Raw genomic sequence first — 55,701 nt, forward strand, 5'->3', positions numbered from 1 at the left:
CCCCCCCTCCTCCGACTCCCCTCCTCCCAGCACCCCGGCATAGGCTGTACGGCGTCTGGATGTCAGGGAACCGCTTCCTGAGCGCCGAGAAGGAGGACCAGTGGGGTCGAGAGAGGCCGTCGCCGCCTGGGAGTCGCTGTTCCGCGCCCAGGTCCAGGTGATGCGCACCCTGAGCACCGAGTTCCCCTCGCGGGAGATCTCGATGAACGAGTACGACGTGCTCTTCAACCTCACCCGGCAGCCCGGTCGGCGCGCACGGCTGCGCGACCTGAACCGGCACGTCCTCCTGACGCAGCCCAGCGTCAGCAGGCTGATCGACCGGCTCGCCGCCCGCGGCTGCGTCGAGAAGAGCGAGGATCCGGCGGACGCCCGCGGCACGATCATCGCGATCACCGACGAGGGCTACGCGCTCTTCCGCCGCGTCGCGCTCACCCACATGAGGACCATCTCGGAGCAGGTCGGCGGCGTCCTCGACGAAAACGAGCTGAAGCAGCTGACCGCGCTCTGCGACAAGCTCCGCGACGGCATCGCCTCCTCCTGATCCGTCCCCGCTAGCACGGGCCGCAGCGACCGGCCAGGTCTTCGCCGCGGCGCGGGACTCGCGGATCATGGGGGTCACCATGAGTGACACCTCCCCCACCCTCGTCTGGCTCCGCGACGACCTGCGCCTGGCCGACAACCCCGCTCTGCGCGCCGCGATCGGCCGTGGCGGCCCCGTCGCGGTCTGCTACGTGCTCGACGAGGAGTCGGCGGGCATCCGTCCGCTCGGGGGCGCCTCCCGCTGGTGGCTGCACGGCAGCCTCGCAGCCCTCGCCGCCGACCTGCGCGAGCACGGCGCCCCGCTGATCCTGCGCCGCGGGCCGGCCGAGGCCGTCGTCCTCCAGCTCGCCGAGGAGATCGGCGCCGGAGCCGTGCACTGGAACCGCCGCTACGGGAGGGCCGAGCGCACCGTCGACGCGGCGGTGAAGGAATCGCTCCGCAACGGCGGCCTCGAGGCCGAGAGCCACCAGGGCTCGCTGATGTTCGAGCCGTGGACCGTGCAGACCGGCGCCGGCGGCCCCTACTCCGTCTACACGCCCTTCGCCCGCGCCTGCCGCGCCAAGCCGACGCCGCGCGCGCCGCTCCCCCGCCCCCGCTCGCTCGACGGCGTCACGGGAGAGATCGCCTCCGACTCCCTCGACGACTGGGAGCTGCTGCCCACGCGTCCCGACTGGGCGGGAGGGCTGCGCGAGCGCTGGGTCCCCGGCGAGAAGGCGGCGGCCGACCGGCTGCGCGCGTTCCTCGCGGAGCAGCTCGACGACTACGCCGACGGTCGCGACCGGCCGGCGGACGACGCCACCTCGAACCTCTCCCCGCACCTGAGGTGGGGCGAGATCAGCCCCTTCCAGGTGTGGCACGCCCTGGAGGAGGCGCACGCGAAGGGCCTGCACCGCGGCGACGGCAGCGACCGGTTCCTCTCCGAGGTGCTCTGGCGCGAGTTCTGCTACCACCTGCTGTTCCACTGGCCGGATCTGGCGACCGCGAACTTCGACACCCGGTTCGACTCCTTCCCGTGGGGACGCCCCGGCCAGGAGGCGATCGACGCCTGGCACCAAGGGCGCACCGGCTACCCCCTTGTGGACGCCGGCATGCGCGAGCTCTGGAGCACCGGCTACATGCACAACCGGGTCCGGATGGTGACCGCGTCGTTCCTGATCAAGAACCTGCTGGTCGACTGGCGGGTGGGCGAGGAGTGGTTCTGGGACACCCTGGTCGACGCGGACCCGGCGAGCAACGCCGCGAACTGGCAGTGGGTCGCGGGCTCGGGAGCCGATGCGTCGCCGTTCTTCCGGGTCTTCAACCCGGTCACGCAGTCGAGGAAGTTCGACCCGGCCGGCGAGTACATCCGCCACAACGTGCCGGAGCTCGGCGGAGTCGAGGGCGCCGCCGTGCACGAGCCGTGGACGCTCGGGGACACGCTGACCGGAGGCGCGGACGGCTACCCGGCGCCCCTCGTCGACCTCAAGGAGACGCGGGCGCACGCACTGGACGCCTTCGCGCAGATCAAGAGCGCCCCGCGCGACATCTCGCCGAGGGGCGACGACTGAGCGTCGCCGGCTAGACGCGTCCCGCCGGGCCGGTGGAGCGGCCGGACTCGGCGAGCGGGTCCTCCTCCCCGCCCTGATCGCGCAGATCGCGGGCCGGGATGCCGACGAGCACCGCCCCGTCGGGCGCGTCCTTCACCACGACGGCGTTCGCGCCCACGCTGACGTCGGATCCGAGCACGAGCGGGCCCAGGACGACCGCGCCGGCGCCGACGACCACCCGGTCGCCGAGCGTGGGGTGCCGACGCTCGCGCCGGGCCGACCTCCCGCCCAGCGTGACGGAGTGGTAGAGCATGCAGTCGTCGCCGATCCGCGCGGTCTCGCCGATGACGACGCCCATGCCGTGGTCGATGAACAGACGCCGGCCGATGGTCGCACCGGGGTGGATCTCCACTCCGGTCGCCGCGCGCGCCGCCTGGCTGAGCAGCCGGGCGGGCAGGCGGAGGCCCCGCCGCCACCAGGCGTGCGCGACGCGGTGCACCCAGACCGCGTGCACTCCCGGGTAGGAGAGGACGACCTCCACCGCGCTCCGGGCGGCGGGGTCGCGCTCCCGGGCGGTGCGGACGTCCTCGCGGAGCAGGGCGAGGAGCCCGGGACGCTCCGGTCCGGACGGGACGCGGCGCTCCGGCCGACCGTCGCGTCCGGAGCGGGGCGTCCCGCCTCGTCTCGAGGGGCTCAGCTGCGGAGGTCCTCGTACAGGACGGTCGAGATGTACCGCTCGCCGAAGTCGCAGACGATGGCGACGATGGTCTTCCCCGCGTTCTCGGGGCGCTTCGCGACCTCGAGCGCGGCCCACATGATCGAGCCGGAGGAGATGCCGCCGAGGATCCCCTCCTGCGCGGCCATCTCGCGGGCCACCCGCACGGAGTCGTCGAGCGTCACGTCGATGATCTCGTCGTAGACCTCGCGGTCGAGGATCGCGGGGACGAAGTTGGCGCCGATGCCCTGGATCTTGTGCGGACCGGCGGTGCCCTGGGTGAGGAGCGGGGAGTCGATCGGCTCCACTCCGATGATCTGCACACCGGGCTTGCGCTCCTTGAGCACCTGGCCGACTCCGGTGATGGTGCCGCCGGTGCCGATGCCGGCCACGAAGACGTCGACCTCGCCGTCGGTGTCCTCCCAGACCTCCTCCGCGGTGGTGCGGCGGTGCACCTCGGGGTTGGCGGCGTTCTCGAACTGGCGGGCGAGGATCGCGCCGGGGGTCTCGTCGACGATCGCGCGGGCGCGCTCGACCGCTCCGCGCATGCCCTCGCTGCCGGGGGTGAGCACGATCTCGGCTCCGTAGGCGCGGAGGAGGACCCGGCGCTCGACGGACATCGTCTCGGGCATCGTGAGGACGACCTTGTAGCCGCGGGCGGCACCCGCCATCGCGAGCGCGATGCCGGTGTTGCCGCTCGTGCCCTCGACGATCGTCCCGCCGGGGTGCAGCTCGCCGGAGGCCTCGGCCGCGTCGATGATGGCGACGCCGATGCGGTCCTTCACGCTGTTCGCAGGGTTGTAGAACTCGAGCTTGGCGAGGACCGTCGCCTGGTCGGCGCCCTCCAGCCGGTTGATGCGGACGAGAGGGGTCCTGCCGACGAGCTGGGTCACGTCGTCGTGGATGCGTGCCATGGTGTGCGCTTTCTGCCGGGGCCGGCCGCCCGGGGCCCCGGAGCGGTGGGTGGAACGGGTGCTGCAGCGCCCCTCGGAGCGGCGCTCCCCCCACGATACGGATGCATCGACCCGAGGTCAGCACCCCGGACGCGCCCGCTCCTGCGCATCACCCGCCAGCTCCTGATCTCCGCCGGGAGGAGGACGCCCCGCGGGCGCACCCGTCACGTACCATGAACCCGGGGGATCGCGCGACTGCTCGCGAGGCTTCTCGCCACCCTCCCTCACATCTCCGCGGCCCGGCGCCGCGTCGAAAGGACGACCGCTCCATGGCACTTCCCACTGCATCCCGCCGCTCCGTCCGGCCGCTCGGGATGTCACTGCGGGCGGTCATGGGGTTCATCGGGATGAGCGCCGTGGCGGGCGTCCTGATCACCGTCGGCGTCACGCCGGCTCTCGCGCTGACGGGCCTGGCGACGAGCAACACGATCGGCATGTTCCAGAACCTGCCGGGCTACCTCGACGTGGGCCAGCTGATGCAGCGCACCAACGTCTACGCGAGCGACGGGACGACCCTCCTCGCCTCCGTCTACGACCAGAACCGCGTGGAGGTCGGCTGGGACGATGTCGCGCAGTCCGCGAAGGACGCCGCCGTCGCCGGCGAGGACCCGCGCTTCTACGAGCACGGCGGCATCGACCTCCAGGGCACGCTCCGGGCCATCGCCGTCACGCTGACGGGCGACGACCTGCAGGGCGGGTCGTCGATCACGCAGCAGTACGTCAAGAACGTCCTGGTGCAGAAGGCGGAGTCGATCACCGACGAGGCCGCGCGCGACAAGGCCTACCAGGAGGCGACGGACCCGACCCCCGAGCGCAAGCTCAAGGAGATGCGCCTCGCGATCGGACTCGAGAAGGAGGCGTCGAAGGACGACATCCTGCTCGGCTACCTCAACATCGCCCTCTTCGGGGGCACCGTCTACGGCATCGAGGCCGCGGCGAACTACTACTACGGCATCCCCGCGAGCCAGCTCTCGACCTCGCAGGCGGCCGCGCTGCTGGCGATCGTGAACAACCCGGCGAAGTTCCGCTTCGACAACCCGGGCGACGAGGCGAACGGCGCCGCCAACGGCTACGCCGCCACCAAGGAGCGCCGCGACTACATCCTGTCGGAGGAGCTCAAGCACGGCCGGATCGACCAGGCCGCGCACGACGCGGCCGTCGCCGAGCCGATCACCCCGAACATCACGGAGCCCTCGACCGGCTGCACCACCGCCGGCAACGCCGCGTACTTCTGCGACTACGTGCTGAACGTCCTCCGCAACGACTCCGTCTTCGGGGCGACCGACGACGAGCGCTACCAGCGCATCCGCCAGGGCGGCTTCGACGTCGTGACGACCCTCGACCTCGACATCCAGCAGGTCTCGCAGGCGGCGCTCAACGCCTACATCCCCTCCGTCGACCCGCGCTTCCAGGTCGGCGCGACGGCCGCCTCCGTCGAGGCGAAGACGGGCCGCGTGCTCTCCATGGTGCAGAACACGCAGTACAGCCAGGACGAGCAGTTCCTCGCCGCGAACCCCGGCTACAGCGCGATCAACCTCAACGTCGACCTCAGCATGGGCGGCGGCTCCGGCGTGCAGACCGGATCGACCTACAAGGTGTTCACGCTGGCGCAGTGGCTGAAGGCGGGGCACACCGTCAACGAGTCGTTCGCCTCCCCCACCTCCGGCTTCAGCTCCTACCCCCAGAAGTGCAACGTCGAGGGCGACGGCGGCTACTACGGCAAGTTCTCGCCTCGCAACGACGACCCGTCGGAGGACGCGAGCTCGATGAGCGCGCTCGGCGCGACCACGAACTCGATCAACACCGGCTTCATGGGAATGGCGCAGCAGCTCGACCTCTGCGACATCCGCACCACCGCCGAGTCGTTCGGGATGCACCGCGCCGACGGCCGCGAGCTCGCCAACGGGCCGGCCTCGGTCCTCGGGACGAACGAGATCGCGCCCCTGACGGTGGCCAACGCCTACGCGGGGATCGCGAACGACGGCACGACCTGCTCGGCGATCGTCATCGACCGGATCACCGACAGCGAGGGCAACGCCGTCGCCGCCCCGGCATCGGCGTGCACGCCCTCCGTGTCGCCCGAGGTCGCCCGAGGGATGCAGTACGCGATGCAGCGGGTGATGACCTCCGGAACGGCCTACGCCTCGAACCCCTTCGACGGGATCGAGCACATCGGCAAGACGGGCACCACCGACGAGGCCGCCGACGTATGGACGGCGGGCGCCAGCAAGGCCGCCTCCCTGGCGGTCTGGGTCGGCAGCATCAACGGCTTCGCCGACAACACCAAGCAGAACCTGCGCTTCATCAGCCTGACGGGCGAGAAGGGCACCATCCGCGCCTCCAACGCCCGGCACGCCATCTGGAAGCCGATCATGACGGCGCTCGACGAGAAGTACGGCGGCGACGACTTCACGGCACCGCCGGCCTCGATGCTCGCGTACTCGCCCCGATCGGCGGCGAACTCCGAGGTCCCCGACGTGACGGGCGAGACGGTCGAGAGCGCCACGGCGATCCTCACCGCCGCCGGTTTCGTCGTCGGGATGCACGAGTCGGTCGACTCCGCGACGATCCCTGAGGGCTCCGTCGTGTCGACGACGCCGAGCGCGGAGGAGACGGCGGTCGCCGGCGGGGTGATCCCCCTCCAGGTGAGCACGGGCAAGGCTCCGGCCAATCCGAACGACATCTCGGACCTGAACGGCGACCTGATCGAGTAGAGACGTCGCCTGTCCCGTGAAGGGGCCGATCCCTCCGGGGTCGGCCCCTTCTGCTGTCGCAGGCGCCGGGCCTGCGCGGGCGCCGTCGCGCCGACTCCGGGCGGACGGGCGTCCGGCGCGGCCGTGGCGCGCCTCGTCGGGGATGTCGCAGGCCTCGCCTAGGGTGCTGGTGCAGCGAGAGGATCCATCCTGAAGCGACCGAACGTCCCCGTCTTCCAGCCCCGTCGGACCGTCCACGGGGCTCTCGGCGCGCTGTTCGGATTCGTGATCGTCAGCGTCCTGGCGGGTCTGCTCGCCTCGCTCGTGGTCGCCCCCGCCGCCGCGCTCACCGGCGCGGCGACCTCCGGCACCATCTCGGCGTTCCAGTCCCTCCCGAGCTACCTCGAGGTCGGGCGCCTGATGCAGAAGAGCGACGTCTACGCGGGCGACCCGGACGATCCGACGCTGCTGGCCTCCTTCTACGACCAGAACCGGATCGAGGTGCCGGCCGACCGGATCGCCGACTCCGTGAAGGACGCCCTCGTCGCGAGCGAGGACCCGCGCTTCTACGACCACGGCGGGATCGACCTGCAGGGCACCCTCCGCGCCATCGCCAGCACCTACCTCCTCGACGGCGACACCCAGGGCGGCTCGTCGATCACGCAGCAGTACGTGAAGAACGTGCTGGTGCAGAAGGCCGAGTCGATCCCGGACGAGGCGGACCGCGACCGCGCGTACGCGGAGGCGACGGCGACCACGGCCGAGCGCAAGCTCAAGGAGATGCGGCTCGCGATCGGGCTCGAGAAGGTGTCCTCGAAGGACGACATCCTCCTCGGCTACCTCAACATCGCGCTGTTCGGAGGCACCGTCTACGGCATCGAGGCCGCGGCGGAGTACTACTACGGCATCCCGGCGGCCGACCTCTCCCTCGCGCAGTCCGCCTCGCTCCTGGCCATCGTGAACAACCCCGAGAAGTTCCGCTTCGACCGTCCGGACGACACGGCCAACGGCGAGGCGAACGGCTACGCGCAGACCCGGGAGCGGCGCGACTACATCCTCGACCGGATGCTCGAGACGGGGAGCATCGACCAGGCCGCGCACGACGCCGCGGCCGCCGAGGCGATCACCCCCGACATCACCCCGCCGTCCACCGGCTGCCAGACGGCCGGCAACGCGGCCTACTTCTGCGACTACGTGACCCACGTCCTCCGAGACGACCCGGCGCTCGGAGCGACCGACGACGAGCGCTACGCGGCGATCAAGCAGGGCGGCATCAAGGTCTACACGACGATCGATCTCGACCTGCAGAGGACCGCGCAGGAGCTGATGGACGAGCAGGTCCCCTCCTCCGATCCGCGCTTCGACGTCGGGGCGACGGCGGTCGCCGTCCAGAACGGCACCGGGCGCATCCTCACGATGGTGCAGAACAAGCGCTACAGCCAGGACCCGGACGTGATCGCGAGCGGGCCGGAGTTCTCGGCGATCAACCTCAACGTCGACGCGTCCGCGGGCGGCGGCAACGGCTTCCAGACCGGCTCCGCCTACAAGGTGTTCACGCTCGCCGAGTGGCTCGACCGCGGGCACACCCTGCTCGAGCAGTTCGACTCGAAGCAGAAGAACTGGACCGGCTTCGCCGACAGCTGCGAGGGCACCTGGGACTACGACTCCTACAACCCCAAGAACGCCGGCGACGGCGGCTACACCGACACCCAGACGGCGCTGTACTCGACGATCTACTCGCTGAACACGGGCTTCACCGGGATGTCGCACCTGCTCGACCAGTGCGAGATCCGCAAGCAGGCCGAGGCCTTCGGAGTGCACCGCGCGGACGGGACCGCGCTCGTGCAGTCGCCGGGAGCGGTCCTCGGCACCAACGAGATCGCACCGCTCACCATGGCGACCGCCTACTCCGGCATCGCCGAGAACGGCACGACCTGCACCCCCGTCGCGATCACGGCGATCGTCGGAGCCGACGGCCGCGAGATCGAGCCGGTGGAGACGACCTGCAGCCGGGCGGTGTCGTCGAGGGTCGCGTCGGCGATGCAGTACACGATGCTCAAGGTGACCGCCGAGGGCACGGGCGTCGAGGACGATCCGAAGAACGGCATCCAGCACATCACCAAGACGGGCACCACCGACAACTCCGCCGACACCTGGGCCATCGGGGCCTCGACCGAGACCTCCCTCGCGGTCTGGGTCGGCAGCATCTCGGCACGCGCGGACGGGTCGAGGGTGAACCTCGACTCGATCGACTTCGACAGCGGCTGGGCGCCCTCGGCACGTCACCGGATCTGGAAGCCGTTGATGACGGCGATCGACTCCCGCTACGGCGGCTCCGACTTCCCGCAGGCCGACCAGTCGCTCGTCGCGGCGCCGCAGGTCACCGTGCCGGACCTGTCGGGCCGGACCAGCGACTCCGCCGCGCAGGCGCTGACCGCCGCAGGGCTCACTCCCGGAGCGACGTCGCAGGTCGACTCGACGCAGCCGATGAACACCGTGGCCGGCACAGGTCCGGCCGCGGGCACCCGCGTGGACAAGGGCTCGGTGGTGGGCGTGCAGCTGAGCACGGGGAAGGCGCCGCCCGCTCCCGCTCCGGGTGGCTGACACCGCAGGTCAGGGACGTCGCCGGTCGGGGAGGATCTGCGACGGGAACGGGTCAGGGGGAACGGGTCAGGGAAGCCGGCTCAGGGCCCGACGGCTCCGGCGGGGAGGAGCCCGAACTCGACGAGCTCGTCGTCGGTGAGCAGCCGGCTGCGGATCATGAAGCGCTTGCCCTCGGGTGCTTCGACGCTGAATCCGCTGCCCCGCCCGTCGACGAGGTCGACGGTGAGGTGGGTGTGCTTCCAGTACTCGAACTGGGAGCGGGACATCCAGAAGTCGATCGGGTCCAGGCCGTCGAGCCGGAGCGACTCGACGAGCACGTCCGAGGCGCCGGTGCGGAACATCCCGGCGGGGAAGCACATCGGGGAGCTGCCGTCGCAGCATCCGCCCGACTGGTGGAACATGAGCGGCCCGTGCAGCGCCGTCATCCGGCGGAGCATGCTTGCCGCCTCCGCAGTGACGTCGACCCTCGTGGAGGTCATGGGTGGTGCTCCTTCGCTCGTGGTGCGGAATGTCTGTGTGCGCCCGACCGCTGACGCCGGACACTCCTCCGGGCGGCATCTCGATACACCGCTGCGCGGACTACTCGATCAAGATGAGGGGGCGCCCCCTCGTCCGATGCCTCGCCCGAAGGGCCGAGCACCGTCCTCCCACGCGCCGCCAGGTGCCTCGCCCGAAGGGCCGAGCACCGTCCTTCCGCGCGTCGTCAGGTGCCTCGCCCGCAGGGCCGAGCACCGTTCTCCGGCGCGCCGCCAGGTGCCTCGCCCGAAAGGGCCGAGCACCGTTCTCCCGCGCGTCGTCAGGTGCCTCGCCCGCAGGGCCGAGCACCGTCCTTCCGCGCGCCGTCAGGTTCCTCGCCCGTAGGGCCGAGCACCGAACGGCGGATCCGCGTGCCAGCGGATCCGTCTCGGTGCGGACGCTCCCCGCTCCTCCCCACCCGGCCACATCGGCGAGCCGACCGCGGCACGGGCGACGAGGAACGAGGAGCCCGTGCCAACCAGCACCGAACGGCGGATCCGCGTGCCAGCGGATCCGTCTCGGTGCGAACGCTCCCCGCTCCTCCCCACCCGGCCACGTCGGCGAGCCGACCGCGGCACGGGCGACGAGGAACGAGGAGCCCGTGCGAACCAGCTCAGAAGAAGCCCATCGGTCCTTCCGCGTAGGAGACGAGGAGGTTCTTCGTCTGCTGGTAGTGGTCGAGCATCACCTTGTGGTTCTCGCGTCCGATGCCCGACTGCTTGTAGCCGCCGAACGCCGCGTGCGCGGGGTACTGGTGGTAGGTGTTCGACCAGACGCGGCCGGCTTCGATGGCCCGGCCGGCGCGGTAGAGCTGGGCGCCGTTGCGGCTCCACACTCCGGCGCCGAGGCCGTAGAGGGTGTCGTTGGCGATGCCGATCGCGTCGTCGAAGTCGTCGAAGGAGGTGAGGGCGAGGACGGGTCCGAAGATCTCCTCCTGGAAGATGCGCATCGAGTTGCGGCCCTCGAACACCGTCGGGTTGACGTAGTAGCCGCCGCTGAGCTCGCCGCCGAGGTCGGCGCGGTCGCCGCCGATGAGCAGCTTCGCTCCCTCCTGCTTGCCGATGTCCATGTAGGAGAGGATCTTCTCGAGCTGGTCGTTCGAGGCCTGGGCGCCGATCATCGTCGCGGTGTCGAGCGGGTTGCCCTGCTTGATCCGCTTGACCCGCTCGAGGCCGTCTCCGACGAAGTCGTCGTAGATCGAGCGCTGCACGAGCGCCCGGGACGGGCAGGTGCAGACCTCGCCCTGGTTGAGGGCGAAGAACGAGAAGCCCTCGAGCGCCTTGTCGTAGAAGGAGTCGCGTTCCGCGGCGACGTCGGCGAAGAACACGTTGGGGCTCTTGCCGCCCAGCTCCAGCGTCACCGGGATGAGGTTCTCGCTGGCGTACTGCATGATCAGGCGGCCGGTGGTCGTCTCGCCGGTGAAGGCGATCTTGCGGATGCGCGGGTGGGAGGCGAGCGGTGCGCCCGCTTCGAACCCGAATCCGTTGACGACGTTGAGCACGCCGGCGGGGATGAGGTCGCCGATCAGGTCGAGCAGCACGTGGATGGACGCCGGCGTCTGCTCGGCCGGCTTCAGCACCACGCAGTTGCCCGCGGCGAGCGCCGGCGCGAGCTTCCACACGGCCATCAGGATCGGGAAGTTCCAGGGGATGATCTGCCCGACCACGCCCAGCGGCTCGTGGAAGTGGTATGCGATCGTGTCGTGGTCGATCTCGGAGACGCCTCCCTCCTGCGCGCGGATCGCTCCGGCGAAGTAGCGGAAGTGGTCGATGGCGAGGGGGATGTCGGCGGCGAGGGTCTCGCGCACGGGCTTGCCGTTCTCCCACGTCTCGGCGACGGCGAGCAGCTCGAGGTTCGTCTCCATGCGGTCTGCGATCTTCAAGAGCATGTTCGAGCGCTCGGCGGGGCTGGTCTTCCCCCAGCTCGCGAACGCCTTCCAGCCCGCCTCGACGGCGCGGTCGACGTCGGCGGCGGTGCCGCGGGCGATCTCGCAGAAGGGCTTCCCGGTGATCGGGGTGATGTTCTCGAAGTACTGGCCGCTCGCGGGGGCGACGTGCTCGCCTCCGATGTAGTGGTCGTAGCGCGAGCGGAAGGAGGCGACGGATCCCTCCGTGCCTGGATTCGCGTAGACCGTGGAACCGGGCTCCTGCGGTGCCTGCTCGGCGACCTGGTCGGCGTACAGCGTCATGTGGACCTCCATCGACGTCGTTGTCGTGGGCGCGGGGTGGGCGCCCGGTCCTGACGCTACGTCGCGGGGGGTTGCACGACGTTGCACGGGTCGACGCACCGGCGGGAGCGGCGAGGACGGAGACCGGACCGGCCGGGCGGAGACGCGGCCGCCCGAGGAGGAGGGCCCCGCGGCCCGGACCTCAGACGCTCGCGAGCAGGCGCTGGGCGATCCGGCTCATGTAGACGCCGTAGGTCACCGTTGCCGCTGCGGCCCCCGCGCCGACCCAGGACCACACCTGCGGCCAGGCGGAGCCGTCGACGAGGACCACGACGACTCCGATCGCTCCGACCAGCGTCGTCCAGGTGGCGAGCCAGAGGTCGAGGGTCCGGCCGAAGATCCTCGCCATCGGGTAGAAGTGCAGGCCCACGATCACGGCGATGGCCGGCACGAGGAACCGGTCGAGCCCGGTGCCGGTGAGGACTCCCACCGCGACACCGATCAGCACGCCCTCCGCGGCGAAGACCGCCCCGAAGAGCACGCCGTTCGGCTTCGCCGCGCGGTCGGCGTCGGTGAGCTCCACCGCCATCCTCCGCCGGGCGACGAGGAGGCGGACGGCCTGCACGGCGAAGACCACGGCCGCGAGCGCGCAGACGGTCACGGCGGTCGTCGCCGCCGGAGCCGGCCAGCCGACCGTGGTGTCGCTCGCCCACCACATCGTGAAGACCGCCATCAGGAGCAGGCCCCCCGCGACTCCGCTCGCGAGGGCCCGGGGAGGTGGTGCGAGGGTGCTCATGCGTCGAGGCTAGCGAGACGGCTCCGCGGCTGGACGCTCCGGCGGGAGTCCCGGGAGCGACCGGGACGGCTCAGCGCTGCTCCGCCTCGATCGTCTCGAGGTGCGCGGCGACACCGGCACGCCGCGGCGAGCGGGGCGGGAGGACGCGCAGGAGCTCCCGCCACACCTCCGCGTCGTCGCGGCCGTCGGGGCCCTCCGCCCAGGCGAGGAGGGTCGCGGGCGCCGCATCGGCGAGGACGCTCGCCCGCACCCGCAGGCGCAGCTCGCCGGCGATCGCCCGGATCCCCGGCGCCTCGGACGAGGGCAGCGGCGCGCCCCGGTACGCGTCCAGGGCGAGGCGGTGGGAGCCGCGGTCGAGCAGGCCGAGCACCTGGCGGGCGTCGAGGTCGACCGGGCTCGCCAGGCGGTAGGGGCGCGAGAGGGGCACCAGGCGCGGGAGGGTCGGCTCGAGCGCGCGGCGCAGCCGCACCATCTCGGCGCGGACGGTGACCACCGCGTCGTCCCGGCCGTGGAGCAGGAGGGCGAGCTGCTCGGCCGAGAGCCCGGCCCGGTGCCAGGCGAGCAGGGTCAGGATCTCGGCGTGCCGGGTGCTCAGCTCGAGCGTCGCTCCGGCGGCCGTCACCAGGCCCGTCTCGCGCCCGAGGACCCGCAGGCTCGGCGCCCGGGCCGCCGCCGTGCTCCGTGCAGCGGGCCGCCGCGGGCGGAGGAGCCGCTGCACCATCAGCTCGCTCTCGACGGCGGCGGCGGTCGCCTCCATCAGCGGGAGGGTCTGCGGGGCGACGACGTCGGCGCCGCCGGTGATGTCGATCACGCCGAGGATCTCGTGCGTCTCGGGGTCGTGCACGGGGACGGCGGTGCAGCTCCACGGGTGCACGAGCGAGGCGAAGTGCTCGGCGCCGTGGATCTGCACGCCGTGGTCGAGCACGAGGGCCGTCCCCGGCGCGGACGTCCCGACGTCGGGCTCGGCCCACGCGGCACCCTCGACGAACGACATCCCCTCGGCGAGGCTCTTGAGGTGCTGGTCCCCGTCGATCCAGAGCAGCCGCCCGAGCGCGTCGCCCACCGCGACGAGCACGCCGCTGTCCTCGTCGGCGTCGCGCACCAGCAGGCGGCGGATGACAGGGAGGACCGAGGCGAGCGGATGCCCGGTGCGGTACTCGCGGAGGTCGTCTCCCGAGAACGAGAGCGGTGCCGTCAGCCGGTCCGGATCGAGGCGCCGCCGCCGTGCGCGCTCCCACGACTCCTCGACCAGCGCGCGCCGCCGACCGCTGCCAGGGCGGGCCAGCCACGGGTTGGTCATGCGCTCCGCCTCGTCGTCGGTTCGGTGGGAGTCGACGCTACTCCGCGGAGCGCGGCGGCGCCTCTGTCCGCGCACCGGAACGGCGGCGCCCCCGCACCGCCAGCAGCAGCACCGCCGCCACCAGCACCGCGACGCCCAGAACGGCTCCCGCGGTCAGCCGCTCCCCCAGCACCGCCACGCCGAGGAGGGTCGCGGTCGCCGGCTCGAGGAGGGTGAGCGTCGAGACGGTCGCCGCGGGAAGCACTCGCAGGCCGCGCGCGAAGAAGGTGTAGGCCACGGCGACCGTCACCACTCCGAGCCAGAGCACGGCCGGGATCGAGCCGGAGAGCCGCGACGGATCGCCCAGCAGCAGGAACGGGAGCGCCAGCAGCGCCGCGGCTCCGAACTGGGCTCCCATGGCGGCGACGGGGCTGAGTCCGCGCTCGAGCAGCAGCTTGCCGCAGACGGCGTAGAGCGCGTAGGAGGCGCCGGCGCCGGCCGACGCGGCGAGGCCGGGGAGCGTCACGCCGCCGGATCCGCCTCCGCTGAGGAGCACCACGCCGACCGCGGCGAGCGCGGTCGAGGCGAACCAGCGCGGGCTCGGCGTCGTCCGCAGGACGAGCCACTCCAGCAGGCCGGTGAAGGCGGGAGCGGAGCCGAGGGCGACGATCGTTCCGACCGCGACGCCGTTCTGCGCGGTGCCGGTGAAGAAGGCGGGCTGGTACGCGGTGACGCCGACCGCTCCGAGCACGACGAGCAGCACGACGGCGCGGGTCGGGCGGGAGCGGCTCCGCCGGCGCAGAGCCTCCACGCCGAGGAGAGCGGCCAGCAGGGCGCCGCCGAGGACGATGCGCGCCGCCCCGAGGAGGAGCGGATCCACGCCCGCCGCTCCGAGGGCCTGGGCGGTCCCCGTCGTGCCGAAGCAGACGGCGGCGAGGAGGACGGCGCCGATCGCCGAGGTCCGGGCCCCGCTCATCCCGCCCCGCTCCCCCGGCCGCCTGACGACCGGCTCCCAGTGTCCCAGGGATGGGCGCGTGCTCTTCCGCCTCTCGCACCGGGGGCCCAGGATGGAGGGACCGGACTAGCGGAGGAGCACGACGTGGGCATCGCGGAACCGTTCGACCTCGAGGACCACCACCGCAGCGCGCACGGCGCCCTGCGCGAGCACTTCTCGGTGCGCGAGTTCGAGGAGGTGCCGCTGGACCGCGAGGCCATCGTCGCCACCGCGTACCTGCGGGCGATCGAGCACGCCACCGTGGCCCGGGTGCTCCCCCTCGCGCGCGCCCACCCCGACGAGCAGGTCCGCGCGTTCGCGTCCGTCTGGGCCGCCGAGCGGCACCGGATCGCCGACGCCCTGGGCGAGGTGCTCGCGGCCTCGCCGCAGATCCGCGGCATCGACGTCCGCCCGCCGGAGCCGACGGTGAGGTCGCGCCCGCTCCTCGACCGCGCCGCGGCCTCCCTCGCCGGCCCCGTCGCGCTGGCCCTCGCGGTGGACGCCCGGGTCGCGGTGCACGGCTACCGCCGGCTCGCCCGGCTCTCGCTGCACCCCGAGATGGAGCGCCTCGCCGAGACGGTCACGGGCATCCTGGAGCGGCAGGCCGACTTCTTCACGGTGCACGCGGCGGGACGCCTCGGACGCCCGCTGCCGCGCCGGGTGCAGGCGGCCGGCCTGCTCGCCGTGCTGCGCCTCCCGATCGGCGAGGCCGACCTGCCGGAGGCTCTCGCGCGCGAGGGCCGGGAGCTCGTCTTCGGCCGGGACGACGGCGGACTCGACGGGATCGACGCGGGCGTCGTCGCGGCGTTCGCGCTGCCCTGCACGGCGGCCCGGCGGCTCGTGCACCCGTACCGGCCGGTGTCGATCCGTGCCGCGCACCGCCTCGGACGACTCGCGGCCGACACCCGCGCCGCCGTCACGACCCTGCTGGAGCAGGTGCGCGAGTAGCGGCGGCGCTCAGCCCAGCAGCTCGCGCACGTCCTCGGCGGTGATCCCGCCGGTGGCCGCCGCGCCGTCGTCCGACATGACCGCGGCGAAGAGCGCGGCCTTCGCCTCCTTGAGGGCCATCACCTTCTCCTCGATCGTGTCCTTCGCGACCAGGCGGTAGACCATGACCGAGCGGGTCTGGCCGATGCGGTGCGCGCGGTCGACCGCCTGCGACTCGGTGGCGGGGTTCCACCACGGGTCGAGCAGGATGCAGTAGTCGGCCTCGGTGAGGTTGAGCCCGAAGCCGCCGGCCTTGAGCGAGATCAGGAACACGCCCGCCGCGCCCGAGCGGAACCGCTCGATGACCTCGTCGCGCTTCTTCGTCGCTCCGTCGAGGTAGGCGTACTCGATGCCCGCCGCGTCCAGCCGGCCGCGGACCCGGCCGAGGAACCGCGTGAACTGGCTGAACACCAGTACGCGGTGCCCCTCGCCGAGGGCGTCGCCCAGCAGCTCGTCGAGCAGGTCGAGCTTGGTCGAGGGCACGCTCTCGTGCGCCTCGTCGACCAGTGCCGCGTCGAGCGCGACCTGGCGCAGCACGGTCAGCGCGCGGAAGATCGCGAAGCGGTTCTTCTCGAAGTCGCCGATCAGGCCCAGCACGCGCTGCCGCTCCCGCGCCAGGTACGTGTCGTAGACCTTCCGCTGCTTCGGGCCGAGCTCGACCTCGAGGGTCTGCTCCTGCTTGGGCGGCAGCTCCTTGGCGACGAGCTCCTTGGTGCGCCGCAGCATCAGCGGGCGGATGCGCCGCCGCAGCTGCGAGAGCTTCTCGCTGTCGGCCTCGCGCTCGATCGGCTTCTGGTAGAACTCGACGAACCCGGCGGGCGAGGGGAACAGGCCCGGAGCGACGATCGACAGCAGCGACCAGAGCTCCATCACGTTGTTCTCCATCGGCGTTCCCGTGATGGCGAGCTTGAAGGGCACGTCGAGCCGGCGCGCGAGCTGGTGCGTCGCCGACTGGCGGTTCTTGACGAACTGCGCCTCGTCGAGGAGGAGCCCCGACCACTGGATGCCCGAGTACGACTCGTAGTCGAGCCGGAACAGGGCGTAGGAGGTGACGACCAGCTCGGCCTCGCCGATGACGCTGGAGAGCGCCTTCCGCTTCTTCTTCGACGTCTCGTCGATCCCGACGACGCGGAGGTCCGGGGCGAAGCGCTTGGCCTCGCCGACCCAGTTGGGCACCACGCTGGTGGGCGCGACGACGAGGAACGGGCGCGGCGAGGTCCCCGCCTCCGCGGCCGCGGCGCGCTGCTCCTGCATCACCCGGGTGACCAGGGCGAGGGACTGCACGGTCTTGCCCAGGCCCATGTCGTCGGCGAGCACGCCGCCGAGCTGGTTGTCGTAGAGGAACGAGAGCCAGTCGTAGCCGAGCTGCTGGTAGGGCCGCAGCGCCACGGCGAAGCCCTCGGGCAGGACCCGCGACTCCAGCGCACCGGTCGCGGTGAAGCCGGAGAGCCCCTCCACGGAGCGGCGCCACGCGGCGGCCTGGGCCTCCACGACGCCCAGCTCGACCAGCTCGTCCCAGAGGGAGGACTGGAACCGGCTGATCCGCAGGGTCTCGCCGGGGTCGTCCGAGAGCTCGCGGGCCTCGGCGATCAGCTCGCGGAGGCGGCCGAACCGCTCGTCGTCGAGGGCGAAGTAGACGCCGCTGGGCAGCACCATGTACTCGTCGCCGCGGGCGAGCGCGAGGAAGATCTCGGCCAGCGGGACCGCCTCGTCGTTGACGGTGACGGAGATCTCGAGGTTGAACCAGTCGCGGCTGTCGGGCTGGGCGACGGTCTGCACGGCGACCACGGGCGCGGTCTGCGCCTCGCGGTACTCGACGCGCTCGCCGATCTCCTCGATCTCGACATTGCCGAGCTCGCGGAGCCGCTCGACCTCGCCGGTGAGGAAGCCGACGGTCTGCATGCCGCGCAGGTCGAAGGTGGGGCGCAGACGCCTGCTCGACGGGGACACCAGGGCAGGCGTCGACTCCGGGTCGAGACCCGCTCCCACGAGGGAGTCGAGGATCCGCTGCTCGGCCTCGGGGTCGCGGTAGCCCGCGTCCTCGCCGACCCGCAGCGGGAGCCGCTCGGCGTCCACGCCGCCGCGCGCCCCCTCCACTCCGTAGCGCCACCACCACGAGCCGCGCAGGCCCGCGCCGTCGGTGTGCTCGAGGGTGAGGCCGAGGCGCGGCTCGGGCACCGCGGGCGCCTCGAAGGAGCCGTCGCGGGAGACGATGTCGAACAGCCGGTGCAGCCGCTGGTAGTGCTCGGTGAGGAACGCCGACTCCTCGGCCACCGGGATGCGGATGGCCTCGCGGCTCCAGAGGAACGTGCGCGCGGAGGACAGCAGCGGCGCGGCGAACGGGATGAGCGTGACCGGGCGGGCGCGCATCTCGTCGCCGCCCTCCCACGTGTAGAGGCCGACGGCCGGGTCGCCGATGAAGCCGAACTCCTCGGGCGCCGGGTGGTCGCCGATCGCGACGAGCGAGCGCAGCTCGAGGCCGGCAGCGGTGCGCGTGACGTCGATGGAGGCGGTGGCCGTCGTGTCGAGGATCTTCAGCGGCGTCTGGTCGCGGTCGCCCATCACCAGGCCGATGCCCGCGCGGACGGCTCCGTGCAGGGCCGCCCAGATCGCCTCGCTCCGGCACTGGTCGAGGTAGAGCCAGGTGTCGGGCGAGTAGTAGCTGGAGGCGCTGTGCCCGGAGAGCAGGCCCTGCATCTCGCGGATCACGTCGATCTGGCGCTCGTCGTAGTCGTGGCTGTAGTGCAGGTAGCCGAGGTCGCGCCAGCTGGTGCCGGTGCGGACCCAGCGATCGCGGTCACCCATCCGCACCGGGCGCACGCCCAGGCGCGGGCGCGGCTCGGGCGGCGGCCGGTAGGAGTTGTAGCGGCCGGGCGGGCGACGCACGGGCTCGCCGGGCAGCAGCTCGAACTGCAGGCCGAGCGGGATGCCGGTGTGGGAGCGCTCCGCCCCGGCGAGGAGCGGGGCGAGCGCGCTGCGCCACTCCGGGACGGCGTCGACGGCGGCCTCGCCCGGGAAGGGACCGGCCACTCCGCCCTCGCGCTCGCGGCGCAGGGCCTCGATCAGGACGGCGGCGACGTGCTTGCACTCGTGCTTGACCGGGCAGCTGCAGGCGCCGCCGAGGAGGGTCCAGTGCTCGCCCTCGTCGCGGAGCTGCACGCTCACGGCGTACGGCGAGCGCCCGGATCCGCGGACCTGGCCGAAGAGGCGGGTGCGGCCGCCGAACCACTGCAGCTCGCGCACGCGGCCCTCGTCCGCGTACGCGGTGCCCTTCTCGACGGCGGCGGTTCCGACGAGGGCGCGGATGTCCTGCTCGGAGAAGGGCTCGTGGCCGGCGGTCACCGGCCCGGGTGCGGCCGACGGCAGCACCTCACCGGGGGGACTCTGGCGGGCCATGGACCTCACGCTCTCCGCGCTCGAACGAGCGCATCCGTCTATTCAACCCGATTCCGGAGGCGCTGCGAGCCGCGGGCCGGGATCCGTGGAGGACGCACGGCCGTCCCTACGATGGAGGGATGCCCCGTCTGGCCGTCGTCTCGGCGCACACCTCCCCGCTCGAACAGCCGTCGACGGGCGACGCGGGCGGGATGAACGTGTACCTCGCGGCGGTCCTCCCGGAGCTGGCGGCACTCGGCTGGGAGATCGAGGTGCTGACCCGCGGCGAGGGCGTCCGGATGCTCGCGCCGGGTGTGCGGGTGGTCGGCGTGCCGGTGCCTGCGGGCGACAAGTACGCGCTGGCGGCCGCGGCGCCGGAGTTCGCGCGCGCCGCGGAGGGGGCCGACGTCGTGCACTCGCACTACTGGGTGTCGGGCCTCGCGGGGGCGCTCACCGGCAGGCCGCACGTGCACTCGATGCACTCGGGCTCGCTCGCGAAGAACGCCCGGCTCGCCCCGGGCGACGTCGCGGAGCCGCAGCAGCGGATCGACGCGGAGCGCGCCGTGCTCGCCTCCTCCGACGCGATCGTGGTGGCGGGCGCCTCGGAGCGGGAGGACGTCGTCAGCGGGTACGGCGCGGATCCGGACCGGGTCGTCGTGGTGCCCCCCGGAGTCGACGCGCGGTTCCGCCCGGGCGGCGGCGAGCGCTCCGGAGTCGTCCTGGTCGGCCGGGTGCAGCCGCTCAAGGGCCAGCTGCTGGCGGTCGAGGCGCTCGCGAGAATCGCGCCGGCGGAGCGGCCGGTGCTGCGGCTGGTGGGCGGGGCGGCACCGGGCCGGGAGTCGTACCTCGACGCGGTGCGCGCCGCGGCGGCTCCGCTGGGAGACCGCGTGCTGATCGAGGGGGCCGCCGACCGCGACCGGGTGGCGGAGCGGCTCCGGAGCGCGCAGCTGGCGCTCGTGCCCTCGGCGGCCGAGACCTTCGGGCTGATCGCGCTCGAGGCGGCCGGCAGCGGCACTCCCGTGCTCGCGCGCAGGACGACCGGCCTGGTGGACGCGGTGCGCGACGGCGGAAGCGGCGTGCTGCTCGACTCCGACTCCCCTGCGGCGTGGGCCGAGGCGATCCTGACCCTGCTGGGCTCGCCCGGCGAGCTGGCGCGACTCGGCCGCGGCGGCGTCGACTGGGCGGCCGCCCACTCCTGGCCGGCCGCCGCCGCCCGGCTGGACGCCGTCTACCGCGGCCTGTCGGCCCGCTGAGGGAACCCCGGACCGTCGAGGGACCCCGCTCCGCCGGGTCACCTCGACGGGTCGGGGCTCCCTCGATGCAGGGAGGGGGTCAGTCGGCGATGGCGGGCGCCCCGGGGTCGAGGCGGGCGCCGCGAGTGGAGCGGTACCAGGGAGCGAGGCGGTCGGGCGAGACGGCGACCATCGCGGCGCCCGTGAATCCGGCGTCGTTGCCGAAGCGGGCGGGGACGATCTCGGTGCCGATGTCGAGGAAGCGGGCGAACTCGTCGAAGACGTGCGCCGCCGCGCCGCCGATCACGAACAGCTGCGGCGAGAGCAGCATCTCGAGGTGCCGGTAGTAGACGCTGAGGCGACCCGCCCACTCCTCGAGGGTGATGCCCTCGCGGCGGACGGCCGAGAAGCCGACCTGCGGCTCGAAGTCGGGACCGTCGATGTGCAGGTGACCGAGCTCGGAGTTGGGGATCACCACGCCCTCGTGGACGAGCGCCGTCCCGATGCCGGTGCCGAGGGTGGTCAGCAGGAGGAGGCCCTCGCGTCCGCGCATCGCGCCGAACTCGCGCTCGGCGACCCCTGCCGCGTCCGCGTCGTTGACGACGACGACGTCGACCCCGGTCGCCTCCGAGAGGAGGACCTGCGCGTCGAGCCCGACCCAGCGCTGCGAGACGTGGGTGGTCTGGCGGACGACGCCGCCGCGGACGATCCCGGGGAAGCCGACGCCCACGGGCGTGCCCGCGATCGGCGAGACGTCCCGGACGATTCCGGCGATCGCCTCGGCGAAGTCCTCGGGCTCCTTGCCCAGCGGGTTCGCGACCGCGAAGCGCCGAGCCGCCCGCTCGCCGGTGGTGACGTCGACGAGGGACGCCTTGATCGACGTCCCCCCGATGTCGACGCCGACGGCGAAGCGCGGGAGGAGGCCGTCGTGGGGCTGGGTCACGGATGCTCCGTCTGCAGTGGTGGGCGAGTGCGGGGACTCGCGAAAACGGTCGGCCCGTCGGATCCGGGATCGCGACGAGCCGAAGGCGATTCTACGAGCCGTCAGGTGCGCGCGGGCTCCGAGAGGGCGCGGAGGACGAAGTCGATCACCGGCTCGTAGAGGTGGACGGCCAGCCCGTCGTCGATCGGGACGACCACCTCGATCGAGCCCTGCGCCTCGGCGACGAACACCGCCGGGTCGTTGCAGTCGGCGATCGCGATGACCGGCAGCCCCCGCCGGCCGGCCGCGCCCGCGAAGCCGTGGTCGGCGACGACCAGGTCGGGGCGGACGCCGAGCTCGTCGAGGCGGTCGAGCAGCGCGTCCATCGGCTCCGGCGAGTGCGTGTGCTGCAGTCCTCCCCCGCGGTAGACGCAGGTGACCCCGCCGGTGCACCACAGGGCCTGGTGCTCGTCCGCGAGAGGCACGCGGATGCCGTCGGGGGCGGCGAACGGGAGCGCGTTCACGTCGATCACGCGAGCGCCCCGCTCCGTCGCGGCAGCAGCGAAGCGGCGGTAGACGTCCATCAGGGTCGCGGGGTGCGCGGTGGCGAACAGGAGGAGCGCCCCCTCGCGGACAGCGGCGGCGAACCGGTCGCGGTAGCGGGCGAGCCCCGCGACCGTCAGGCGGGCGTCGATCCGGTCCTGCCCGCTCTCGAAGGAGGGGTCGGTGCTGATCCCCACGCGCTCCCCCATCAGGGCGAGCAGGCTCTCGAGCGTCCAGTGCTCGGCCACGTCCACCCCGTAGAGGTGCGCGGGCTCGCGGGCGGCGAGGCCGCGGAGGTTGCCGAGGTTGCTCGCGCGGCCGGTGAGGACGTCCCCGGCGAGGAGGGAGGAGTCGAGGTACGCCTCGAGCTCGGAGTCGGGACGCGGCATGCGGGACCTCTCGATCGACGGGGAGCTCCCAGGCTACGGGCAGTTCAGGTGTTGACATCCGATCCGTCGCCGATATATCGTTGCTGCATCGCCGACAGATCGGAAGCAGCCGCTCCCGACGGGCGACCGGATCCGATCGAAAGGGATCCCCTCACGACAGAGAGCAGCACACCCATGAACTCCAGGACCTTCTTCTCCGACGACCGCCGCGACTCGTGCGACGGCGACCACTCCTCCCGCCACGAGCACCCCGGCCGCGGACAGCGCCGCGGACCCGGCGGTCACGGCCGCGGCTTCGGGCCCGGCTTCGGCTTCGGCCCGGGCTTCGGCCCCGGCTTCGGCGGCCCCTTCGGCCGCGGCGGAGGACGCGCCCGACGCGGTGACGTCCGCGCGGCCCTCCTCTCCCTCCTCTCCGAGAAGTCCTCGAACGGCTACGGCCTGATCAAGGCCATCGCCGAGAAGACGAACGGATCATGGCGTCCCAGCCCCGGCTCCGTCTACCCCACCCTCCAGCAGCTCGTCGACGAGGGCCTCATCACGGCCGTCGGCGAGGGCCGCGGCACCGAGTACCAGCTCACGGACGCGGGCGGCACCTACGTGCGCGAGCACGCCGACGAGCTCGACGCGGCCTGGGAGGCCACTCCCGGCGCGAGCGACGCCGATCGCGCCTTCATGGAGAACGTCGGCAAGCTGATGGGCGTCGTGCAGCAGTTCCGCGGAGCGACCGAGGCGCAGCGCGCCGCCGCCTCCGCCAAGCTCGACGAGACCCGTCGCGCGCTGTACCTCATCCTCGCCGACTGACCTCGGCTCCCCTCCCGCGATCCGTCGCGGGAGCCCCGGACGGACGGGACCCCCTCGCCTCGGCGACAGGGTCCCGTCCGTTCCGTCGTCTCCGGACCCGGCGCCTCAGCGCGCGGCGGACAGACGGGCCAGGCCCTCGTCGAGGGTGACCGACGGGCTCCACTGCAGATCGGCGCGCGTGCGGCGCTGGTCGAACCAGTGCGCGGTCGAGAGCTGCTCGGCGAGGAAGCGGGTCATCGGCGGCTCGTCGGCGCCGGGCCGCACGGCCCACACGCGCTCGACGAGCGAGCCCGCGGCGCGGGCGACGGAGGCGGGGACGGACCAGCGCGGCGGCTCGACGCCCGAGGCGCGGCAGATCCCGGCGAGCAGCTCGGCGACCGGGCGGGGCTCGCCGTTGGTGACGACGTAGGAGCGGCCGTGCACCTCCTCCGCCCGACCGAGAGCGGCGACGATCGCCGAGGCGGCGTTGTCGATGTAAGTGGAGTCGATCAGCGCCTGGCCGTGCCCGAGGAGCGGCAGCCGGCCGGCGCGCGCCCGCTCGACGATGCGGGCGACGAGCTGGGTGTCGCCCGGACCCCAGACCAGGTGCGGGCGCACGGCGACCACCGCGAAGCCCGGGGCGTCGGCCGCCAGCGCCAGCAGCTCGGCGCGGGCCTTGGTGCGCGCGTAGTCGCCGCGGGCGCGGTCCGGATCGGCGGGCTCGGCGTCGTCGCCGGTGATCGAGGAGCCGGAGTGGGCGACGGAGGGCGACGAGATCTGGACGAAGCGGCTCACGCCCGCGCGGGCGGCGGCGGCGAGCAGACGCCGGGTGCCGTCGACGTTCACGCGGTCGAAGTCGCCCGGATCGCCGGCGAGCGAGACCTTCGCGGCGAGGTGCACGACGCCCTCGGCCGCGTCGACGGCCTCCTCGACCGCGCGCGGATCCGTCAGCGAGCCCCGCGCCTCCTCGACGCCCGCGACCCCGGAGGGTCGGCGCTGGAAGGTGCGGACCTCGTGCCCCTGGGCGACGAGGCCCGCGGCCACCGCACCGCCGAGCAGGCCGCTCGCGCCGGTGATCAGGACCCTCACGGCGCCACCATCCGGCCGCCGGCGAGCACGCCCTCAGCCCAGCGCGAGAGCGCGGCCCGGTCGATCTTGGAGTTGTGGCGGATGTCGGTGGGCAGCGCCGGGACGACGAGCACCGCGGCGACGGGCCGGCCGACGGCCGCGCGCACCTCGGCGGCGAGGGCCTCCTCGGCCAGCACCACGCGGCGCGCGCCCGAGCGCAGCTCGACCACGGCGACCAGCTGCGCGACTCCGCGCGGGCCGGCTCCGACGATCGCCGCGCGGGCGACCGGGGCGACGCGCGCCTCGATCCGCTGCTCCGGTCCGACCGGCGTGACGACGCCGTCCGGCGTGACGACGACGTGCGGCATCCTGCCCTCGACCCAGAGGCGGCCGGCGGAGTCGATCCGCCCGACGTCCCCGGTGCGGTGCCAGCGCTCACCCGGGACGGCGCCGATGCGGGCGGCACGGTCGGTGAGCCACAGGCGCTCGTAGTGGTCCTCGACGTGACCGGCAGAGACGACGATCTCGCCGGTCGTGCCGGTGATCTCCTCCGGCTCGTCCGCGGCGCGGCCGTCGGCGTCGAGCGGGGCGATCCGCAGCCGGACGCCCGCGGCGGGCACGCCGACGCAGACGCCTCCGCGCGGATCGTCGTCGGACGCGGCCTCGCGGATGCCCTCCAGCGACGCGTCGGTGAGCAGCAGCCCCTCGGTCATGCCGTAGGGAGTGCGGGCGGAGGCGTTCGGCATGAGCGCCTGCGCCTCGCCGAGCAGTCCCGCCGAGACGGGGGCGCCGGCCGAGAGGAAGGTGCGCACGCCGGCGAGGGCGCGGTGGTCGTCAGTGTCGAGCGCGCCGGCGGTGGCCACGACGTTGGCCAGTGCGGCCGGCGAGAGGAACAGCACGGTCGCGTCGACCCGGGCGGCGGCCGCGGCGACGGCGGCCGCGGTGAGCGTTCGGGGCGCGGTGACGTCCATGTCCGGAGTGGCGGAGCGCGTGCCCAGCGCGGGACCGAGCAGGGCGAAGGGCGCGAAGCCCGCGACGAGCCCGGTGCCCGGTCCGATCCCGTACTGGCGGGCGAGCGCGTCGCGGACGCCGGCGAGCTGGCGGTGCGTGTAGACGACGCCCTTGGCGGGGCCGGTCGAGCCGGAGGTGAACAGGATCGCGGCCACGGCGTCGGCGGCGGGCGCCTCGCCCAGCGCCTCCGGGTCGGCGGCCAGCTCGGCGCGGCCGAGCTCGATCAGCTGCCCGAGCGAGGTGTCGACCCCGAGGGCCGAGGCGGAGGCGCGGGGCAGGGTCTGCGTCGAGACCCGGCCGCCGGGCCAGCGGAGGGCCCGCGCGACGGCGAGGCCGGGCAGGGCGCCGACCACCAGATCCGGCCAGGCACCGCGGACCGCGCGGGTGAGACCGCGCAGGCCCAGGCCCGCGTCGGCGACGACCACGACGGCTCCGATGCGCAGGCACGCGTAGAGCAGCGCCGTCAGGTCGGCACCGGGCGGCACGAGGAGCGAGACGCGGTCGCCCGGGGAGACGCCGGAGGCGCGGAGCCCGGCGGCGAGCTCGCGGACCCGCTGCGAGAGCAGGCGCCACGAGACCGAGCGGGGCCCGCCGCCTCCGGGAGGCGCCATCTCGACCAGGGCGAGCGAGTCGTCCTGCGCGTTGCGGTCGAGGTGCGCCCAGAGCGGCTCGACCGGCGCGGTCGGGCGGCGGACGTCGGGGGCGGGGTCGCCGCCGAACGGCTCCTCGCCGTCGGAGAGGTCGCCCAGCCAGGTGAGGACGGCGGACGAGTAGTCGACGTCCTCGGCCACCAGGTGGCCCGCTCCCTCGTAGCGGTGGACCTGCGCGTGCGGGAGGCGGTCGACGAGGTCGTCGAGGTAGCGGTCGGAGAAGATCGGGTCCAGCGGGCCCCAGAGCATCAGGGCCGGCGTCGTCAGGGCGCTGACGCCCTCGGCGATGCGCTGCAGCTCCGGGTCGCTCGGGTGCGCGGAGTCGACCGGGATGTCGGCGACGAAGCCGCCCACTCCGCCGCGGCGCGACGCGGACCGGTAGGGCGCGCGGTACCCCTCCTTCACCGCGGAGGGCAGCGCCGGGTGCCCCAGCGCGAGGGTCGTCTCGAGGAAGGCCGGCGTGCCGACCGTCGAGGCGCCGAGCACGCCCGACGCGAGCGCGAGCCGGAGCGGGGCCGGGATCGGCTCGTCGGCGCTCTGGTGGATCGCGGTGTTCAGGAGCATCGTGGCGCGCAGCTGCTCCGGGTGGTCGACCGCCCAGCCCAGCGAGACGACTCCGCCCCAGTCGTGGCCGAGGGTGACCACGTCGTCGAGGCCGAGCACGTCGGTGAGGTTGGCGAGCTCGCGCACGCGGTCGGCGAGCGTGTGCAGGGCGCCGGTCCGCTCGGAGAAGCCCATCTCGAGCTGATCGACAGCGACCACCCGCCAGGCGGGGCCTCCGCGGCGGGCGGACTCGAGCGTGGCGGCCGCGAGGCGGCGCCAGAGGTAGGACCAGGTGGGGTTGCCGTGCACGCAGAGGACGGTGCCGACGGGCTCCGTGCCGAGGGCCTCGCCCGTGTCGAGCAGGTGCCAGCGGCGCGGCACGCCCTGGGCGTCCGGAGCGTCGACGAGGCGCGACCACGCGGGATCGAGCCCGTCGAGCCCGGCCGGGGGCAGCTGCGCCGCGGCCGTGGAGCCGAGCGCTCCGCGGATCCGCTCGGCCGGGTGGGGCGCGCTCACCAGGCGATCTCGAGCATCGCGGTGTTGATGCCCGAGCCCACTCCGATGAGCAGCACCCGGTTGCCCGGCTGCAGGGTCTCGGCCTCCTGGGCCAGGGTGATCGGGATCGACGCCGGGCCGACGTTGCCGAGGGTGGGGTAGGTCGTGGGGACGCGGCTGCGGTCGATGCCGACGGCTTTCACCAGGGCGTCGGTGTGGACGTCCGACACCTGGTGCGTGATGTAGCGGTCCATCCCGCTCCAGTTCCAGTCGCGGGTGGCCTCCTTCCACGCCGAGAGGACGAGCTCCATGCCGCCCTTGAGCAGCGCCTTCGCGTCCGTGAACATGCCGTCGACGCTGCCGACGCAGAGCTCGTTGAACTGCGTGGCCGCGCGGGTGATGCCGCCGAGGATGCGGTGGCCCTTGGGGTGCTCGTCGGCCGGGCCGAGGACGGCCGCGGCCGCGCCGGAGCCGAGAGTCAGGCTCGCGAACTCGCTCATGAAGTCCTTGCGCTTGACGCCCTCGCGGCTCAGGCGCTCGATGGTGTTGACCTGGATCTCGTCGGCGTCCTCGCCGTCGATGATGAGCGCGTAGCGAATCTGGCCGGAGTCGATCAGCTGCGCGGCGAGGGTCATGCCGTTGACGAAGCCGAGGCACGCGTTCGCGATGTCGAAGTTGATGGCCGACGAGGGCAGGCCGAGCCCGTGGTGCAGGCGCACGGCTACCGAGGGCTCGAGGTGCTTGCGGGTCACCGACGTGTTGATGATCAGGCCGATCTGGTCGGCGCGGACGCCGGCCTCGGCGAGAGCGCGCTTGCCCGCGTCGATCGCCGCTCCGTCGAAGCCCTGCTCGGAGCCCCAGTTGCGGCGCTCGTGCACGCCGGCGACACGCTGGAGGAGCCCGGTGGGGAGCCGCAGTCGCTTGAGCGCCGGAGCGAGCCGCGCCTCGATCTCGGCCGAGGTGGTCACGCGCGGAGCCAGCGTGGTCGCGACGGACAGCAATGCGACGTTGCGGTGCGTGGTCGTTGCGTTTCCGTCCAACGGAACTCCCTGTCGAGTTGTCGATCCTGGCATGTGCCTCCGTGATTTTACGCTGTCGTTCAGGCTGCGCTTCCTGGACGCCCGCTGGGCGGTCGCGGAACGCGTCCTCGGCGGCCCGGCGGAGGCTCCTCCCCCGGAACGACGGGCGAGGAGCCGCCGAGCCCACACGCGACGCGCGGTGTCAACCCACCCGCCGGGGCGTCAGGTCCCCATCGCCCACGGCTCGCGATCGCCGCGGAGGCGGGCGGCGAGCGCCATCGCCTGCTCGTCGGTCAGGGTCGCGACGTAGTCGACCACACCGCGCCCCCGGCCGAGCCGCTGCAGCGCGGCCGGGTCGGAGGTCGGCCGGCCGCGCTCGTCCGACGGGAGCCAGTCGGGGTGGTCGGCGCGCAGGCGGAAGTAGCCGTCGGTCGCGAGCTCGATCAGGTCGAGCAGCTTCTGCGGAGCCCGCGAGCCGTCGCGCGGATCCTCCAGCCAGGCGTCGAGGTGGGTCACCAGCGTCTCGAGCACCTGCGACTGGCCGCGCTGGTAGGTGGCGAAGTCCGGCCGGTCGATCACGAAGCGCGTGTGCACGAACTTCAGCACGGCCACGTCGTGCCAGGCGTCGGGGAGGAGGGAGAGGTGGCCCGAGCGGACGTTCGGCTCGGCGAGCACCACCACGGAGCGCTGCAGGCGGCCGATCCAGGAGGAGACGAAGGCCTCGATCGCGCGCTCGGTGCGCGTCGATCCGTCGAACGGGAGCGCGAGGAGCCCCTCGACCAGCTCGGTCGACACCCGCTCCACGGAGGCGCGGAAGTGCTCGTCGCTCGCGATCCACGGGTCGCGGGCCACGAGCCTCCGGCGGAGCATCTCGAGCGAGTGCCCGGGGGCGCGCGCCCACAGCTCCTCGGCGTCGAGGGCGGCGAGCGCGTTCTGCTCGCGGAGGAAGGCGCGGAACTCCACGGCGACGGCCGCCTGCTGCAGCACTCCCGCGCGGTAGAAGTCGTCGAGGTCGTGCAGCGAGTAGGCGATGTCGTCGGCGACGTCCATCACCGAGCACTCGAGGGTCTGCTGCCAGGGGGCGATCGCGGCGAAGCCGGAGCGGGCGTCGAGCAGGTCGTCGAGGTCGAGCGTGTACGCCGAGAACTTCGGCGGTGCGGTCTCCCACCGGCTGGCGGTCGAGCCGCGGGGCAGCTCGGTCGGGTCGGCGGAGTCGATGCCGGGGCGGTGGACCGTCCGCCCCCACGGGTACTTGAGCACGGCGGCACGGGAGGCGGCGGTGAGGTTCAGCCCCACCTCCACCGTCTCGCAGACGTCGAGCTCGGAGAGGATCCGGAACGACTGCGCGTTGCCCTCGAAGCCCTCCGCGAGCCCCAGCCGCTCGCGCGCGAGCCGGTCGAGCGCCTGCTCGCCGAGGTGGCCGAACGGAGGGTGGCCGAGGTCGTGCGCGCTGGCCGCGGCCTGCACGACCACCGGGTCGCAGCCGCCGAGCCGCTCGACCAGCTCGCGCTGGGCGGGATCGGTGGTGGTCAGCTGCATCGCGATCGCGCGGGCGACCGCGGTGACCTTGATCGAGTGCGTGAGCCGGTTGTGCACGACCTGGCCGACGCCCGAGGGCGAGATGACCTGGGTCACCGCGGAGAGGCGGGCGAAGTAGGGCGAGAAGCGGATCCGCTCCAGGTCGACGCGGTACTCGGGGTACTCCTCGCCGGTGGCGAACCGGTCGACGGGCTCGGGGATGCGCCGGTCGCGGCGGTGGTCGTGCGGGGCCGAGGCCCGCGGGGCCGTCGTCTCGGGGAGTGCCGGCTCGCTCATGGCTTCACCCTAATCAGGGGCGCGGGGGCGGAGGGACCGCGCCGCTCCGGCGGTCGGCGTCGCTCCTCCGGTCGGCGTCGCTCCTGCGGCGAGACACCGCGTCCGCCGGCGAGGCGCCGCGGGGACGGCCGCGCCTCGGGGAGCGCACGAACACCTCGGCGGTCCGGTGGGCGAGGCCGGCGCCTCGGCGGACGCCGGGACGCCCCGCGGCAGCCCGGCCGACGGGCGAACAGAAGACGGGGGGGCGCGGCCTCCCGTCAGGCGGACTGCTCGCGCGGAGCGACGGCGAGGTGCACGGCCGCGGCGACGACCGCGCCGAGGACGTAGGCCGCGATGTCGAGCCAGGAGAAGGTGGTGCCGACGACGAGGCGGAGCGGCGCCCACAGCTCGACCAGGCGCGCCGCGACTCCGATCGCCTGCAGCTGCTCCATCGCGATCGACCAGGCCAGCGCGATCCCGGCAGCCGTCACGCCCGGGATGCGCGGCAGGAGCACCGCGATCAGCAGCGCCACCAGCACGACGTAGGCCACTCCGCCGGCGAGGTCGGCGAGCAGCCCCGTGAGCACGAACCGCAGCGCCAGGCCCAGGCCGAGCACGGCGACGGCCGCGAGGGCGAAGCGGAGCCGCGCCCTCACCGGGCACGCTCCTCGAGGGCGCGCTGCAGGCGGTCGAGAGCGAGGAGGAACGTGCGGTCGTCGGCCACGCGCCAGCCGAGAGCGGCCGGGGCGGCGACGACCAGGGGCACGAGGACGGTGCGCGGGCGCCGCCTCGCCGTACGCAGGACGGCGGAGGCGGGCGGCGGCGCGAGGACCGCCAGGACCAGCGCGCGGACCCGGTGGGCACCCGAGGGCGAGGTGCCGACGCCCACCGAGACGATCCGATCCCACTCGGCGATGCGCAGGGCGTCCGCGCGCTCGGCGGCGAGCTCGAGTCCGTCGCGGCCGACGGCCAGCACTGCGGCGGCGGCGGCCGGAGCGGCGGAGGCGGGTGCCGCGATCCGGCGCAGCGCCCGGGCGAGCTCGGGAGTGCGCAGGACGGCGAACCCCTCGGTGACCGCGGCGAGCGCCGCCAGCCGGCGCTGCCGCTCCGGGGCGGCCTGGCGGACCCGGGCCCGGACGGCGGCCGGGGCGGGCAGGGGCGCGGCGAGCAGCGCCGTCGGCTCGAACCGCGTGCGCGGGGGCAGCGGGACCGTCGGCGGCGTGCGCGGCGGGGGCTCGCCCCAGTGCGGCGTCGATGCGGGATCCATGCGCCCCTCCCTCCTCGCGCGGCTCCGAGCCGCCCCTGAGATCATCCCTCCTCCGCCCTCCCGCCTTGCCGAGAGGGCTCGGCGGGCTTACGATGGAGTACCCCCCGGGGGTATGCCGCGTCCGGCGTGCCGACCGGACGCCCACCGGGCCGATCGACCGGATCGGACCGGACGCACGACACAGGAGGACCCATGATCACCAGGATCGACCTCGGCCTGACCGCGAGCGGATCGACGGGAGGCTGCGGCTGCGGCGGAGGCGGCGCCTGCGCGTGCGGCGGCCACGGCGACGCCGGCCGCTCCGACGCCGGCCACGCGGCGCAGGGCTCCCTGTCGGCCGCGTCCGTGCAGAGCTTCGGCGTCGCGGGCATGACCTGCGAGCACTGCGTCCGCAGCGTCACCGAGGAGCTCGCCGCCTACCCCGAGGTCTCGGCTGTCGACGTGTCCCTCGCCCCCGACGGGGTCTCGACCGTCACGGTCGGCTCCTCCCGGCCGCTCGGCCGCGAGGAGATCGCCGCCGCCGTCGCCGACGCGGGCTACCGCCTCGCTCCCCTGAGCTGACGTGACCGAGACCACCGGCACCCCGCTCGAGCTCGCCATCGGAGGGATGACCTGCGCCTCCTGCGTCGCGCGGGTCGAGAAGCGCCTCGACGCGCTCCCCGGCGTCCACGCGACGGTCAACCTCGCCCTCGAGCGCGCGACGCTGACCCTCCCGCCCGGCACGACTCCGGCCGACGCGATCGCCGCCGTCGAGGCCGCGGGCTACAGCGCGACGGTCCCCTCCACCGGCGAGGCGGCTCCCGCGGAGGAGCAGGAGGAGCAGAGCGACGACGACCGGGAGCGGCGCGCCCTGCGCACCCGGCTCCGCGTCTCCGCCCTGCTCGCCGTGCCGGTGGTCCTGCTCTCGATGATCCCGCCGCTGCAGTTCGCGAACTGGCAGTGGCTGTGCCTCGCCCTCGCCTCACCGGTTGCGGTCTGGGGCGCGCTGCCCTTCCACCGCAACGCCTGGCGGGCGCTGCGGCACGGCTCCACCACCATGGACACCCTGATCAGCCTCGGGGTCAGCGCCTCCTTCGCCTGGTCGGTCTGGGCTCTGTTCCTCGGCGACGCCGGCCGGCCCGGCATGAGCATGCCGTTCGAGCTGCTGGGCAGCCGGTCCGGCCACGACGAGATCTACCTCGAGGTCGCCGCCGCCGTCCCTGTCCTCGTGCTGGCCGGCCGCTACCTGGAGGCGCGGTCGAAGCGCGACGCCGGTGCGGCGCTCCGGGCGCTCCTCCGCCTCGGCGCGAAGGACGCCGTGCGCGTCGCCGCCGACGGGCAGGAGGAGCGCGTGCCCGCGTCCTCGCTCGCCGTCGGCGACCTCCTCCGCGTGCGCCCCGGCGAGACCGTCGCCGCCGACGGCACCGTGCTCGAGGGCTCGAGCGCGATCGACGCGAGCATGCTCACCGGCGAGAGCGTGCCGGTCGAGGTCGGCCCGGGCTCGACCGTGACCGGCGGAGTGCTCAACGCCCACGGCCTGCTCACCGTCCGCGTCGACCGCGTCGGCTCCGAGACCACGCTCGCGCGGATGGGCCGCCTCGTCTCGGACGCGCAGGCCGGCAAGGCGCGCGTCCAGCGGCTCGCCGACCGCGTCTCCTCCGTCTTCGTGCCGGTCGTGGTGGTGCTCGCCCTGGCCACCCTCGCCGGCTGGCTGATCGCCGGCGCCGACCTCGCCGCCGCCGTCTCTCCCGCCGTCGCCGTCCTCGTCGTCGCCTGCCCGTGCGCGCTGGGCCTGGCCACCCCGACCGCCGTCCTCGTCGGCACCGGCCGCGGCTCCCAGCTCGGGATCCTCCTCCGCGGGCCGGAGGTGCTCGAGGCCGGGCGCCGGATCGACACGGTCGTGCTCGACAAGACCGGCACGCTCACCACCGGCGCCTTCCAGGTCGTCGAGTCCAGCGACGACGAGAGCCTGCGGTTGCTCGCCGCCGTCGAGCGCGGGTCGGAGCATCCGCTCGCCGCGGCGATCGTGGCCGGGGCCGCGCACCTCGACGTCCCCGAGGCGACCGGATTCCGCTCCAGCACCGGGTTCGGCGTGCGTGCCCGGGTCGAGGGCCGCCTGGTCGTCGCCGGCCGGCTGCGCTGGCTGGAGGAGCAGTGGGGCTTCGCGCCGGGCGGTCTCGCCGAGCGCGCCGAGCGAGCGACCGCCGAGGGCGGCACCGTCGTCGGCGTCGGCTGGGAGGGGGCGCTGCGCGGCTTCGCGGTCCTCCGCGACGAGCCGAGGCCGGAGGCGTCCCGCACCGTCCGCGCCCTGCGCGAGCGGGGCCTGCGGGTGATGGTGCTGACCGGCGACAACCCGCGGGCGGCGCAGGCCGTCGCCTCGGCCGTCGGCATCGACGAGGTCGTCGCCGAGGTGCTGCCGGAGGAGAAGCTCGCGGTGATCGAGCGCCTCCGTGCGGAGGGCCGCCACGTCGCCTTCGTCGGCGACGGTGTGAACGACGCCGCCGCGCTGGCCGCCGCGGACGTGGGGATCGCGATGGGCGCCGGATCGGACGCGGCGATCGAGGCGAGCGACATCACCCTCGTCGGCGACGACCTCGGCCGGGTGCCCGACGCCCTGCGCCTCGGGCGCCGCACCCTTGCGGTCATCCGGGGCAACCTGTTCTGGGCCTTCGCCTACAACGTGGCCGCGATCCCGCTCGCGATGGCCGGACTCCTGGGGCCGCTCGTGGCCGGCGCCGCGATGGCGTTCTCGAGCGTCTTCGTCGTGCTGAACAGCCTGCGGCTGCGGTCGTTCCGCTGAGTCCCGGCGGGCCGTCCGGAGTTCCCTCGCGGAGCTCTTGACGGCCCGCCCGCGGATGGCGAGGGTGAGCGCACGAGCCTCTTCATCACCTGCCCGGTCGACGACGTCGAGCGCGCCACCGCCTTCTACACCGCGCTCGGCTGGATCCTGAACGCCGAGATGTCCCGCGAGGACGTCTCCTGCTTCGGGATCGGTCCCGACACGTCCGTCATGCTCGCGAGCCGCGCGATGTACGAGAGCGTCGGCGCCACCGAGGAGCTGATCGGCGCCCCCGGCACCCCCTCGAAGGTGACCGTCTCGTTCGACCTCGACAGCCGCGAGGCCGTCGACGAGCTCGTCGAGCGGGCCGCCGCCGCGGGAGGCCGGATCGGCGACACCGACGACTACCCCTTCATGTACCAGCGCCAGTTCGACGACCTCGACGGCTACCACTACTCCCCGTTCTGGATGAAGCCGGGCGGCGACGCGGCGGAGTGACGGGGCGGCGCGGACTCACTCCGCGTGCCGCAGGCGGTGCCGCCGGACCGCGGCCCGGTTCGCGCAGCGGACGGAGCAGTACCGCTGCCGGCCGTTCCGCGTCACGTCGACGATGACGTTCCTGCAGTGGTCGCCCGGCGCCCGACCGGCCTCGCACCGCAGGAGGCGGCTCATCCCCCGGGTCGTCAGGTGCAGCGCCGTGCCGACCGCGATGACGGCGTGGAGGACGTGCGCCAGGGACTGGTCCTGGTCGCGGTAGTGCAGGTGCCAGCCCTCGTCGTCGTGGTCGGTCAGGCGCGGATACGCGGCGATCGCGGCCATCTGGCGGTTCAGCGACGTCGCCCGGTCGCTCGGAGTCGGCGCGTCGACCACCTCGAGCCACTCGTCGATCACGTCGCGCGTCCGGGCGTGGTCGTCCGGGCCGGACTCGAAGGCCATCGTCATGCCGTATTCGCGCGTTCGAGCCTCGATGCCCTCGCGGTCGGACGGCCAGTCGTTCGCGAGGGAGGCGGCGAGCAGGACCGCGTACTCGCCGTAAGGGTTGAGCTGCATAAGACCATGACAGCACAGTGGCTCCAATGCGCACCTCCACACCCTCCCCGCACCCCTCCGAGCCGCTCGCCCCCGCCGTCGATCCGCACGAGCACGGCTGGACGACCGAGTCGGCCCACCGGACCAGCGAGGGCGTCGTCGTGTACGTCCGCTGCGACGACTGCTGGACGCGGCGCGTGGACGTGCGGACCGGGCACCAGGATCCCCCTGCCGCTCTCAGCCGCGTCCTGCCCGCCTCCGACGACCGCTCCCGCCGTGGAGCAGAGGGAGGATGAGGGCATGATCGCCGACCTGACCCTCCCCCGCGACGCCGGCCCCGGGGTGAGGAGCCTCCTCCTCCGCCGCGCGGTGCTCCACGACCTCCCCGCGCTCGTCCGGCTCCTCTCCGACGACCCGATCAGCGCCGGGCGCGGAGACGTCGCCGCCGAGGAGGACGGGGCCGCCTACGAGGCCGCCTTCCGGAGCATCGCGCAGGACCCGGGCAACGATCTCGTGGTCGCGGTGGACGGCGCCGGAGCCGTGGTCGGCACGCTGCAGCTGACCGTGATCCCCGGGATGGCGCGCCGCGGCAGCTCCCGCCTGCTCGTCGAAGCGGTCCGGGTGGCGAGCGCCGAGCGGTCGGCGGGGATCGGCACGGCCCTGATGCGCTGGGTGCTGGACGTCGCTGCGATCGAGCTCCGCACGCCGCTCGTCCAGCTGACCTCGGACGCCGCCCGCACCGACGCCCACCGCTTCTACCTGCGCCTGGGCTTCGTCGACTCGCACGTGGGCTTCAAGCGCCGCGTCGAGCTGCCGGGCTCGTAGCGGCGGCGCGGGCAGCCCGTCCGGACGCCTGATCGGCGTGTCCCCGCAAGCACGACCGGCGCAGGAGGGGACGCCCCGAGCGGAGGCCCGGACGGCACCGCTCGCCTCTCCCCGGCCGACGTGATTGGCTGGCCCGATGAGAACCGAGACCCGCCAGGGCGTCCCCCTCCTGCTCGTCGACGACGACGGAGGCGCGCTCTCGACCCCGGACGACGCGATCGCGCTCATCGGCGAGACCTACGGCGGCGACGTCGAGACGATCGTGGTGCCCGTCGGGCGGCTCGACCCCGAGTTCCTCCGCCTGCGCTCCGGCATCGCCGGCGAGTTCGTGCAGAAGTTCGTCTCGTACGGCAAGCGGCTGGTGATCCTCGGCGACGTCAGCGGGCCGGTGGCGGAGTCGAGCGCGCTGCAGGCCTTCGTCATAGAGTCGAACCGCGGCGACCACCTCTGGTTCGCCGCCGACCTCGAGGCGCTCGACGCCCGCCTCCGCAGCTCCGGGACCGCGAACGAGCCCGGCGCCGACGGCGGAGTGGAGCCGACGCCCGGCCCCGCCCGCTGATGCCCCTGCTCCAGCCCGGCCCCGACGGCTCTCCACCCGAGGTCGACGGTCCGGTCCGCCTCCTCCTGCTCGCCGACACGCACCTCCCGAAGCGGGCGAAGGCCCTCCCGGACGAGGTGTGGCGCGCGGTCGACGAGGCCGACCTGGTCGTGCACGCGGGCGACTGGGTCGACGAGGCGACGCTGGACGCGCTGGAGGAGCGGGCGGCGCTCCTGCTGGCCGTGTGGGGCAACAACGATCCGGAGCCGCTGCGCGCCCGCCTGCCCGAGGTCGCGCGCGCCCGCGTCGCCGGCCTCGACGTCCGCGTGGTGCACGAGACCGGAGCGGCGACCGGCCGCGAGACCCGCGCCGACGCCGCCCATCCGGGTGCCGACATGCTCGTCTTCGGGCACAGCCACATCCCCTGGGACACCGTCTCCCCGGCGGGTCTCCGCCTGCTCAATCCGGGCTCCCCGACGGATCGGAGGCGCCAGCCGGCCTGCACCTTCCTGACCGCCGTCGCCGACGACGGAGCGCTCCGCGACGTGCACCTGACCGCCCTGCCGCTCCGGGCACGAACCATTCCCGGCGGCGGCGCAAGGGGGTCACAGAGCATTTAGGTCGGCCTAAGCTCACCTGGATGAGCAGCTCACACGACCACCCCGACTCCGCGCACCTGCGCCCGGAGGGTCTCGACGACGCCACCGTGGCGGCGCTCGGGAAGCTCTCGGAGGCGCTCGAGACGGTCGAGCACGCCCGCGGTCTGCTCTACGGCTTCCACCGGCTCACCGGCGCGGCCGACCTCGCTCTGGGCGAGGCCGTCGACGCGCTGCGCGAGGCCGGCCACGCCGCGACCGCCGAGCGGATCGAGGCCGAGCTCGTCGGCCGCAACGTCATCGAGGGGCGCTGGACCTTCCAGATCGTCGAGGACTACGACGACACCTACTACGCCGCGTTCCGGGAGCAGGAGCGCGCCGCGCGCGACGAGCTCGCCGGCGGACGCCGCCACCTCTTCGAGTCCGAGATGAAGGAGGACCGCCGCTCCGGCGGCCGCCGCCACCACGAGTCGCGCCCGGAGGCGGGCTCGTGAACGCCGTCATCCGGATGCACGCCTCGTCGCTGCGGGTCAAGGCGGTCACGCCGGGCCGCGGCGGACGCGGCACGCCTCCCGAGCCCGAGGCGACGATGCGGCGCACCACGCTCAGCATCGACGGCCGTCGCTTCCTCCTCGCCGTCTCCCTCGACACCGAGGAGCTCGAGAAGCGCCTGGTCGAGGCCGTGCGCAACCGCGGCGACATGGTGAGCTTCACGGTCGCCGGCGAGCGCGAGGTCTGCGTGCTGGTCTCCCCGGGCGTCGCGGTCATCCTCGAGCACGAGGACGTCCCGGTCGAGGATCCGGACGCCGAGGACGCGCCGATCCTGTACGACGACGTCGAGTACCTGACCTGATCCGTCGGCGGCCGGTCCCGGCCGCCGGTCCGGGCGCGGCCTCTCGACTCGGGTCGTCCGTCCGCTCAGACCGCCCCGGTGCTCGCCCACAGGTGGAACGCCGCGTGCGCCCGGTGCGGCCGCCACGCCTGCGACGCCGCCTCCGCCTCCGCCGTGCTCACCCGGCCGAGCGCCTTCCGCAGCACCAGGTCGCCGGCGGGGAAGGCGTCCGGATCGCCGAGGAACCGGAGCGCGAGGTAGTCGGCCGTCCACGGCCCGATGCCCGGGATCGCGAGGAGCGCGCGCCGCTGCTCCGGCAGGTCGCCCGCGCGGTCGAGCACGGGTCCGGCGGCGAAGGCCTCGGCGACGGCACGGACCGTCCGCGCCCGGGCGTTGGTGATCCCGATCGCCGAGCGCAGCGCCTCGAACTCCGGCGCGAGCAGGGCGGCGGGTGCGGGGAACGCCAGCAGACCGCGCTCCCCCGGGGCGCCGAAGGCCGCGGCGGTCCGTCCGCCGAAGGTCCGGGCCGCGGCGACGGACACCTGCTGGCCGAGGACCGCCATGACCGCCGCCTCGAACGCCTCCGGGTACTGCGTCGCGCGCAGCCCCGGTCGGGCCGCAACGGAGCGGGCGAGCAGCGGGTCCCGCGAGAGCTCGGCGCCGATCGCCACCACATCGGAGTCGAGGTCGAACCAGGCACGGACGACCGCGGCCGCCGGCGTCAGCACGTCCGGCTCCGCCTCCACCCGCAGCCCGGTCTCCGTCACCTCGAGCGCGATCGGCCGCGGCGCCCCGTCGAGGGTGAGCAGGCGCTCCAGGCGCCGGCCGTCGGCCGAGACCCGCTCCACTCCGGGGAGGGCGTGGTTGCGGAGGAGGCTCGCGGCGCCGGCTGAGTCGAAGGGCCCGAGGGCCGGCAGGTCGAGGGAGGACGTCTCGTTCAGGGGAGCAGGACCGTCTTGCCGCGCGCGCGGCCCGACTCGACGAGGGCGAGCGCGGCGGCCGCCTCGGTCAGCGGGAAGGAGGGCCCGAGCACGACCTCGAGCTCTCCGCGACCGGCGCGGTCGAGCAGGCCCGGCCGGGCGGCGTCGCGGAGCGCGGTTCCGGGATCGGCTCCCGGTCCGCCGCCGAGCATCAGGATCCCGCCGAGGCGGGCGGCGTGCTCGAAGCCGGCCACAGTGGCGATGCGCGAGCGGTCGGCGACCAGAGCCACCGAGGCGTCCAGCGCCTCGTCGATGCCCGCCGTGTCCAGCGCGACGTCGACGCCGCCGGGGGCCAGGACGCGCACGCGCTCCTCCAGCCCGGCGCCGTAGCGGACCGGCTCCGCGCCGAAGCGGCGGACGACCTCCTCGCCGCGCTCGCTCGTGGTGCCCAGCACCCGAGCTCCGCGGGCGACCGCGAGCTGCACAGCGAGCGAACCGACGGCTCCGCTCGCCCCGTGCACCAGGACGGTGTCCCCGGAGGAGACGCGGGTGGCCTCGACGAGGTGCTCGGCGGTCGTCCCGGCCAGCAGCAGGCCCGCGGCCGCCGCCCAGCCGAGCCCGGCGGGCTTGGGCAGGACCGCGCTCGCGGGCGCGACCAGCTCGGCGGAGTAGCCGCCGGAGACCCGGAACGCCACGACCTCGTCGCCCACGCGGATCTGGCCGAGCGGCCCCTCGGCCCCCTCGCCGACCGCGGTCACGACTCCGGAGATCTCGCTGCCCGGCCGGACCGGCACCCGCCCGCGCCCGAACATCCCGCGCAGGAGCTTCGCGTCGGCCGGGTTCACGCCCGCGGCGCGCACCGCGATCCGCACCCTGCCGGGCGTCGGCTCCCCCGGATCGACCTCGACGGCGCGCAGCGCCTCCGGCCCGTCGAATCCCTCGGCCTGCATCGCGACGACCATGCGTCCGCCTCCCGTCCCCGTGCGCCTGCGCACCCGAGCGCGACGCTAGCAGCAGCGTCCGACCCCCGGATCCCCTGCGGAGAGCGCGGCAGCCGACCGAGAACGCCCGTTCTGGTACCGCCTACCATGGAGGGATGTCCCCGATCCTCGACGAGCGCCCTCCCCGCGAGGCGATCCTCGCGGCCGCCGACCGGCTCTACTACGAGCGCGGCATCCAGTCCGTCGGGATGGACGAGCTCCGCACGGCCGCGGGCGTCTCGCTGAAGCGCCTCTACTCGGAGTTCCCGAGCAAGGAGTCGGTGGTGGTCGCCGTCCTGCACGGCCGGCACGAGCAGTGGACCCTCGGCGTGACCACCCGGGTCGCCGCGGCGGACGGACCTCGCGGCAAGCTGCTCGCGATCTACGACTTCCTCTTCGACTGGTTCTCCGAGGACTCGTTCCGCGGCTGCGGCTTCATCAACGCCTTCGGGGAGCTCGGCTCGTCGAACCCGATGGTCGCCGAGATGGCGCGCGACCACAAGGAGACGTTCCAGCGCTTCCTCGCGACCCTCGCCGAGGAGGCGGGTGGCGGCGCCGAGCTCGCCGCGCAGCTCGCGATCCTCGCCGAGGGCGCCCAGACCACCGCGGCCATCGCCGGAACCCCGGAGGCCGCCCTGCACGCGCGTCGCGCCGCCGAGATCCTCATCGACGCGGAGACGCGCCCCGTCTGAGGCACGCCGCGCGCGGGATCAGGCCTCGCCGCCCCCGGGCGGGCCGACCACCAGCAGCGCCGCGAAGACGACGGCGACCAGAGCCAGGACCAGCGCCCCGGCGAGCACGGGCCGCGCGAGCGCCCAGCGGAGGAGCCGGCTCGTCACGCGCCGGTCGCGCGGGTCGTCCGTCGCGTGCGTCCGCCACGGGCCCTCCAGCAGGCCGCGGCGCTCGAAGCCGCGCTCCAGCGGGACCGTCGCGTAGGGCACGACCGCGCTGACGACCGCGAGCGCCGTCGCACCCGCCGACCACCGCTGGTTCACCGCGAGCACCAGGGCCGCGGCTCCGTAGGCGAGGAACGCGAACCCGTGGATCGGCCCGGCGACGCTCACCGGCCAGTCGCCGGCTCCGGCCGCGTACTTCAGCAGCATCCCGACGATCAGGAGAGTCCAGGTCACCGCCTCGACGATCGACAGCAGGCGGAAGAGGCGGCGCGGGCTCATGGGATCGGCTCCGTTCGGTCCGCGGCGACGCGGCTCGGGGTCGGTCGAGGGTCGCCCGGAGCCTACGGGAGCACGATCGCGAGGAACCTGAGCGGACGAGGACCGCTCGGGGCGCTCAGCCCAGCCAGCCGGTGAGCGAGAGGGCCGTCACCGCGCCGACCAGGCCCGCGGCGACGAGGGCGACCGTGCCCGTGACTCCGCTGCGGGAGGGGGCTGCGGCGGGGCCGCCGGCCAGGCGCGCCCAGAGCCGGCGTGCCACCTCCTCGGCGGAGGGGCGGTCGGCCGGATCGAGAGCGGTCATCGCGGTCAGCAGCTCGCGCCACTCCGCCGGGACCGACTCCGGGACGACGGGCGCGTGGTGGAGGCGCTGGATCGAGATCTCGAGCGTCGTGCCGGTGTAGGCCCTGCGGCCCGAGACGGCCTCGAGCAGGACCAGCCCGAGCGAGTAGACGTCGGACGCCGGTCCGACCGGGCCGGAGCCGAGGCTCTCGGGGCTGAGGTACGCGGCGGTGCCCACCAGCACGTCGGAGCGGGTGAGCCGGGCGTCGTCGACCGAGCGGGCGATCCCGAAGTCGCTGAGCTTGGCCTCGTGCGCGGAGAAGCCGGATGCGGTGGCGCGCGAGCGGACGAGGACGTTCTCGGGCTTCACGTCGCGGTGGAGGACGCCCTGCGCGTGCAGGTGCGCGAGAGCATCGGCCACTTGAGCCCCGACCTCCGCGATGAGCCGCGGATCGCCGGAGCCGAACCAGTCGGCCGCCGGGTCGCTGCGGTCGAAGTACTCGAGGACGAGGAACGCGAGGTCGCCCTCCTCGCCGGGGATCTCGCCCTGGTCGAGGACGTCCACCACGGAGGCGTGACGCGAGTCGATCAGGAAGCGGATCTCGCGCTCGCGACGCGCCCGCTCGTTGGGGGTGTCCGGGACGTCGCGGTGGACCTTGACCGCGACCTGGCGGGCGAGGCGGAGGTCGCGGGCGCGGTAGACGACGGCGCTGCCGCCCTCCCCCACCCGCTCGAGCACGAGGTAGCGACCGGCCAGGGTGGAGCCGACCAGCGGATCCACGACGTCGGCCAGGAGCGGCTGCAGGCGGTCGAGTTCGTCCAGCACGGGCAGCTCCCTTCGCGAATGAGTCACTAGCTCGTCTAACTAGTAGTCCCTTCGTAGTGGTCGCCGCCCTTCCAGGCAAGCACTTCGGGGGAGGTTGGCTTGTCTAGATGTTCTTGCTACGAGACTGTCTAGACTGTTCGGCATGGATGAGGTCACGCTGAAGCGACCCGGGGCCTTCTGGTTCTCGGGTGAGGCGACCGAGCCCGGAGCGGTGGAGGTCCTCGCCGCGATGCGCGCCTTCCGCACGGCGGAGGCCGCGATGCGCCGCCGGACCCGCGGATCCATGGGCATGGGCGAGAACGACCTGCTGGCCGTGCAGTTCCTCATGCGCCGCCAGCAGAAGGGCGTGCACGTCAGCCCGAAGGACCTGGCCTCCTACCTCGGCATCTCCTCCGCCTCCACGACCGTGCTGATCGACCGGCTGGTCAAGAGCGGGCACGTGGTCCGGGAGCCGCACCCGAGCGACCGCCGGGCCATCCGCATAGTCGCCACCCCCACCTCCCACCGCGAGGTGCGCGAGACGCTCGACGAGATGCACCGCCGCATGCTCGAGGCGGCCGAGACGCTCAACCCCTCCGAGGCCGGGACCGTCATCCGCTTCCTGCAGACGATGCGCGACATCGTCGAGCGCCCGGCCGACTCCGAGACGGTCGACGCCGCCCAGGAGCTCGCGGGCGAGCCGATCGGCGAGTACGCCGACGGCGTGCTGGAGCAGCGCCGCGCCTGACCGGCGTCCAATCGGCCGCGACCGCGTGTCCCCGGGAGTTCACTCCGGGGGTCTTCTGCCGCGCCCCGGATCCGTCGGAGAATCGAGTCGTCCGGCGGCGATGGACAGAAAACGCACTCCGCGACGTAAGTAGCTAGCTCAACTAGTAGGAAGTCTTTCTAGCGATATAGAGTGACGGACGTCAGCTATTCGCACGTCAGATCGGAGCACACCATGGGCAACATCCTGTACGGCACTCCCCCCGCCGCCATCGAGGTCGAGGACCGCGCCCTCGCCCACCTCCAGATCGTCATCATCAACAAGTTCCGCCGCGACGAGCGCTTCCTGCTCACCCTCGACGCGAGTCCCCAGGCCGGCACCGGCCGCCGCGGCGTGTGGATGCACCCGACCATCCCGATCCAGTTCGAGTTCAAGGGCAGCCGCCAGCCCACGATCAACCCGGAGTGGGTCGAGGCCCTCATGGAGCGCGCCAACAGCGGCGCCGGCCTCCGCATCGTGCCCGAGCCGACGAGCAACGCCGCCGTTCCGCTGCGCCGCGCCGAGCCCGCCGCCTGACCCTCCGCGCCGGAGCCGCTCCCGATCAGGCGCCGCCGCCGCACACCGACACGACCCGCCTTCCCGCCCGGGAGGCGGGTTCCGTCGTCTCCGGGCCTGAGAACCCCGGGAGCGCGCTCGCAAGTGGTTGACATTCCGCGCCACGGTCAGGGTCGCAGTCCTACACTGCTCCTGCGGCACGGGGTCGTTCCGGCGGGCTCGTCCCTGCTGTCGCACGCATGACCGGCCGCCGGCCGCTCGGGCCCCCCTCTCGAGCGACCGGCGGACGGCTGCGCGGCGCACCCGAAGCGCCGTCCGCGAGGTCCGCCGGAACCAGGAGCGGCCAGATGACCCACGGAACGAACAGCCTCACCACCACCGTCGACGAGGTGCGCCCGGGCGACCTCTTCTGCGCCGTCGTCGCCCACGAGACCGAGCAGTGGCGCGTCGTCGCCGTCCTCGGCATCCGCGTCCTCGCCGAGCGGGTCTCCGGAGGAGACCGCCGCAGCTTCACGCTCCGCTTCGTGCGCCACCAGCTCTCGCCGGACGTGCTCATCGCGAGGGGCGCCGCAGCGAACCGCTAGGGGATCAGGCGCTCCGCGCGGTAGCGGTCGAAGAGCGCCGTGAACGAGTCGACCGTCCGGTGGAACGCCGTGAAGCCGGCGAGGCGGGACTTGCCGATGTCGGTGACGACCTCGAGGTTCCGGCCGAGGTCGGCGTCGGTGTGCCACCAGGAGGCGACGCGGGAGAGGTCGGGCTCGATCAGCCCGTGCTCGTCGACGAGGCGCCGCCAGACGGGCTCGGCATCGGCCATCTGCTGCTCGAGCGGCTGCGGCTCCTCCCCCGGGCCGACCGGCTCGACGCCGAAGTGCTCCGCGATCCGGGTCCACATCCAGCGCCAGCGGAAGACGTCGCCGTTGACCACGTTGAAGGCCTGGTCGCGGCCCGCCTCCGACGTCGACGCCCAGAGCATCTGCTCGGCGAGGATCGTTGCGTCGGTCATGTCGGTGAGTCCGTTCCACTGCGTGAGCGAGCCGGGGAACACGAACGGGGTGCCCTCGGCACGGTGGATCGACGCCGCGACCGCGAGGGTCAGCCCCATGTTCATCGCGTTGCCGACGGCGTGCCCGATGACCGTGTGCGAGCGGTGCACCGACCAGGTGAACCCGGCGCGCCCGGCCGCGGCGAAGAGCTCGTCCTCCTGCGCGTAGTAGAAGTTCGGGACGTCGAGGCGCTCCTCCTCCTCGTGGAACGGGGTGTCGGGCATCGCGCCCTGCCCGTACGCCTCGAACGGGCCCAGGTAGTGCTTGAGGCCGGTCACCAGCGCGACGTGCTCGACGGGAGCGTGCGCGAGCGCGGCGAGGAGGTCGCGGACCATGCCGCCGTTGACCGCGATGTTCTCCTCCTCCGTCGCCTGGCGCGACCAGGCGGTGAAGAAGACGTGCGTGGGGCGCTGGTCGGCGAGCACGCGGGCCAGGTCCTCGGCGGAGCGCAGGTCGGCGGCGAGCGGAGTGACGCCGGGGCGCGCGTCGATCGGGCGGCGCGAGAGGGCGGTCACCGGCCAGCCCTGCTCGGTGAGCAGGTCGACGAGGGCGGAGCCGCCGATGCCGGTCGCACCGACGACGAGGGCGCTGCGGGGGTCGGACGGGGGGACGGGAGTGGTGGAGGACATCCCCTGGGCCAACAGCCCCGGGGGCGAGGCATTCCCCGATCCGGGCGTCACGGAGGGACACCGGAGGTCACGGAGGGACACCGGGCGTCACGGAGGGACACCGGGCGTCACGGGCGGACCGCGGACCGGGCTCCTCCCCTACCGTCGAGCACGAGCCGCCCGGGGTGGGCGCAGCGGAACAGGAGCCGACGATGACCGTGACCGACGTGCGGGCCGTGCCCGAGGTGGACTACGAGGATCTGGCGGGGCGGTTCCGGCCGCTGTTCGCCGAGATCGCGGCGGGAGCGGCGGCGCGGGAGAGCGCACGCGAGCTGCCGGTCGCGCAGATCCGAGCGCTGGCGGACGCCGGGTTCGGCGCGGTGCGCGTGCCGCTGGAGTCCGGCGGGGCCGGCGCGAGCCTCCCCCAGCTGTTCCGCCTGCTGACGGAGCTGGCCGCCGCCGACTCCAACCTGCCCCAGGCGCTCCGCGGCCACTTCGCCCTGGTCGAGGACCGGCTGCTCGCGACCGACGGGACCCGCGAGCGCTGGCTCCGGCGCTTCGCCGACGGCGAGCTCGGCGGCAACGCCTGGACCGAGGTCGGCACGGTCGCGATCGGCGACGTGCAGACGAAGGTCGCTCCGGTCGAGGGCGACCCGACGCGGTTCACGGTGACCGGCACGAAGTACTACTCCACCGGCAGCGTCTTCGCCGACTGGATCGACACCTTCGCCCAGCGCACCGACACCGGGCAGAAGGTGATCGCGATCGTCGACGCTCGCCAGGCGGGCGTCGAGCACGCCGACGACTGGGACGGCTTCGGCCAGCGCACCACAGGCTCGGGGACGAGCACCTTCACGGAGGCGGTGGTCGCGGCCGAGGACGTGATCGACTTCGAGACCCGGTTCCGCTACCAGACCGCGTTCTACCAGGCGGTGCTGCTGGCCGTGCTGGCGGGCTCGATCGCGGGGGCCGAGCGCGAGATCGCAGCCGAGGTGCGGGCGCGGACCCGGATCTTCTCGCACGGGAACGCCGAGTCGTTCGCGGCGGATCCGCAGATCCTGCAGGTGGTGGGACAGGTCTCGGCCGCCGCCTATGCGGGAGCGGCGATCGTGGAGCGCGCGGCGGTCGCGCTGCAGCGGGCGCACGACGCGGCCCTCGACGGCGACCCGCTCGAGGACGAGCGGCAGAACGACCTCGCCGAGCTCGAGACGGCGCAGGCCCAGATCGTCCTGACGCAACTGGCCACCCGGGCGACCTCCGACCTCTTCGACGCGCTGGGCGCCTCCGGGGTGAGCACCCGCAAGAACCTCGACCGGCACTGGCGCAACGCGCGCACGGCCGCGAGCCACAATCCGTGGGTGTTCAAGGCGCGGATCGTCGGCGACCACGCGGTCAACGGCACCGTGCCGCCGCGGGTCTGGGCGATCGGCGCGGGGCCGAAGCGGTAGTCGCCTCGGCGCCGGCCGGGGGCGGTGGACAGCCGGCGAGGGCGGAGGAGAGGATCGAGGGGGCGGCGACGCGGCCGCCGCGGACGAGGGGGCTCGCGATGATCCGGACGACGACCGCGAGGGGCGCCGGGGCGCTGCTCGCCTGCGGGGCGGGGCTGCTCGCGCTGAGCGGCTGCACGGGAAGCGCCGACGGGGGGACGGCCCCGACGACCGCTTCACCGCTGATCTCGAGCGCTCCGACGCCGAGCAGTGCAGTGCCGACCGCGAGCGCCGGCAGCGCGACTCCGCTGCCCACCGCGACCCCGGCCACCGCCCTGCTCCCCTGCGAGGACCTGCTCACCGCCGAGGAGGAGGCGTCGCTCGCCGAGGACGGTCTCGCCCTCTCGCCCGAGACGACGGTCTACGACGTCGACTACCCCGTCGTGCAGGAGATCGCCGAGGACGGGGTGCTCTGCCGGTGGAGCGGCCAGGGCGACGTGTCGGTCGTGGTCGGGCAGCTGGCGGTCCCGGACGCGGAGTGGCCGGATCGGAGCGCCGCGCTCCTCGCGGACGGGTTCACCGCCGACGACACCGCGGCTCCGGGCTTCCTCGACGGGCCCGACGGACCGGACGAGAGCTACCCCGGCCGCGGCGCCCTCCACCGCGACGGCGTCCTCTACTACGTGAGCTACTCCGGGATCGTCGGCTCGATCGTGCCGCTCTCCGACTGAGGCGGCGGATCGACGACCCAGGGCGGGCGCCCGTGGTCGGCGCTGCTCCCCGTCGTCAGCTGCTCGCCGTGGTGGTCGAACGACAGCGGGGTTCCCGCCTCGGCGCACTCACGGCCGATCAGGTCCATGGCGTTCCAGAAGTACTCGCTCGCTCGTCGATCCCCGGAGATCGCGGAGAGCAGATTGCTCGTGGCGAGACGAGCAGCGTCGGACGCGATCGAGTTCGAGGAGCTCTCGTCGAAGCCCTCGAGGGCTTCGCGAAACGGTGGACGCAGAACGGGATCGAGTTCCGGCGCGTAGTCGTTCCACGTGCGCTCGAGCGGGACGCAGGGAGCGGCCTCCTGCACGCCTCCCGGCTTCCCGCACCCGGTCAGGAGGAGCGTGGCCGCCAGTAGGGCCGGCACAGCTGTGGTGCGTCTCACGGGTCTCCTGTCGGTCGAGGGCCCGTCCCGGTCCGCTCCCGGTGCACCGGTTCCTCCGGGACGGATCGAAGGACCGTATCCGGCCCGAGCTCGCCGACCGGCGCCGCGGCGCGGTACGGCTCCGACAGGCGCGTCCGGCGTGCTGCCCGGTGGGTTCCCGTCCGGAGTCGGGTGGGGCCTGCGGCAGGGGTAGCGTCGACAGGTGCGATTCCCGTGGCGTTCCCGAGACAGCGAGCGACTGCCGCGGGACGTGCTCGTGCTGGGGGTCGTCGCCTTCTTCGTGATGCTGGGGTTCGGCGTCGTCGTGCCGGTGCTGCCGACCTACGTGCGCAGCTTCGGCGTCGACTACACGGCGGTCGGCGCGGTCGTCTCGGCGTTCGCGCTGATGCGGCTGGTCGCGAATCCGTTCGTGGGGCCGCTCGTCGACCGGTTCGGCGAGCGGGTCGTGCTCGCCGTCGGCATCGGCATCGTCGCGCTCTCCTCGGCGCTGGTCGGCTTCGCCTCCGACTACCCGCACCTCCTCCTGCTGCGCGGAGTCGGCGGCATCGGCTCCGCGATGTTCTCCGTCGCGGCGATGACGCTCCTCCTGCGCACCGCGAGCCCGGAGCGGCGCGGCCGCTCGATCGGCTTCTACCAGGGCGGCTTCCTGCTCGGCGGCATGGCGGGCCCCGCGGTGGGCGGCGTGCTCACGGCGATCTCACTCACGGCCCCCTTCTTCTTCTACGCCGGCACGCTCGCGATCGCGGGGCTCGTCGGGCTGATCCTGCTGCAGCGGCCGGAGCGCGACGCGGCACCGTCCGCCGCGGCGAAGACGAAGCCCCTGCGCGAGGTCGCCCGTGACCGCCGGTACCAGAGCGCGGTGCTGGCGAACTTCGCCCTCGGCTGGTCGGCGATGGGAGTCCGCGCGACGCTCGTCCCCGTGCTCGTCGTCGAGGGGCTCGGCGGGCAGCCCGCCTGGACCGGCATCGCGTTCGCGATCGCCGCGGTGGTGCAGACAATCGCGCTCGCGCCCGCCGGCCGCTTCGTCGACACGGTCGGCCGGCGCCCGGCGCTGATCGGCGGATTCTCCGTCGCGGCGGTGGCGATGCTGGCGATGCCGTTCGTCTCGGAGCTGTGGCTGCTCGTCGTGCTGCTCTGCGTCTACGGAGCGGCGGCCGCCTTCATGGGCACGGCCCCGGGTGCGCTGGTCGGTGACGCCGCGGGCGAGCGCGGCGGCAAGCCGGTCTCGGTGTTCCAGGCCGCGTCCGACCTGGGCGGCGTGATCGGGCCGCTGCTCGCAGGCGCTCTCGCCGACGCCGCATCGCCGACCGCGGCCTTCGCCTCCGCCTTCGTGCTGCTGGCGGCGAGCGCGCTGCTCGGCCTGCGGATCCCGCGCTCGCGGATCGACTAGCTGTTCCGCCCGCGGGCGTCGACGGGCCAGACGGCGCCGCCGCCGTCGCGGAGGAGGACGCGGTACTCGTCGGCCAGGTTCACCGCGACGCAGACGTGGTTCGGCGCGATCCGCACCCGCGTCCCCACGGGCAGGTCGACGCCGGTGATCGTCGCATGGTGCTCCGAGAGCACCGGGATGCGCGCCTCCGGGTGCTCCGGGAGGCGGCCGAAGCCGCTCGAGGCCGCGCCACGATCGGAGGAGAGCACCTTGCTGCCCGCGTCGGCGATCAGGTGGTCGCCGCGGCGGGACACGATCGTGGCGAGGACGGTGACGGCGATGTCCTCGGGCGTCATCGTGCCGATCTCCCACTGCTGGGCGTCGCCGAGGGCCGAGACCCCCGGGCGCAGCTCCGTGAGCACCGAGGAGTCGGCGAACGCGGCCGAGGGGGTCGAGCCTCCGCTGACCACGCGGGCCTCGACTCCGGACGCCGCGAGCGACGCGACCGACTCGGCGAGCGCGCGCGCCTCGTCGCGGGCGGCCGCCGCTCCGTTGCCGGCCGCGTAGCTGTGGCCGGGGAAGGTGAAGACGCCGGCGACGTCGAGCCCGGCCGAGACGGCGGCCGCGGCGATCGCGCCGGCTTCGGCGGGGAGCACGCCGCTGCGGTGGTGGCCGGAGTCGATCTCGACGACGACCTCGAGCCCCTCGCGCTCGGGCAGGGCCGCGGCCAGGCGCTCGGCCGACTCCGCCGAGTCGACGCCGACCCGCACGCGGGCGCTCGCGAGGACGTGGCGGAGCCGCCCGGCGCGCTCGGCGTCGAGCCAGAGCGGGTAGGCGATGAAGAGGTCGCGGATCCCTCCCGCGGCGAAGACCTCGGCCTCTGAGACGGTCGCGACGGTGAGCCCGACGGCCCCCGCGGCGAGCTGGCGCCGGGCGATCTCGAGCGACTTGTGGGTCTTCGCGTGGGGGCGGAGCGCCAGGCCCCGCTCGCGGGCCGCCGCGGCGACGGCGGCGATGTCGCGGTCGAGCACCGCCTCGTCGAGCACCAGCGCCGGAGTGGCGAGAGCGTCGAGCACGGCGGAGCGGGCGGAGGAGTCGACGGTGGCGGTATCGACGGTCACGCGCCGAGCCTAGGCCGCACCACCGGCCCGCGTCCCGCCGTGAGGGCGGCCTCGGGCCGGTCCGCCGCCCGGTCATCGAGCCCCGCGGAAGGCCCCGTCGAGCAGGACACCTCGTCGACCTCGGAGGCTGCCGCGGCGCTCCGCTCCATCGCCGTCTTCCGGATCGCCCACCTCTCCGCCGGGACGCTCTCGACGACGCTCCTGGGCTTCGGCGTGGTCGGGCTGAGCACTCTCGTCCACTGACCGTTCATCCTCCGCGGGATGCGGGGAGGACCCCGGCGCTGCCAGGCTGAGCGGATGACTCCGCAGTCCTCCCGCCTCCGGCCCTTCGGTCCGTCCGGCGCCACCGTCACCCGGCTGACCCTCGGCACCTCCTGGCGCCCCGAGCGCGTCGCCGACCTCGACCGGGTGCCGGCCCTCGAGCGCGTCCTCGACTCCGACGCCGCCACCCGCGCCGTCTCCGTCGTCGACACGTCGAACGAGTACGCCGGCGGCCACAGCGAGCGCCTGATCGGGGAGGCCCTGCAGGCTCGCGGCGGCGTCCCCGAGGGGATCACCGTGGTCACCAAGCTCGACCGCGACCCGAGCACCGGCAGCTACTCGGCCGAGCGGATGCGCCGCAGCCTCGACGAGAGCCGCGAGCGCCTCGGTATGGACGTCCTCCCCCTGCTCTACCTGCACGACCCGGAGCGCATCTCGTACGACGAGGCCTTCGCCGAGGACGGCCCGGTCCGCGCGCTCGTCGCGATGAAGGAGGCGGGCGTCGCCCTCTCGATCGGGATCTCGGGCGGACCCGCTCCGATGCTGCGCCACTACGTCGACACCGGCCTCTTCGACGCCGTGATCACCCACAACCGCTTCACGCTGGTCGACCGCTCCTCCGAGGAGCTGATCGACGCGTCCGTCGACCGCGGCGTGATCGTCGTCAACGCGGCGGTCTACGGCGGAGGCGCCCTCGCGCGCTGGCCGGAGCCGGTCACCTCCTACGCCTACCGGCCGGCGCCGCGCGAGATCGTCGATGCCGTCGCGGCGATGGGAGCGGCCTGCGACCGGGCGGGCGTGCCGCTCGCCGCCGCCGCGCTGCAGTTCTCGACGCGCGACCCCCGCGTGACGACGACGGTCGTCGGCGCCACCTCCGCCGAGCACTACGACTCCTTCGTGGCCGACGACGCGCTCGAGATCCCCGACGCGCTGTTCGAGGAGCTGGAGTCGCTCGCTCCGCCGAGCACCGTCTGGCAGGACGCGCCCGGGGCGACCTGGCCGCGCTGATCAGGGCATAGCCGGGCTCTCCTCCCGGTTGGAGCACGTGACCCCCTCCGCGAGATGCCGCCGGCGTGCGCCCTCACCGGCGTATCGCCTACCGAAGCGGCGTTCCGCGGAGAAGCACGACAGGAGAGACATGACCGACACCGCCTTGTTCCAGCCGCTGACGCTCCGCTCGAGGACCGCGCGCAACCGCCTCTGGGCGGCACCGATGTGCCAGTACTCGGTGGAGGCGCAGGACGGGGTGCCCACCTCGTGGCACCTCGTGCACCTCGGCGGGCTCGCGCGCGGCGGATCGGGCGTCGTCATCGCGGAGGCCACCGCCGTCGTCCCCGAGGGGCGGATCAGCCCCTGGGACACGGGGCTGTGGAACGACGAGCAGCGCGACGCCTGGGCTCCGATCGTCGATTTCGTGCACGGACAGGGCGCGCTCGCGGGCGTGCAGCTCGCCCACGCGGGCCGGAAGGCGTCGACCTACCGCGAGTGGAGCGGACGCGGATCCGTGCCGCTGGAGGACGGCGGCTGGCCGACCGTCGCTCCCTCGGCCGTCGCGTTCGAGGGCTACGCGGAGCCGCGCGAGCTGGCCGCGGAGGAGCTGCCCGGCCTCGTCGAGGCGTTCCGCGCCTCCGCCCGCCGCGCCGCGGACGCCGGCTTCGACGTGATCGAGCTGCACGCCGCGCACGGGTACCTGCTCCATCAGTTCCTGTCGCCGCTCTCGAACACTCGCGAGGACTCCTACGGCGGCTCGCTCGAGAACCGGGCGCGCCTGCTGCTCGAGGTCGTCCGCGCGGTCCGCGCCGAGATCGGGGAGCTCGTGCTGCTCGTCCGCTTCTCCGCGACCGACTGGGCCGAGGGCGGCTGGACACTGGAGGAGACGATCACCGTCTCGGAGTGGGCGCGCGCCGAGGGCGTGGACCTCTTCGACGTGTCGACCGGCGGACTCGTGCACGCCAGCATCCCGGTGGCGCCGCTCTACCAGGTGCCGTTCGCGCGCGACCTGCGGAAGGCGACCGGTGCACTGGTCGGCGCCGTGGGACTCATCACCACGGCGGAGCAGGCGGAGGGCGTGGTCGCGAACGGCGACGCCGACGTCGTGCTGCTCGCCCGCGAGCTGCTGCGCGACCCGAACGCTCCGGTGCGGATGGCGCACGAGCTCGGCGCGGACCTGCCGGTGCCCCCGCAGTACACCCGGGCCTGGCGCTGAGCCTTCAACCGCGAGATGCCACCTGTGCGCACGCCTCGTGGCGTGTCATGTGCACAAGTGGCATCTCGCGGAGGAGAGCGGTCGGGCTCCCCGGAGGAGAGCGTCAGCTCTCGGAGGGCTCCTCGGGAGCGTCCTCCTCGGGGTTGAAGTGCGAGTCTCCGGAGACCCCCACCGCCAGCCCGTCCTCGGAGTGCGGGATGGTCTCGTCGTCGCCGAGACCGTTCACCTTCTTCTCGCCCTCGGACGAGGTGGCTGCGTCGGTCACGGCTCAGGCCTCGACGTCGCCGCGCCAGGCACCGTCGGGGGTGCCCTGCTTCTCGATGTACTCCTTGAAGTTGTTCAGGTCCTTCTTCACGGCGTGGCTGCCGGCGCCGACGAGCGAGCCGAGCGTCTCGAGGAAGCCCTTCGGCTCCCAGTCGAGCTGCACGGTGACGCGGGTCTCGGTGTCGGAGAGCTTGTGGAAGGTGACGACGCCCGCGTGGTCGGTCTCGCCGCCGGTGCTGTTCCACGCGACGCGCTCGTCGGGGTGCTGCTCGGTGATGTTCGCCTCGAACTCGCGCTCGACGGGGCCGACCTTCACCTTCCAGACGGTGAGGGTGTCGGTGACCTGCTGGATCGACTCGACCTCGTCGAGGAATCGCGGGAACTCCTCGAACTGGGTCCACTGGTTGTAGGCGACGGACACGGGGACGTTGACGTCGACGGTCTCGATGATCTGCGGCACGGTGGTGCTCCTTGCTGTCTCACTCGGTGTGCGGCGTTCCGCTGCTGCGGTCGTCACGCTCGACGTTAGGCGGGAGCCGCCTGGGAGCGCACCGGGTTGCGGACTGACCCGAACGTGGTAAGCGGAGGCGGTGCTGCGGTGCGCGCGCCGGGACGGCTCCGTCGGGTGCCGAGACGCCGCCGTGCGCGCCGGGATGTCCGCGGGAGGGCGGCGTCCGGACGGCACGGCGGCGTCTCGGGAGCGGCAGCGCCGCTCAGCCGGCCGGCTCCTCCATCGGTCGATCGCCTTCGGCATCGAACCTGACCGCGGAGAACAGCAGGTCGCTGGCGAAGAACGGGTTGTGATGACGGCGGAGGGGGCTGCCGCCTCGCCGCATCAGAGTCGTATTGAGCTTGTATGCGGCCTCGACGAACGGCTCGAAGTCGAGCGCCTCCCAGAACTGCTCCCACGACTCGAACTCCCAGGCGCTGACCTCCGCGCTCTTGTAGCTGGTCGAGTACTCGATGCCGAAAGCGGGCGGGAGCTCACTGACTCCCTGCTGACCCAGCCGCTCCGCGAAAGTCGGTGCATCGACATTGACAGCGATGACGATCTCCCCGTTCTCCAGGTCCTCCTGAACGAATACCGTCTCCAGCACTCCGCAGCTCAGAGTGAGGAGGCGTCGCCGCTTCTTCGTCCGCCTCGTGGACGGCAGCGCGGACACCGTCCACAGGATCTTCTGTGTTCCGAACGGATCGGGGACCGTTTCGCCGATGTACCTGCCCAGGGCGGCGGAGAGGTCGAGGTAGTCCTCGCGGCGGACCAGCTCCCAGAACCGGCCCGGCATCGTCGCCTCGCCCTCCTCGCCCACACGCGGACGGTCGGCCCTGTTCCAGGGCAGAAGGACGCTCCGCCCCTCCTCCAGGGTGACACCGAGGTCGTCGACGCCTCCCGGCCAGCCGGTGAGCGCGAGGTTGCGCAGGCTGTGCTCGGCCTCCTGCCTCCGGATCTCGGCCACTTCCGCGCGGTCGAGGTCGTCACGTCGACACGGAGCGAAGCGGAAGGCGACGACGTCGCCGTGGTGGCGTCTGTGCGTCGCGTACCGGCTCACGATGTTCGTGGTCTGACCGACGTACCGCTGGCCGTTCTCGAACTCCAGGACGTAGATCCCGCAGAGAGTGGTGCGGTCGAGGAACAGCGATGCCGCCGATCCTGCGGCGCTCATGTCGTAGCGGGTGAAGGAGAGCACGGGGACGAGGGGTTCGAGCACCCTCGAACCCTACGACCCGGGCGATCGAGGGACGCCGGCCCGTCGAAGCGACTCGCCGCACCCGGACACCGCCCTCAGCACCGAGACACCGCGTCGTGGCCGGTGCCTCGGCGCTGGAGCGGTGTCTCGGAGCAGGCCGCGGTCAGCGGTCCTGCGGGTCGCCGCCGAGCTGGCCGATGGCGGGGAGGGGGCCGCCGTCGTCGGCGCCGGTGCGGCGCCAGCGGGCGATGGCGTTGCCCAGGTGGTAGATCACGAGGGCGGCGCCGGCGCCGAGGACGATGCCGCCGAGCTCGAAGCCGCCGGAGGAGAACGAGAAGCCGGCGATCGCGATCACGAGGGAGACCGCGGCGGTGTACTGGTTGACCGGGCGCGAGAAGTCGACGCGGTTGTCGATCCAGATCTTGATGCCGATCACGCCGATCAGGCCGTAGAGCGCGGTGGTGGCGCCGCCCAGGACTCCGGCCGGGATCGAGTTGAAGACGGCGCCGACCTTGGGCGAGAGGCTGAGCAGGATCGCGGTGACGCCGGCGACCCAGTAGGCGGCCGTCGAGTACACGCGGGTGGCCGCCATCACTCCGATGTTCTCGCCGTAGGTCGTGGTGCCGGAGCCGCCGAAGGCGCCGGAGAGGGTGGTCGCCACACCGTCCGCGATCAGGGCCCGGCCGGTGCTGGCGTTGGCGGAGGCGTCGGTCATCGTCGCGACGCCGCGGACGTGTCCGACGTTCTCGGCGATGAGGACGAGCACGACCGGCAGGAACATCGCGATGCCCGACCACGTGGATCCGGAGGCGAAGTCGGGGAAGGTGAACGGCGGCAGCCCGAACCAGTCGGCCGCACCGACCGCGGAGTAGTCGATCTCGTTCCGGAGCAGGGCGACGACGTAGCCGATGACCACGCCGAGGAAGATCGAGACGCGGCCGAGGAAGCCGCGGAGGAACACGCTCGACAGGATGATCGCGGCGAGCGTGATCGTCCCGGTGATCGGTGCCTGCTTGAAGCTGAGGTACGCGGTCGGAGCCAGGTTGAACCCGATCAGGGCCACGATCGCGCCGGCGACGACCGGCGGCATCAGCCTGTCGATCCAGCCGAGGCCGACGACCTGCACGAGGACGCCGACGGCGGCCAGGAGGAGGCCCACGGCGACGACTCCGGCGAGCGCCGACCCCGTCCCTCCGACGGCGGTCGCGGCCGTGACGGGCGCGATGAACGCGAAGCTCGAGCCGAGGTAGCTGGGGAGCCGGTTGCGCGTGATCAGGAGGAACAGCAGCGTCCCGACTCCGGAGAAGAGCAGGGTCGTGGCGACCGGGAACCCGGTGAGCACGGGCACGAGGAACGTCGCTCCGAACATGGCGACGACGTGCTGGATTCCGATGGCGATCGTCGCCGGCCATGCGAGCCGCTCGCCGGGGGCGACGACGGCGCCGGGCTCGACGGTGCGGCCGTCTCCGTGCAGGGTCCAGATGGGCATGGGGCTCCTCGGCGGGGAAGGGAGGCGGGGGTCGACGTTCACAGTAGCGAGGGGTCTGGCCGTGCCGCGGCACCCGACCTACGATCGGGCCATGGACGGAGCGCGGCGTCTCGGCGAGGAGGAGTTCTCCGCGCACCTCGCCGAGCGGGTCGCGCGGATCCGCGGGTCGTTCGGCGACCTCCCGCTCTGGGCGGT

The 55,701-nt window shown here is 73.6% G+C and carries 55 protein-coding genes (1 of these 55 only partly in view); 27 read left to right on the forward strand and 28 right to left on the reverse strand.

Annotated features, from left to right (window positions below; translation table 11 throughout):
• Positions 1 to 160: 160 nt before the first annotated feature.
• Positions 161 to 541, forward strand: a complete 381-nt coding sequence (locus tag C5B93_RS02485) for a MarR family winged helix-turn-helix transcriptional regulator (RefSeq protein WP_104224206.1) — start codon at positions 161 to 163, stop codon at positions 539 to 541.
• Positions 542 to 620: 79 nt separating this feature from the next.
• Positions 621 to 2,087, forward strand: a complete 1,467-nt coding sequence (locus C5B93_RS02490; RefSeq protein WP_104291833.1) for a deoxyribodipyrimidine photo-lyase — start codon at positions 621 to 623, stop codon at positions 2,085 to 2,087.
• A 10-nt stretch (positions 2,088 to 2,097) separates the two neighbouring features.
• On the opposite strand, the gene epsC is transcribed toward C5B93_RS02490, so the two are convergent.
• Both epsC and cysK read right to left on the reverse strand, forming a co-directional pair.
• Entirely contained in the window at positions 2,098 to 2,664 is a 567-nt protein-coding gene (gene epsC / locus C5B93_RS02495) for a serine O-acetyltransferase EpsC (RefSeq protein ID WP_104262415.1), read from the reverse strand.
• A 95-nt stretch (positions 2,665 to 2,759) separates the two neighbouring features.
• On the reverse strand, positions 2,760 to 3,695 hold the full coding sequence (gene cysK, locus C5B93_RS02500; protein ID WP_104291693.1) for a cysteine synthase A: 936 nt from the start codon (positions 3,693 to 3,695) through the stop codon (positions 2,760 to 2,762).
• 308 nt (positions 3,696 to 4,003) lie between these two features.
• Here cysK and C5B93_RS02505 point away from each other — a divergent pair, with 308 nt between their 5' ends.
• Both C5B93_RS02505 and C5B93_RS02510 read left to right on the forward strand, forming a co-directional pair.
• A complete protein-coding gene (locus C5B93_RS02505; protein ID WP_159939720.1) occupies positions 4,004 to 6,448 on the forward strand; it encodes a penicillin-binding protein in 2,445 nt (814 codons plus the stop codon).
• A gap of 264 nt (positions 6,449 to 6,712) precedes the next feature.
• Positions 6,713 to 9,031 carry a transglycosylase domain-containing protein gene (locus C5B93_RS02510; RefSeq protein ID WP_104291695.1) on the forward strand — a complete coding sequence of 773 codons (2,319 nt, stop codon included), beginning with the start codon at positions 6,713 to 6,715 and terminating at the stop codon, positions 9,029 to 9,031.
• Between the two features lie 80 nt (positions 9,032 to 9,111).
• Here the strand turns inward: C5B93_RS02510 and C5B93_RS02515 are convergent, their stop codons facing one another.
• From C5B93_RS02515 to C5B93_RS02535, 5 genes are all read right to left on the reverse strand, one after another.
• A complete protein-coding gene (locus C5B93_RS02515) occupies positions 9,112 to 9,510 on the reverse strand; it encodes a DUF779 domain-containing protein (protein ID WP_104233437.1) in 399 nt (132 codons plus the stop codon).
• 650 nt (positions 9,511 to 10,160) lie between these two features.
• The gene (locus C5B93_RS02520; protein WP_104291834.1) at positions 10,161 to 11,735 is read right to left on the reverse strand and encodes an aldehyde dehydrogenase family protein; all 1,575 of its coding nucleotides are present in this window, start codon (positions 11,733 to 11,735) and stop codon (positions 10,161 to 10,163) included.
• Between the two features lie 181 nt (positions 11,736 to 11,916).
• Positions 11,917 to 12,510 (reverse strand): hypothetical protein, encoded by a 594-nt coding sequence (locus tag C5B93_RS02525; protein ID WP_104233438.1) that lies wholly within the window; start codon positions 12,508 to 12,510, stop codon positions 11,917 to 11,919.
• A 70-nt stretch (positions 12,511 to 12,580) separates the two neighbouring features.
• Positions 12,581 to 13,810 (reverse strand): GAF domain-containing protein, encoded by a 1,230-nt coding sequence (locus tag C5B93_RS02530; protein WP_104224191.1) that lies wholly within the window; start codon positions 13,808 to 13,810, stop codon positions 12,581 to 12,583.
• A 37-nt stretch (positions 13,811 to 13,847) separates the two neighbouring features.
• Entirely contained in the window at positions 13,848 to 14,765 is a 918-nt protein-coding gene (locus C5B93_RS02535; RefSeq protein WP_104291696.1) for a DMT family transporter, read from the reverse strand.
• Positions 14,766 to 14,888: 123 nt separating this feature from the next.
• Between C5B93_RS02535 and C5B93_RS02540 the strand changes: the two genes are divergently transcribed.
• Positions 14,889 to 15,731, forward strand: coding sequence for a hypothetical protein (locus tag C5B93_RS02540; protein ID WP_104291697.1), 843 nt, complete (start codon positions 14,889 to 14,891; stop codon positions 15,729 to 15,731).
• 9 nt (positions 15,732 to 15,740) lie between these two features.
• On the opposite strand, the gene C5B93_RS02545 is transcribed toward C5B93_RS02540, so the two are convergent.
• Entirely contained in the window at positions 15,741 to 19,166 is a 3,426-nt protein-coding gene (locus C5B93_RS02545) for a DEAD/DEAH box helicase (RefSeq protein ID WP_104291698.1), read from the reverse strand.
• Between the two features lie 119 nt (positions 19,167 to 19,285).
• On the opposite strand from C5B93_RS02545, the gene C5B93_RS02550 reads away from it, so the two are divergent.
• Positions 19,286 to 20,398, forward strand: a complete 1,113-nt coding sequence (locus C5B93_RS02550) for a glycosyltransferase (protein WP_104291699.1) — start codon at positions 19,286 to 19,288, stop codon at positions 20,396 to 20,398.
• A 79-nt stretch (positions 20,399 to 20,477) separates the two neighbouring features.
• Here C5B93_RS02550 and C5B93_RS02555 read toward each other — a convergent pair whose 3' ends face one another.
• Together C5B93_RS02555 and C5B93_RS02560 are read right to left on the reverse strand one after the other, a co-directional pair.
• Positions 20,478 to 21,320, reverse strand: coding sequence for an ROK family protein (locus tag C5B93_RS02555; protein WP_258068106.1), 843 nt, complete (start codon positions 21,318 to 21,320; stop codon positions 20,478 to 20,480).
• Between the two features lie 101 nt (positions 21,321 to 21,421).
• Positions 21,422 to 22,231 (reverse strand): phosphatase, encoded by an 810-nt coding sequence (locus C5B93_RS02560; protein WP_104291700.1) that lies wholly within the window; start codon positions 22,229 to 22,231, stop codon positions 21,422 to 21,424.
• Positions 22,232 to 22,405: 174 nt separating this feature from the next.
• Here C5B93_RS02560 and C5B93_RS02565 point away from each other — a divergent pair, with 174 nt between their 5' ends.
• Positions 22,406 to 23,032 carry a PadR family transcriptional regulator gene (locus C5B93_RS02565; protein ID WP_104224185.1) on the forward strand — a complete coding sequence of 209 codons (627 nt, stop codon included), beginning with the start codon at positions 22,406 to 22,408 and terminating at the stop codon, positions 23,030 to 23,032.
• A 105-nt stretch (positions 23,033 to 23,137) separates the two neighbouring features.
• Here the strand turns inward: C5B93_RS02565 and C5B93_RS02570 are convergent, their stop codons facing one another.
• The 6 genes from C5B93_RS02570 to C5B93_RS17095 all read right to left on the reverse strand — a co-directional run bounded on the left by C5B93_RS02570 (position 23,138) and on the right by C5B93_RS17095 (position 30,858).
• Positions 23,138 to 24,100 carry an NAD(P)-dependent oxidoreductase gene (locus C5B93_RS02570; RefSeq protein ID WP_104291701.1) on the reverse strand — a complete coding sequence of 321 codons (963 nt, stop codon included), beginning with the start codon at positions 24,098 to 24,100 and terminating at the stop codon, positions 23,138 to 23,140.
• Positions 24,097 to 26,799, reverse strand: coding sequence for an alpha/beta fold hydrolase (locus C5B93_RS02575; protein WP_258068108.1), 2,703 nt, complete (start codon positions 26,797 to 26,799; stop codon positions 24,097 to 24,099). Before C5B93_RS02575 ends, C5B93_RS02570 begins: the two co-directional genes overlap by 4 nt.
• A complete protein-coding gene (locus C5B93_RS02580; protein ID WP_104224183.1) occupies positions 26,796 to 27,851 on the reverse strand; it encodes a 3-oxoacyl-ACP synthase III in 1,056 nt (351 codons plus the stop codon). Before C5B93_RS02580 ends, C5B93_RS02575 begins: the two co-directional genes overlap by 4 nt.
• A 168-nt stretch (positions 27,852 to 28,019) precedes the next feature.
• Complete coding sequence (locus tag C5B93_RS02585) at positions 28,020 to 29,612, reverse strand: deoxyguanosinetriphosphate triphosphohydrolase family protein (RefSeq protein WP_104224182.1); 1,593 nt, start codon at positions 29,610 to 29,612, stop codon at positions 28,020 to 28,022.
• A gap of 257 nt (positions 29,613 to 29,869) precedes the next feature.
• Positions 29,870 to 30,247: a DUF2809 domain-containing protein gene (locus tag C5B93_RS17090; RefSeq protein WP_181027128.1), complete on the reverse strand. Its 378-nt coding sequence runs from the start codon at positions 30,245 to 30,247 to the stop codon at positions 29,870 to 29,872.
• Positions 30,244 to 30,858: a hypothetical protein gene (locus tag C5B93_RS17095; protein WP_181068299.1), complete on the reverse strand. Its 615-nt coding sequence runs from the start codon at positions 30,856 to 30,858 to the stop codon at positions 30,244 to 30,246. Before C5B93_RS17095 ends, C5B93_RS17090 begins: the two co-directional genes overlap by 4 nt.
• Before the next feature lie 192 nt (positions 30,859 to 31,050).
• On the opposite strand from C5B93_RS17095, the gene C5B93_RS17580 reads away from it, so the two are divergent.
• From C5B93_RS17580 to C5B93_RS02605, 3 genes are all read left to right on the forward strand, one after another.
• The gene (locus C5B93_RS17580; RefSeq protein WP_104291703.1) at positions 31,051 to 31,419 is read left to right on the forward strand and encodes a heavy-metal-associated domain-containing protein; all 369 of its coding nucleotides are present in this window, start codon (positions 31,051 to 31,053) and stop codon (positions 31,417 to 31,419) included.
• A gap of 1 nt (position 31,420) precedes the next feature.
• A complete protein-coding gene (locus C5B93_RS02600; protein WP_258068109.1) occupies positions 31,421 to 33,637 on the forward strand; it encodes a cation-translocating P-type ATPase in 2,217 nt (738 codons plus the stop codon).
• A gap of 84 nt (positions 33,638 to 33,721) precedes the next feature.
• Positions 33,722 to 34,114 (forward strand): VOC family protein, encoded by a 393-nt coding sequence (locus C5B93_RS02605; RefSeq protein WP_104291704.1) that lies wholly within the window; start codon positions 33,722 to 33,724, stop codon positions 34,112 to 34,114.
• 15 nt (positions 34,115 to 34,129) lie between these two features.
• Here C5B93_RS02605 and C5B93_RS02610 read toward each other — a convergent pair whose 3' ends face one another.
• Positions 34,130 to 34,666, reverse strand: coding sequence for a CGNR zinc finger domain-containing protein (locus C5B93_RS02610; RefSeq protein WP_104266710.1), 537 nt, complete (start codon positions 34,664 to 34,666; stop codon positions 34,130 to 34,132).
• Between the two features lie 26 nt (positions 34,667 to 34,692).
• On the opposite strand from C5B93_RS02610, the gene C5B93_RS02615 reads away from it, so the two are divergent.
• From C5B93_RS02615 to C5B93_RS02640, 6 genes are all read left to right on the forward strand, one after another.
• Entirely contained in the window at positions 34,693 to 34,941 is a 249-nt protein-coding gene (locus C5B93_RS02615; RefSeq protein WP_104291705.1) for a hypothetical protein, read from the forward strand.
• Between the two features lie 4 nt (positions 34,942 to 34,945).
• Entirely contained in the window at positions 34,946 to 35,470 is a 525-nt protein-coding gene (locus tag C5B93_RS02620) for a GNAT family N-acetyltransferase (protein WP_104291706.1), read from the forward strand.
• 136 nt (positions 35,471 to 35,606) lie between these two features.
• Positions 35,607 to 36,029, forward strand: a complete 423-nt coding sequence (locus tag C5B93_RS02625) for a DUF4180 domain-containing protein (RefSeq protein WP_104282452.1) — start codon at positions 35,607 to 35,609, stop codon at positions 36,027 to 36,029.
• Positions 36,029 to 36,628, forward strand: coding sequence for a metallophosphoesterase (locus C5B93_RS02630; RefSeq protein WP_104291707.1), 600 nt, complete (start codon positions 36,029 to 36,031; stop codon positions 36,626 to 36,628). Before C5B93_RS02625 ends, C5B93_RS02630 begins: the two co-directional genes overlap by 1 nt.
• Positions 36,629 to 36,648: 20 nt before the next feature.
• Entirely contained in the window at positions 36,649 to 37,098 is a 450-nt protein-coding gene (locus C5B93_RS02635) for a hypothetical protein (protein ID WP_104224173.1), read from the forward strand.
• A complete protein-coding gene (locus tag C5B93_RS02640; RefSeq protein WP_104224172.1) occupies positions 37,095 to 37,457 on the forward strand; it encodes a hypothetical protein in 363 nt (120 codons plus the stop codon). Before C5B93_RS02635 ends, C5B93_RS02640 begins: the two co-directional genes overlap by 4 nt.
• A 65-nt stretch (positions 37,458 to 37,522) precedes the next feature.
• On the opposite strand, the gene C5B93_RS02645 is transcribed toward C5B93_RS02640, so the two are convergent.
• Positions 37,523 to 38,377, reverse strand: coding sequence for an AlkA N-terminal domain-containing protein (locus tag C5B93_RS02645; protein WP_308471004.1), 855 nt, complete (start codon positions 38,375 to 38,377; stop codon positions 37,523 to 37,525).
• Positions 38,374 to 39,351, reverse strand: a complete 978-nt coding sequence (locus C5B93_RS02650) for an NADP-dependent oxidoreductase (protein WP_258068110.1) — start codon at positions 39,349 to 39,351, stop codon at positions 38,374 to 38,376. Before C5B93_RS02650 ends, C5B93_RS02645 begins: the two co-directional genes overlap by 4 nt.
• A gap of 101 nt (positions 39,352 to 39,452) precedes the next feature.
• Between C5B93_RS02650 and C5B93_RS02655 the strand changes: the two genes are divergently transcribed.
• Positions 39,453 to 40,028, forward strand: a complete 576-nt coding sequence (locus C5B93_RS02655) for a TetR/AcrR family transcriptional regulator (protein WP_104224170.1) — start codon at positions 39,453 to 39,455, stop codon at positions 40,026 to 40,028.
• An 18-nt stretch (positions 40,029 to 40,046) separates the two neighbouring features.
• Here the strand turns inward: C5B93_RS02655 and C5B93_RS02660 are convergent, their stop codons facing one another.
• Together C5B93_RS02660 and C5B93_RS02665 are read right to left on the reverse strand one after the other, a co-directional pair.
• On the reverse strand, positions 40,047 to 40,511 hold the full coding sequence (locus C5B93_RS02660) for a DUF3817 domain-containing protein (RefSeq protein WP_104225947.1): 465 nt from the start codon (positions 40,509 to 40,511) through the stop codon (positions 40,047 to 40,049).
• Between the two features lie 115 nt (positions 40,512 to 40,626).
• A complete protein-coding gene (locus C5B93_RS02665; protein WP_181068300.1) occupies positions 40,627 to 41,616 on the reverse strand; it encodes a serine/threonine-protein kinase in 990 nt (329 codons plus the stop codon).
• A 142-nt stretch (positions 41,617 to 41,758) separates the two neighbouring features.
• Between C5B93_RS02665 and C5B93_RS02670 the strand changes: the two genes are divergently transcribed.
• The 3 genes from C5B93_RS02670 to C5B93_RS02680 all read left to right on the forward strand — a co-directional run bounded on the left by C5B93_RS02670 (position 41,759) and on the right by C5B93_RS02680 (position 43,461).
• Positions 41,759 to 42,343 carry a MarR family winged helix-turn-helix transcriptional regulator gene (locus tag C5B93_RS02670; RefSeq protein ID WP_104224167.1) on the forward strand — a complete coding sequence of 195 codons (585 nt, stop codon included), beginning with the start codon at positions 41,759 to 41,761 and terminating at the stop codon, positions 42,341 to 42,343.
• Between the two features lie 213 nt (positions 42,344 to 42,556).
• Entirely contained in the window at positions 42,557 to 42,898 is a 342-nt protein-coding gene (locus C5B93_RS02675; RefSeq protein WP_104224199.1) for an ATP-dependent DNA ligase, read from the forward strand.
• A gap of 326 nt (positions 42,899 to 43,224) precedes the next feature.
• Positions 43,225 to 43,461: a hypothetical protein gene (locus C5B93_RS02680; RefSeq protein ID WP_104225949.1), complete on the forward strand. Its 237-nt coding sequence runs from the start codon at positions 43,225 to 43,227 to the stop codon at positions 43,459 to 43,461.
• On the opposite strand, the gene C5B93_RS02685 is transcribed toward C5B93_RS02680, so the two are convergent.
• A complete protein-coding gene (locus C5B93_RS02685; protein ID WP_104291710.1) occupies positions 43,458 to 44,549 on the reverse strand; it encodes an SDR family oxidoreductase in 1,092 nt (363 codons plus the stop codon). The genes C5B93_RS02680 and C5B93_RS02685 overlap by 4 nt on opposite strands.
• Before the next feature lie 191 nt (positions 44,550 to 44,740).
• On the opposite strand from C5B93_RS02685, the gene C5B93_RS02690 reads away from it, so the two are divergent.
• Positions 44,741 to 45,976: an acyl-CoA dehydrogenase family protein gene (locus tag C5B93_RS02690; protein ID WP_104291711.1), complete on the forward strand. Its 1,236-nt coding sequence runs from the start codon at positions 44,741 to 44,743 to the stop codon at positions 45,974 to 45,976.
• 98 nt (positions 45,977 to 46,074) lie between these two features.
• On the forward strand, positions 46,075 to 46,686 hold the full coding sequence (locus tag C5B93_RS02695) for a hypothetical protein (protein ID WP_104291712.1): 612 nt from the start codon (positions 46,075 to 46,077) through the stop codon (positions 46,684 to 46,686).
• Here C5B93_RS02695 and C5B93_RS02700 read toward each other — a convergent pair.
• Complete coding sequence (locus tag C5B93_RS02700; RefSeq protein ID WP_146078418.1) at positions 46,644 to 47,108, reverse strand: hypothetical protein; 465 nt, start codon at positions 47,106 to 47,108, stop codon at positions 46,644 to 46,646. The two genes, C5B93_RS02695 and C5B93_RS02700, sit on opposite strands and share 43 nt — an antisense overlap.
• Positions 47,109 to 47,310: 202 nt before the next feature.
• Between C5B93_RS02700 and C5B93_RS02705 the strand changes: the two genes are divergently transcribed.
• Positions 47,311 to 48,498 (forward strand): MFS transporter, encoded by a 1,188-nt coding sequence (locus C5B93_RS02705; protein ID WP_258068111.1) that lies wholly within the window; start codon positions 47,311 to 47,313, stop codon positions 48,496 to 48,498.
• Here the strand turns inward: C5B93_RS02705 and C5B93_RS02710 are convergent.
• The gene (locus tag C5B93_RS02710) at positions 48,495 to 49,598 is read right to left on the reverse strand and encodes an alanine racemase (RefSeq protein ID WP_258068112.1); all 1,104 of its coding nucleotides are present in this window, start codon (positions 49,596 to 49,598) and stop codon (positions 48,495 to 48,497) included. The two genes, C5B93_RS02705 and C5B93_RS02710, sit on opposite strands and share 4 nt — an antisense overlap.
• A 39-nt stretch (positions 49,599 to 49,637) precedes the next feature.
• Here C5B93_RS02710 and C5B93_RS02715 point away from each other — a divergent pair, with 39 nt between their 5' ends.
• From C5B93_RS02715 to C5B93_RS02725, 3 genes are all read left to right on the forward strand, one after another.
• On the forward strand, positions 49,638 to 49,841 hold the full coding sequence (locus C5B93_RS02715; protein WP_104291714.1) for a hypothetical protein: 204 nt from the start codon (positions 49,638 to 49,640) through the stop codon (positions 49,839 to 49,841).
• A gap of 54 nt (positions 49,842 to 49,895) precedes the next feature.
• Entirely contained in the window at positions 49,896 to 50,867 is a 972-nt protein-coding gene (locus C5B93_RS02720) for an aldo/keto reductase (RefSeq protein ID WP_181068301.1), read from the forward strand.
• A 130-nt stretch (positions 50,868 to 50,997) separates the two neighbouring features.
• Positions 50,998 to 52,065 (forward strand): NADH:flavin oxidoreductase/NADH oxidase, encoded by a 1,068-nt coding sequence (locus tag C5B93_RS02725; protein WP_104254884.1) that lies wholly within the window; start codon positions 50,998 to 51,000, stop codon positions 52,063 to 52,065.
• Positions 52,066 to 52,168: 103 nt separating this feature from the next.
• Here the strand turns inward: C5B93_RS02725 and C5B93_RS17100 are convergent, their stop codons facing one another.
• The 4 genes from C5B93_RS17100 to C5B93_RS02740 all read right to left on the reverse strand — a co-directional run bounded on the left by C5B93_RS17100 (position 52,169) and on the right by C5B93_RS02740 (position 55,506).
• Positions 52,169 to 52,330 carry a hypothetical protein gene (locus tag C5B93_RS17100; protein WP_181068302.1) on the reverse strand — a complete coding sequence of 54 codons (162 nt, stop codon included), beginning with the start codon at positions 52,328 to 52,330 and terminating at the stop codon, positions 52,169 to 52,171.
• Positions 52,331 to 52,333: 3 nt separating this feature from the next.
• Positions 52,334 to 52,789 carry an SRPBCC family protein gene (locus C5B93_RS02730; RefSeq protein ID WP_104224157.1) on the reverse strand — a complete coding sequence of 152 codons (456 nt, stop codon included), beginning with the start codon at positions 52,787 to 52,789 and terminating at the stop codon, positions 52,334 to 52,336.
• A 253-nt stretch (positions 52,790 to 53,042) separates the two neighbouring features.
• Positions 53,043 to 54,017 (reverse strand): GIY-YIG nuclease family protein, encoded by a 975-nt coding sequence (locus C5B93_RS02735; protein WP_146078419.1) that lies wholly within the window; start codon positions 54,015 to 54,017, stop codon positions 53,043 to 53,045.
• A 163-nt stretch (positions 54,018 to 54,180) separates the two neighbouring features.
• Positions 54,181 to 55,506 (reverse strand): uracil-xanthine permease family protein, encoded by a 1,326-nt coding sequence (locus C5B93_RS02740; RefSeq protein ID WP_104225956.1) that lies wholly within the window; start codon positions 55,504 to 55,506, stop codon positions 54,181 to 54,183.
• A gap of 91 nt (positions 55,507 to 55,597) precedes the next feature.
• On the opposite strand from C5B93_RS02740, the gene C5B93_RS02745 reads away from it, so the two are divergent.
• A protein-coding gene (locus C5B93_RS02745) for a hypothetical protein (RefSeq protein WP_104246989.1) crosses the window boundary here: on the forward strand, positions 55,598 to 55,701 show its 5' end (the start). It continues 433 nt past the right edge of the window; only the first 104 of its 537 coding nucleotides appear in the window; the start codon lies at positions 55,598 to 55,600; the stop codon falls past the right edge of the window.

It is taken from the genome of Rathayibacter sp. AY1A2 (assembly GCF_002930935.1).
Lineage (GTDB): Bacteria > Actinomycetota > Actinomycetes > Actinomycetales > Microbacteriaceae > Rathayibacter.

Coding starts and splice junctions, on each gene's coding strand:
- C5B93_RS17580 (WP_104291703.1), top strand. CDS start 31,051: ATGATCACCAGGATCGACCTCGGCCTGACCGCGAGCGGATCGACGGGA.
- C5B93_RS02740 (WP_104225956.1), bottom strand. CDS start 55,506: ATGCCCATCTGGACCCTGCACGGAGACGGCCGCACCGTCGAGCCCGGC.
- C5B93_RS02655 (WP_104224170.1), top strand. CDS start 39,453: ATGTCCCCGATCCTCGACGAGCGCCCTCCCCGCGAGGCGATCCTCGCG.
- C5B93_RS02615 (WP_104291705.1), top strand. CDS start 34,693: ATGCGCACCTCCACACCCTCCCCGCACCCCTCCGAGCCGCTCGCCCCC.
- C5B93_RS02530 (WP_104224191.1), bottom strand. CDS start 13,810: ATGACCAACCCGTGGCTGGCCCGCCCTGGCAGCGGTCGGCGGCGCGCG.
- C5B93_RS02580 (WP_104224183.1), bottom strand. CDS start 27,851: ATGCCAGGATCGACAACTCGACAGGGAGTTCCGTTGGACGGAAACGCA.
- C5B93_RS02695 (WP_104291712.1), top strand. CDS start 46,075: ATGATCCGGACGACGACCGCGAGGGGCGCCGGGGCGCTGCTCGCCTGC.
- C5B93_RS02505 (WP_159939720.1), top strand. CDS start 4,004: ATGGCACTTCCCACTGCATCCCGCCGCTCCGTCCGGCCGCTCGGGATG.
- C5B93_RS02610 (WP_104266710.1), bottom strand. CDS start 34,666: ATGCAGCTCAACCCTTACGGCGAGTACGCGGTCCTGCTCGCCGCCTCC.
- C5B93_RS02620 (WP_104291706.1), top strand. CDS start 34,946: ATGATCGCCGACCTGACCCTCCCCCGCGACGCCGGCCCCGGGGTGAGG.
- C5B93_RS02660 (WP_104225947.1), bottom strand. CDS start 40,511: ATGAGCCCGCGCCGCCTCTTCCGCCTGCTGTCGATCGTCGAGGCGGTG.
- C5B93_RS02670 (WP_104224167.1), top strand. CDS start 41,759: ATGGATGAGGTCACGCTGAAGCGACCCGGGGCCTTCTGGTTCTCGGGT.
- C5B93_RS02485 (WP_104224206.1), top strand. CDS start 161: ATGCGCACCCTGAGCACCGAGTTCCCCTCGCGGGAGATCTCGATGAAC.
- C5B93_RS02685 (WP_104291710.1), bottom strand. CDS start 44,549: ATGTCCTCCACCACTCCCGTCCCCCCGTCCGACCCCCGCAGCGCCCTC.
- C5B93_RS02520 (WP_104291834.1), bottom strand. CDS start 11,735: ATGACGCTGTACGCCGACCAGGTCGCCGAGCAGGCACCGCAGGAGCCC.
- C5B93_RS02565 (WP_104224185.1), top strand. CDS start 22,406: ATGAACTCCAGGACCTTCTTCTCCGACGACCGCCGCGACTCGTGCGAC.
- cysK (WP_104291693.1), bottom strand. CDS start 3,695: ATGGCACGCATCCACGACGACGTGACCCAGCTCGTCGGCAGGACCCCT.
- C5B93_RS02585 (WP_104224182.1), bottom strand. CDS start 29,612: ATGAGCGAGCCGGCACTCCCCGAGACGACGGCCCCGCGGGCCTCGGCC.
- C5B93_RS02535 (WP_104291696.1), bottom strand. CDS start 14,765: ATGAGCGGGGCCCGGACCTCGGCGATCGGCGCCGTCCTCCTCGCCGCC.
- C5B93_RS02490 (WP_104291833.1), top strand. CDS start 621: ATGAGTGACACCTCCCCCACCCTCGTCTGGCTCCGCGACGACCTGCGC.
- C5B93_RS02675 (WP_104224199.1), top strand. CDS start 42,557: ATGGGCAACATCCTGTACGGCACTCCCCCCGCCGCCATCGAGGTCGAG.
- C5B93_RS02525 (WP_104233438.1), bottom strand. CDS start 12,510: ATGAGCACCCTCGCACCACCTCCCCGGGCCCTCGCGAGCGGAGTCGCG.
- C5B93_RS02630 (WP_104291707.1), top strand. CDS start 36,029: ATGCCCCTGCTCCAGCCCGGCCCCGACGGCTCTCCACCCGAGGTCGAC.
- C5B93_RS02690 (WP_104291711.1), top strand. CDS start 44,741: ATGACCGTGACCGACGTGCGGGCCGTGCCCGAGGTGGACTACGAGGAT.
- C5B93_RS02545 (WP_104291698.1), bottom strand. CDS start 19,166: ATGGCCCGCCAGAGTCCCCCCGGTGAGGTGCTGCCGTCGGCCGCACCC.
- C5B93_RS02725 (WP_104254884.1), top strand. CDS start 50,998: ATGACCGACACCGCCTTGTTCCAGCCGCTGACGCTCCGCTCGAGGACC.
- C5B93_RS17095 (WP_181068299.1), bottom strand. CDS start 30,858: ATGGATCCCGCATCGACGCCGCACTGGGGCGAGCCCCCGCCGCGCACG.
- C5B93_RS02635 (WP_104224173.1), top strand. CDS start 36,649: ATGAGCAGCTCACACGACCACCCCGACTCCGCGCACCTGCGCCCGGAG.
- C5B93_RS02720 (WP_181068301.1), top strand. CDS start 49,896: ATGACTCCGCAGTCCTCCCGCCTCCGGCCCTTCGGTCCGTCCGGCGCC.
- C5B93_RS02560 (WP_104291700.1), bottom strand. CDS start 22,231: ATGCCGCGTCCCGACTCCGAGCTCGAGGCGTACCTCGACTCCTCCCTC.
- C5B93_RS02515 (WP_104233437.1), bottom strand. CDS start 9,510: ATGACCTCCACGAGGGTCGACGTCACTGCGGAGGCGGCAAGCATGCTC.
- C5B93_RS02625 (WP_104282452.1), top strand. CDS start 35,607: ATGAGAACCGAGACCCGCCAGGGCGTCCCCCTCCTGCTCGTCGACGAC.
- C5B93_RS02550 (WP_104291699.1), top strand. CDS start 19,286: ATGCCCCGTCTGGCCGTCGTCTCGGCGCACACCTCCCCGCTCGAACAG.
- C5B93_RS02680 (WP_104225949.1), top strand. CDS start 43,225: ATGACCCACGGAACGAACAGCCTCACCACCACCGTCGACGAGGTGCGC.